Source organism: Nitrospira sp. MA-1, from assembly GCA_032139905.1.
Taxonomy (GTDB): Bacteria; Nitrospirota; Nitrospiria; order Nitrospirales; family UBA8639; genus Nitrospira_E.
Window position 1 is genome coordinate 115,343 of record JAQJDB010000004.1, and the last position, 57,671, is coordinate 173,013.

The 57,671-nt window shown below is 53.4% G+C and carries 40 protein-coding genes (1 of these 40 cut by a window edge); 26 read left to right on the forward strand and 14 right to left on the reverse strand.

The window, feature by feature from the left end:
• The 4 genes from PJI16_03610 to PJI16_03625 form a co-directional block, all read left to right on the forward strand.
• A protein-coding gene (locus PJI16_03610) for a DEAD/DEAH box helicase (GenBank protein ID MDT3776644.1) crosses the window boundary here: on the forward strand, positions 1 to 4,148 show its 3' portion. 298 nt of this gene lie to the left of the window's left edge; only the last 4,148 of its 4,446 coding nucleotides appear in the window; its start codon lies beyond the left edge, outside the window; its stop codon occupies positions 4,146 to 4,148.
• 101 nt (positions 4,149 to 4,249) lie between these two features.
• Positions 4,250 to 5,170 (forward strand): VanZ family protein, encoded by a 921-nt coding sequence (locus tag PJI16_03615; GenBank protein MDT3776645.1) that lies wholly within the window; start codon positions 4,250 to 4,252, stop codon positions 5,168 to 5,170.
• Positions 5,171 to 5,493: 323 nt separating this feature from the next.
• Entirely contained in the window at positions 5,494 to 5,970 is a 477-nt protein-coding gene (locus PJI16_03620) for a hypothetical protein (protein MDT3776646.1), read from the forward strand.
• A gap of 142 nt (positions 5,971 to 6,112) precedes the next feature.
• Positions 6,113 to 6,388 (forward strand): hypothetical protein, encoded by a 276-nt coding sequence (locus tag PJI16_03625; GenBank protein ID MDT3776647.1) that lies wholly within the window; start codon positions 6,113 to 6,115, stop codon positions 6,386 to 6,388.
• 603 nt (positions 6,389 to 6,991) lie between these two features.
• Here PJI16_03625 and PJI16_03630 read toward each other — a convergent pair.
• Positions 6,992 to 8,869 carry a hypothetical protein gene (locus tag PJI16_03630; GenBank protein MDT3776648.1) on the reverse strand — a complete coding sequence of 626 codons (1,878 nt, stop codon included), beginning with the start codon at positions 8,867 to 8,869 and terminating at the stop codon, positions 6,992 to 6,994.
• A gap of 230 nt (positions 8,870 to 9,099) precedes the next feature.
• Here PJI16_03630 and PJI16_03635 point away from each other — a divergent pair, with 230 nt between their 5' ends.
• A complete protein-coding gene (locus PJI16_03635) occupies positions 9,100 to 9,969 on the forward strand; it encodes a 50S ribosomal protein L11 methyltransferase (GenBank protein MDT3776649.1) in 870 nt (289 codons plus the stop codon).
• Here the strand turns inward: PJI16_03635 and PJI16_03640 are convergent.
• Both PJI16_03640 and PJI16_03645 read right to left on the reverse strand, forming a co-directional pair.
• Entirely contained in the window at positions 9,927 to 10,280 is a 354-nt protein-coding gene (locus tag PJI16_03640; protein ID MDT3776650.1) for a hypothetical protein, read from the reverse strand. The genes PJI16_03635 and PJI16_03640 overlap by 43 nt on opposite strands.
• A 140-nt stretch (positions 10,281 to 10,420) precedes the next feature.
• Positions 10,421 to 10,588, reverse strand: a complete 168-nt coding sequence (locus tag PJI16_03645) for a hypothetical protein (GenBank protein MDT3776651.1) — start codon at positions 10,586 to 10,588, stop codon at positions 10,421 to 10,423.
• Between the two features lie 249 nt (positions 10,589 to 10,837).
• Between PJI16_03645 and PJI16_03650 the strand changes: the two genes are divergently transcribed.
• The 13 genes from PJI16_03650 to PJI16_03710 all read left to right on the forward strand — a co-directional run bounded on the left by PJI16_03650 (position 10,838) and on the right by PJI16_03710 (position 26,863).
• On the forward strand, positions 10,838 to 12,091 hold the full coding sequence (locus PJI16_03650; protein MDT3776652.1) for a TIGR03862 family flavoprotein: 1,254 nt from the start codon (positions 10,838 to 10,840) through the stop codon (positions 12,089 to 12,091).
• 233 nt (positions 12,092 to 12,324) lie between these two features.
• Positions 12,325 to 12,975 carry a hypothetical protein gene (locus PJI16_03655; GenBank protein ID MDT3776653.1) on the forward strand — a complete coding sequence of 217 codons (651 nt, stop codon included), beginning with the start codon at positions 12,325 to 12,327 and terminating at the stop codon, positions 12,973 to 12,975.
• Between the two features lie 166 nt (positions 12,976 to 13,141).
• The gene (locus PJI16_03660) at positions 13,142 to 13,744 is read left to right on the forward strand and encodes a mismatch-specific DNA-glycosylase (GenBank protein MDT3776654.1); all 603 of its coding nucleotides are present in this window, start codon (positions 13,142 to 13,144) and stop codon (positions 13,742 to 13,744) included.
• A 194-nt stretch (positions 13,745 to 13,938) separates the two neighbouring features.
• The gene (locus PJI16_03665) at positions 13,939 to 14,952 is read left to right on the forward strand and encodes a S1C family serine protease (protein ID MDT3776655.1); all 1,014 of its coding nucleotides are present in this window, start codon (positions 13,939 to 13,941) and stop codon (positions 14,950 to 14,952) included.
• A gap of 133 nt (positions 14,953 to 15,085) precedes the next feature.
• The gene (locus tag PJI16_03670) at positions 15,086 to 15,547 is read left to right on the forward strand and encodes an STAS domain-containing protein (GenBank protein ID MDT3776656.1); all 462 of its coding nucleotides are present in this window, start codon (positions 15,086 to 15,088) and stop codon (positions 15,545 to 15,547) included.
• A gap of 560 nt (positions 15,548 to 16,107) precedes the next feature.
• Positions 16,108 to 17,916, forward strand: a complete 1,809-nt coding sequence (locus PJI16_03675) for an ABC-F family ATP-binding cassette domain-containing protein (protein MDT3776657.1) — start codon at positions 16,108 to 16,110, stop codon at positions 17,914 to 17,916.
• Positions 17,917 to 18,005: 89 nt separating this feature from the next.
• Positions 18,006 to 18,605, forward strand: coding sequence for a tetratricopeptide repeat protein (locus PJI16_03680; protein ID MDT3776658.1), 600 nt, complete (start codon positions 18,006 to 18,008; stop codon positions 18,603 to 18,605).
• A 372-nt stretch (positions 18,606 to 18,977) separates the two neighbouring features.
• Entirely contained in the window at positions 18,978 to 19,250 is a 273-nt protein-coding gene (locus PJI16_03685; protein MDT3776659.1) for a hypothetical protein, read from the forward strand.
• Positions 19,251 to 19,420: 170 nt separating this feature from the next.
• On the forward strand, positions 19,421 to 19,609 hold the full coding sequence (locus tag PJI16_03690) for a hypothetical protein (protein MDT3776660.1): 189 nt from the start codon (positions 19,421 to 19,423) through the stop codon (positions 19,607 to 19,609).
• Between the two features lie 765 nt (positions 19,610 to 20,374).
• Positions 20,375 to 20,938, forward strand: a complete 564-nt coding sequence (locus PJI16_03695) for a Slp family lipoprotein (protein ID MDT3776661.1) — start codon at positions 20,375 to 20,377, stop codon at positions 20,936 to 20,938.
• A gap of 314 nt (positions 20,939 to 21,252) precedes the next feature.
• Complete coding sequence (locus tag PJI16_03700) at positions 21,253 to 21,879, forward strand: pyridoxamine 5'-phosphate oxidase family protein (GenBank protein MDT3776662.1); 627 nt, start codon at positions 21,253 to 21,255, stop codon at positions 21,877 to 21,879.
• Between the two features lie 112 nt (positions 21,880 to 21,991).
• Complete coding sequence (locus tag PJI16_03705) at positions 21,992 to 22,765, forward strand: plastocyanin/azurin family copper-binding protein (GenBank protein ID MDT3776663.1); 774 nt, start codon at positions 21,992 to 21,994, stop codon at positions 22,763 to 22,765.
• A gap of 561 nt (positions 22,766 to 23,326) precedes the next feature.
• Positions 23,327 to 26,863, forward strand: a complete 3,537-nt coding sequence (locus PJI16_03710) for a DEAD/DEAH box helicase (protein ID MDT3776664.1) — start codon at positions 23,327 to 23,329, stop codon at positions 26,861 to 26,863.
• 19 nt (positions 26,864 to 26,882) lie between these two features.
• On the opposite strand, the gene PJI16_03715 is transcribed toward PJI16_03710, so the two are convergent.
• On the reverse strand, positions 26,883 to 27,011 hold the full coding sequence (locus PJI16_03715) for a hypothetical protein (protein ID MDT3776665.1): 129 nt from the start codon (positions 27,009 to 27,011) through the stop codon (positions 26,883 to 26,885).
• 444 nt (positions 27,012 to 27,455) lie between these two features.
• Here PJI16_03715 and PJI16_03720 point away from each other — a divergent pair, with 444 nt between their 5' ends.
• Both PJI16_03720 and PJI16_03725 read left to right on the forward strand, forming a co-directional pair.
• Positions 27,456 to 27,629 (forward strand): hypothetical protein, encoded by a 174-nt coding sequence (locus PJI16_03720; protein MDT3776666.1) that lies wholly within the window; start codon positions 27,456 to 27,458, stop codon positions 27,627 to 27,629.
• A gap of 745 nt (positions 27,630 to 28,374) precedes the next feature.
• Positions 28,375 to 29,436: a metallophosphoesterase gene (locus tag PJI16_03725; GenBank protein ID MDT3776667.1), complete on the forward strand. Its 1,062-nt coding sequence runs from the start codon at positions 28,375 to 28,377 to the stop codon at positions 29,434 to 29,436.
• A gap of 426 nt (positions 29,437 to 29,862) precedes the next feature.
• On the opposite strand, the gene PJI16_03730 is transcribed toward PJI16_03725, so the two are convergent.
• The 4 genes from PJI16_03730 to PJI16_03745 all read right to left on the reverse strand — a co-directional run bounded on the left by PJI16_03730 (position 29,863) and on the right by PJI16_03745 (position 34,304).
• Positions 29,863 to 30,033 (reverse strand): hypothetical protein, encoded by a 171-nt coding sequence (locus PJI16_03730; protein ID MDT3776668.1) that lies wholly within the window; start codon positions 30,031 to 30,033, stop codon positions 29,863 to 29,865.
• A gap of 298 nt (positions 30,034 to 30,331) precedes the next feature.
• Positions 30,332 to 30,499, reverse strand: a complete 168-nt coding sequence (locus tag PJI16_03735; GenBank protein MDT3776669.1) for a hypothetical protein — start codon at positions 30,497 to 30,499, stop codon at positions 30,332 to 30,334.
• A gap of 206 nt (positions 30,500 to 30,705) precedes the next feature.
• The gene (locus PJI16_03740; GenBank protein MDT3776670.1) at positions 30,706 to 31,164 is read right to left on the reverse strand and encodes a hypothetical protein; all 459 of its coding nucleotides are present in this window, start codon (positions 31,162 to 31,164) and stop codon (positions 30,706 to 30,708) included.
• Positions 31,165 to 31,865: 701 nt separating this feature from the next.
• Complete coding sequence (locus PJI16_03745) at positions 31,866 to 34,304, reverse strand: heavy metal translocating P-type ATPase (GenBank protein ID MDT3776671.1); 2,439 nt, start codon at positions 34,302 to 34,304, stop codon at positions 31,866 to 31,868.
• Positions 34,305 to 34,999: 695 nt separating this feature from the next.
• Here PJI16_03745 and PJI16_03750 point away from each other — a divergent pair.
• Positions 35,000 to 43,606 (forward strand): glucoamylase family protein, encoded by an 8,607-nt coding sequence (locus PJI16_03750; protein MDT3776672.1) that lies wholly within the window; start codon positions 35,000 to 35,002, stop codon positions 43,604 to 43,606.
• Between the two features lie 256 nt (positions 43,607 to 43,862).
• Here PJI16_03750 and PJI16_03755 read toward each other — a convergent pair whose 3' ends face one another.
• From PJI16_03755 to PJI16_03780, 6 genes are all read right to left on the reverse strand, one after another.
• Positions 43,863 to 44,207 carry a four-helix bundle copper-binding protein gene (locus tag PJI16_03755; GenBank protein ID MDT3776673.1) on the reverse strand — a complete coding sequence of 115 codons (345 nt, stop codon included), beginning with the start codon at positions 44,205 to 44,207 and terminating at the stop codon, positions 43,863 to 43,865.
• A 220-nt stretch (positions 44,208 to 44,427) separates the two neighbouring features.
• Positions 44,428 to 45,336 carry a copper resistance protein B gene (locus PJI16_03760; protein MDT3776674.1) on the reverse strand — a complete coding sequence of 303 codons (909 nt, stop codon included), beginning with the start codon at positions 45,334 to 45,336 and terminating at the stop codon, positions 44,428 to 44,430.
• Positions 45,333 to 47,174, reverse strand: a complete 1,842-nt coding sequence (locus tag PJI16_03765; protein MDT3776675.1) for a copper resistance system multicopper oxidase — start codon at positions 47,172 to 47,174, stop codon at positions 45,333 to 45,335. Before PJI16_03765 ends, PJI16_03760 begins: the two co-directional genes overlap by 4 nt.
• A gap of 81 nt (positions 47,175 to 47,255) precedes the next feature.
• On the reverse strand, positions 47,256 to 47,717 hold the full coding sequence (locus PJI16_03770) for a tetratricopeptide repeat protein (protein MDT3776676.1): 462 nt from the start codon (positions 47,715 to 47,717) through the stop codon (positions 47,256 to 47,258).
• Positions 47,718 to 47,722: 5 nt separating this feature from the next.
• Complete coding sequence (locus PJI16_03775; GenBank protein ID MDT3776677.1) at positions 47,723 to 48,094, reverse strand: hypothetical protein; 372 nt, start codon at positions 48,092 to 48,094, stop codon at positions 47,723 to 47,725.
• A 90-nt stretch (positions 48,095 to 48,184) separates the two neighbouring features.
• On the reverse strand, positions 48,185 to 48,541 hold the full coding sequence (locus tag PJI16_03780; protein MDT3776678.1) for a hypothetical protein: 357 nt from the start codon (positions 48,539 to 48,541) through the stop codon (positions 48,185 to 48,187).
• 373 nt (positions 48,542 to 48,914) lie between these two features.
• Between PJI16_03780 and PJI16_03785 the strand changes: the two genes are divergently transcribed.
• The 5 genes from PJI16_03785 (at position 48,915) to PJI16_03805 (ending at position 57,439) form a co-directional block, all read left to right on the forward strand.
• On the forward strand, positions 48,915 to 49,388 hold the full coding sequence (locus PJI16_03785) for a hypothetical protein (GenBank protein MDT3776679.1): 474 nt from the start codon (positions 48,915 to 48,917) through the stop codon (positions 49,386 to 49,388).
• Positions 49,389 to 49,559: 171 nt separating this feature from the next.
• A complete protein-coding gene (locus tag PJI16_03790) occupies positions 49,560 to 50,867 on the forward strand; it encodes a TolC family protein (GenBank protein MDT3776680.1) in 1,308 nt (435 codons plus the stop codon).
• Positions 50,868 to 50,883: 16 nt separating this feature from the next.
• Complete coding sequence (locus PJI16_03795) at positions 50,884 to 52,146, forward strand: efflux RND transporter periplasmic adaptor subunit (GenBank protein ID MDT3776681.1); 1,263 nt, start codon at positions 50,884 to 50,886, stop codon at positions 52,144 to 52,146.
• A gap of 45 nt (positions 52,147 to 52,191) precedes the next feature.
• Positions 52,192 to 55,329 (forward strand): CusA/CzcA family heavy metal efflux RND transporter, encoded by a 3,138-nt coding sequence (locus tag PJI16_03800; protein ID MDT3776682.1) that lies wholly within the window; start codon positions 52,192 to 52,194, stop codon positions 55,327 to 55,329.
• 475 nt (positions 55,330 to 55,804) lie between these two features.
• Complete coding sequence (locus tag PJI16_03805; protein MDT3776683.1) at positions 55,805 to 57,439, forward strand: hypothetical protein; 1,635 nt, start codon at positions 55,805 to 55,807, stop codon at positions 57,437 to 57,439.
• The last annotated feature ends 232 nt before the right edge of the window (positions 57,440 to 57,671 follow it).

The following is a 57,671-nucleotide window of genomic DNA, read 5'->3' on the forward strand; positions in this document are numbered from 1 at the left end:
TAGCTGAGATTAGCGAGCTGGCTCTGTCTGCCGGATTTTTGGGACCGAGAATTCGGGTGGAGGTCCGAACCGGGGATACGCCCGCTGCGCAAAGGCAGCAACAGCTCAAGCATCCGCCCCATATTTTGGTGACGACGCCGGAATCGTTGTTTCTTCTGGTGACGGCCAAACGGAGCCGGGAACTCCTGACCGGTGTGCATACGGTGATTGTTGATGAAATTCATGCTCTCGCACCGAATAAACGTGGCGCCCATCTGGCGCTGTCTCTTGAGCGGTTGGATGCCGTGACCTCCCGGCGGTTGGTACGCATCGGTCTGTCCGCCACACAGCGACCATTGGAAAGGGTCGCGCAATTTCTCTTGGGTGAATCGGCTCATCGCGCGAAGGCGCAACAACCTTCCCTCTTTGATTCAACGCATTGTCACATCGTGGATGTCGGCCATCGCCGGCAGTTGGATCTGCAGGTGGAAGTACCGAAAGATGAATTGGGCGCAATCGCCACGAATGCCATTTGGTCGGAGATTTATGATCGAATTGCCGACATCGCCGGGCCGCATCGTTCGACCCTGGTGTTTGTGAATACGCGCCGGATGGCCGAACGGGTAGCGCATCATCTGGAAGAACGCTTAGGCGAAAATCAGGTGGCGTCCCACCATGGCAGTTTGTCACGGAAACTCCGTTTGGATGCGGAAGAACGACTGAAGACGGGGCAGATTAAGGTGATGGTGGCGACCGCGTCATTGGAGTTGGGGATCGATATCGGGTGTATTGATGTGGTGTGCCAGATCGGATCACCTCGCGCGATTGCCACCTGTCTTCAGCGAGTGGGACGCGCAGGGCATCAGGTGGGAGCGGTTCCACAGGGACGACTGTTTTGTACGACCCGGGATGAATTAGTGGAATGCGCGGCGGTGGTCCGTGCGATTCGGCAGGGTCAATTGGAAACCATTGAGATTCCATCTGCCCCGCTGGATATTCTGATTCAACAGATCATTGCCGAGGTCGCGGCGCAGGAATGGGATGCGCGGGATCTGTTTGCCTTGTGCCGGTCAGCCTATCCGTACCGGGAGTTCACGTGGAAGAGCTTTGAGTCCTTGCTGCAATTGGTTGCCGAAGGATTTGTGCCGGGGCGCAGACGGTTGTATGCGTTGATCAGTTATGACCGTTCTGAAGGCCGGCTTCGGCCAAAACGTGGAAGCCGGTTGGCTGCGTTGACTTCCGGGGGAGCGATTCCTGAAACGGCGACCTATCAGGTTGTGGCGGAACCGGATGGAACCGTGGTGGGAACGGTGGACGAAGATTTTGCGATTGAGAGTCTGGCTGGAGATATTATGTTGCTGGGCACGACCTCCTGGCGCATTCGGGGAATTGAAACCGGAAAAGTCCGTGTGGAAGATGCGCATGGCGCCCCGCCCACCATTCCTTTTTGGCGGGGTGAAGCGCCTTCCCGATCGTTTGCCTTATCTCAGGCGGTGGCGGAGGTGCGAGAGCAGATCTTTCATTTGCTTGAACAGGGTTTTGTTCCCGGAGATGAAACCCCGCGGCATTGGTTATATGAAGAATGCGGAGTGGATGCGGCGGGTGCCGATCAATTGTTGGCCTATGTGGCCGGGGGCACACAGATTCTCGGAGGTGTGCCGACGCAGACCTGTGTGATTGCGGAACGGTTTTTTGATGAGGCCGGGGGGATGCAACTGGTGCTGCATGCGCCGTTTGGTGGCAGGCTCAACCGCGCATGGGGGCTGGCATTACGCAAACGATTTTGCGTGAATTTTGATTTTGAATTGCAGGCGGCCGCGACCGATGACGGGTTGGTGCTGTCGCTTGGTGAGCAGCATAGTTTTCCACTGGAGGCCATCTTTGGGTTTGTGCATCACAATACCGTGCGAGACGTGCTCATCCAAGCCACGTTGGCGACTCCGCTTTTTCTCACACGCTGGCGATGGAATGTGACCCGTGCGTTGGCGCTGTTACGGTTTCAACACGGTAAACGTGTGCCGGTGCATCTTCAACGCATGCGGGCGGAAGATTTATTGGCGGCGGCATTTCCGATGGCGGCGGCCTGTGGCGATAATCACGTTGGAGATATTCAGGTGCCGGATCACCAGTTGGTTCAGGAAACGCTGCACGACTGTTTGACGGAGGCCATGGACCTTGTGGGCCTGCGCCAGGTGCTTGAGCGGATCGAGAATCAGGAGATTCAGGTGCGGGTGGTGGAATCGCCGGTGCCCTCTCTCTTTGCGCATGAAATTTTGAATGCCAACCCCTATGCATTTCTGGATGATGCGCCGCTCGAAGAACGACGCGCGCGCGCCGTGAATCTTCGACGAACGTCACCCGCCAGCTTCGATGGAAACATTGGGACATTGGATGGTGCCGCGATTGAGGCGGTGATTGATGAAGCCTGGCCATTGGTTCGTGATGCTGATGAATTGTTCGATGTGCTTCAGGTTCTGGGATGGTTGCCATTGGTGTTGGGTGAGCCGTGGCAGGAGTACGGCGATTCATTACTGTCGCATGGCCGCCTACTGGTGCTGAGGGTGCCCATTGAGGGATCTTCGGAAAGGGAGCCGGTTGAGGGTTGGACCACCAGAGTACATCTGACGCGTCTTCAGGCCTTGTTCCCGAGGGCACACGTGATTGCCGGTCTGCAGGATTCACTGTCCCTGTCTGTGGACAAAGAATCGGTCACGGCAGATTCTGCCGCGCGGGATGTGGTGCAAGGCTGGATGCCGCATATCGGTCCGGTGACCGCTGGCGAATTGGCGGGAAAATTGAGCATTCCTACAGCACTGGTGCAGCAGGCTCTCTTGCAGTTGGAAGGAGAAGGCCAGATTCTTCGAGGCCATTTCCGTCCCTCTTCCCGCCTTGAGGCATCGACTTGTTCTTCGACAGGAGAAGAACAGAGGAATCCCCAACAGGCCTTCGAAGAGGAATGGTGTGACCGCAGTCTTCTGGCGCGCATTCATCGGCGAACGGTGACGGCTTTACGCCGGGAAATTGAACCGGTCGCCGCGTCGGATTTTATGCGCTTTCTCTTTCGCTGGCAGCATTGCGCACCCGGAACACAATTACACGGGGAAGCCGGGCTACGTGAAGTGATTCACCAGTTGGCAGGATTTGAAGCGCCGGCTTCGGCGTGGGAACATTCCCTCCTCAAAGCCCGCCTGGCTGATTACAAACCTGAATGGCTTGATAATTTGTGCCTGCGCGGGGAAGTAGTCTGGGGACGTCTGACCCCTCCGGAAAGTAAGGCCGCGCGCTTGTCTGTCGTAGCATCAGGACAGAGGACAGGAGACTTTGTACTGGACGCTGGAGTGTCGGTTGCGGCATTTCGGCCCCTGACTCCAACCAGGCTGGCTCCCATTAGTTTTTTGCGACGACAGGACGTGAGTTGGGTTTTGGCGGTGGCCAAACCTGAAGCATCTGCAGGACCGCTTGGCGTCCGCCTGAATTTGAGTGGGGTGGCACAAGCCGTCTTGGATTGTCTGGATCGTCGTGGCGCATGTTTTTTCACGGATCTGACCGGTCGAACGGGACATCTGGCCGCCGAAGTGGAACAGGCCTTATGGGAATTGGTGGCAGCAGGGTTGGTGACCGCTGACGGGTTTGATCCCCTGCGAGCCCTGCTTGATCCTCGGCGGCGGCGAGCCGAGGGCAGGGATCGCGCGCGCCGTCCGGGTCACAGCGTCGGGCGTTGGGATCTGTTCCAGGGTGATCATGTCGCCGATCATGAGGTCCAGTCGGTTTGTCTGCACCCGCATGAGCAGTGGGCCAGGCAATTGGCGCATCGTTATGGCGTGGTCTTTCGCGATCTGCTCAAACGGGAATCGTTGCCGGTGACCTGGCGTGAACTGCTGGTGCAGTATCGAAAACTAGAATGGCGGGGTGAGATGCGGGGTGGCCGGTTTGTGACCGGTTTTACGGGAGAACAGTTCGCACTGCCGGAGGCAGTGGAATCGTTACGGGCGGTTCGCCGTGATGTCCAAGTCGGAGCACAAGAGATTCGCCTGTCCGCCGCCGATCTGTTAAATCTGGTCGGCATCATCTTGCCGGGCGAACGGATCTCCGCTCACACATCCAAGCTGATTTTTTTCCGTAATGGTGTGACGGCTGTCGATACCGCCTCAGTCGTCAGTCTGGCTTGATCGAACCTGTTGTGACAAACCGAACAGGTCAGAAATCCCATCAGCAATCCTTCGCATCCCGTTTTATGGTACCGGGTCTGGCATTGGCCCTTTTGGGATGTATGACCCTGCTTTGGATTCCGCTTCCCTCTCCTAACATTCTCCGGAAAGTCTTCTACGATTTTTGTCATGTTCCATTATTTGGTGTTGTGGCCATGATCCTTTTGTATCTGGCACGGCAACGAGGTGAGCCACGAGGGTGGTCTGTAGGTAGCCAATATGGTTTGGCGTTCATTGGGGCTGTGATTCTGGGTGCATTGGCGGAAGGCATGCAATCGTTCAATTCGAGTCGTTTTGCCGAATGGTCGGACTTCCTTTTAGATGTGTTGGGAGCTGTGGGTGCCTTGGGGTTGTCTTTCACGTACGATCAAAGATTTACGGGACGTGTTGCAATATGGCGGGTGGCTCCTAGGAAACAACTGGTTCAGGCCGGGGTCGGATTACTTGTGGTGGTCGCCCTGAGTCCGGTGCTCGTCTGGTCCTATGTCTATTGGGACCGGGATGCCCGATTCCCTTCACTCGTTCAGTTTTCTGCCGCATGGGAAATGATGTTGATCAATGGGAGGGACGCTGCCGTTCAGATCGTTCCTCCGCCCTTAGGCTGGGGTAAACCACAGGTCGATACCGTGGGGCTCGTGCTGTTTTATCCGAAACCCTATCCAGGTATCCGCCTTAGGGAGCCCTATCCGGATTGGAAAGGATTTTCTCATTTCCATTTTGAGGTGTATTCCGAATTGCCGGAAGCCCAATCGCTGATCATCCGAATTGATGATGCACAACATAATAACGACTATACGGACCGGTTTAATCAGGCCATCACCATTTCGCCGGGCCTCAATCACATTCACATTCCGTTAGATGACATTCGTCTCGCCCCCGTTGGTCGGGAAATGGATCTCAGCTCGATTAAGAATGTTCAACTCTTTGCCATAAACCCACCGGAAGAATTTTCCCTGTATCTCGATAATTTCCGTCTGGAATAGAGTTGTCAGGGTTCGTGGAGTGGAAGCCGGGCGAGCGAACATACAGAGTATCCCAATAATTGGCAGATGCATCTGTGAAGTCGGCGCTGGCACCTAAGTCAACAATCCCATGTAGCGGTTGCGAATATGAGGTTGGGGTAGGGTCGATTTTTTCATTGAATCCCGGTAGACAGATGCGCACAGGTGAGTAGAATATATTTTGATGAAGCTGTTTCATTTTTCAATATGGCGCGTCATTCGACTGGGAAGGAATGGGTTGCAAAACTATTCATATCCGGTGGCTCTCCCCACCATGGAATCTCAACAAAAAGGCGATTATCCCAATGGTACCTGACATCCTGACGTTTTCCTCCGCATTTCGTTTTCGATGTTTTCTATGGGTTCTGGCGTGTGTGCAACTGGGTCTGGTTGGTTGCCACGTCACGTTAATTTCTTCTTATGATCCGGAAATGGATCGGACGGCAACATCGCTCCAAAAAAAGATGGACGCTTTTTTAACCCGACTCGAAACCCATGCCGGGGAATCACAGGCTCACTATTCGTGGGATCAGGTCTTTTATCAGGACTATCTGGTCCAGCTTCGCTCCCTGCGACTGCGCGCACAGAGCGATCCCACGAATGAGTTCACGGCCAAACAGTTGACGCTCATGATGGATAATTTTGAGCAACTCCGTTTGGCCCATGAAGGGGGGCCTCTTCCCATTCCCACGATACAGGCCACACGAGATTTATTTAATCAAGGCTGGCAGGCCATTATTGCGAAAGAAATCGCCAAGCGGCGGGGAGTGGATCCACAGTGATCATATTCAGCAACAGGAAGCACGGGTGAGTGGTTGTCACGCGTGAGTGGTGTGACTTGAATGTTGGGTCATGTATCAATGGTCTTCCTCAATGATGCGAAGCGATCTTGACCGGACTAGGGCCCTTCGCTAAGATCTGCGTATGCCTAGACCGCCATTTCCTACAGGTCCTCGACCCACGCCTCGGATGGGTGGGGCTCGTCATCCGGCTCCTCCAGGCCAAGCTAAACAATTCGAATCGCTCCGGGCGTCGTTGCTGTTTTGTCCAAAATGTCAGACTGCGACTCCGGCTCGTGAGCGTCTTCTTTTAGTGCTCCCTACCGGGAGTCTCTACGAATACCTCTGTGCCCATTGCGGGACGTCCACCGGTTCTAAAACCGACCAGGCCCAAAGCGAAGTTCGTCTCATCACTCCCTAAATTTCTCTAGCATCGTTTTTTGACGGAGGATTTTTTGTGCTATGGCTCCGTCCTTCCCGTCTTTCCATTTCGTCATTATCGCCTGTAGGTAGTGGGGAGTCATCTTCGTGAGGATATGCAACGAAAGAAAAAGGTATGCCATTTCAAGGAGGCAGAAGGATCTGGCTGGACCTCAAGGTGTTTCGACCTGGGCACAGGTTCTTCGCCGTGGGCTCAGAATGACAATGTGCAATCAGGTGGCCCCGCAAGTACCAAAAGGAGAGCCAAATTCGACAGAATTACGCCAAGATTGATTCCCAATAAGGAATGTCGGGAATGACCAGGTGGGCGAATTTTTGGGCAGCTGGCGGCAGGCATGACGGGGAGTTGGCGCCTTCTATTATTCTGCTTGTAAGGCTGTTGAATATTTCAGATATGTGGCCTTTGCATGAACCGATGCGTGACCGAGGTCCACAAAAGAAAAATAGTGGAGTGTTCAAAAAGGCTCGTCCAGTCCTGTCCTGAGGCTTCTCGAAGGAAAGGCCGCAACCGCTTGGACGAGCGGAGCGTACGGATGAGTACGTGAGCACGGCCAAGGGGTGAGAACGCGGCTGGCGGCCTTTTTCAACACTCCTTATGTGGATTCGAGGAGTGATCGGGTGGGACGGGAAGGCCTTCCTGGGCCATGATACGGAGCGCATTGGTGGTGGGGCAGGGGCCCGGTCGTAGTTGATAATCGAAATGCAACGTGCCTGCTTCGACGGTTTCCTGAAAGTGGGCATTCCGGATATGCCCGTTTCCATTCGCCAATCCTGTGAGTTCCAAATCGTGAGTTGAAATCATACCCAGTCCACGGCTTTGTTGAAGGGCCTGCACAAAGGCTTCGCTTCCGGCTAGCCGTTCACGATTATTGGTGCCCCGATAGATTTCATCAATGAGAAAGAGAACAGGATCAGGATTGGGGCTTTTCACGGCTTCCAGAATGACTTTCAAGCGTTTGACCTCCGCGTAAAAATACGACAACCCTTCGTCCAGGGCATCCGTGACTCGTATGCAACAATAAAGACGCAACCAGGTCCAGGAAAATATTCCGGCACATACCGGGGCTCCTGCCTGGGCCAGGCACAAGTTAATACCCACTGTTCGCAGAAACGTGCTTTTCCCTGACATGTTCGAACCGGTGATCAGAAGGAGATGGCCTTCCCCTCGTAACTCCAGATCATTGGTAATGCGATGAGCACGTGGAATAAGCGGATGGCCGAGGCCGCTTGTGGTGAGGCCTCGTGTGTCCGGAGTGACATTCGTTGCCTCAAGATGTGGCCAGAGATAATCCGGATTGAGATAGGCATACCGTGCAAGGGCGCTGGCGGCATCAAGTGTGCCAATGGTATCCAGCCAGTCAGGAAGCGATGCGCGAAGGCGCGTGATGAGGCGATTGAGTTTTCCGACAAACAACAGGTCCCAGGGCATTAGGGCATTAAGGCCTAAATGGATCAGCGGGTGGGCTTTGACGCTCAGCCCCTGGCAGATGCGGCTGAGGTGTTTGAGGCTCTGGGTTGGACGATGCTGTTTGGTCAAAATGGACTGGCAGACCTGTCGGATGGTCGGTTGACGGGAAAATGTTGATCGTTCAAGTGTGGAAAACACGCTGACAAGTTTTTCCAGCTCTTCATGGAGGGCGAGCACTCGGCCAAACAGCGGATGGATGGATCCCGAAAGGAGAAAATACGTCCCGATATAAAGGGTGAGGGGAAGCAACCAAAAATTTGGTGCTCCCGTGAGGAGCGTCCAGAGCCCTAAGGCAATGGTGAGACTCGTCAGGGCGCATGCGGCGATGATGATCAGAGATAGATGCCTGATGGCGATGGGCGCTTCAAGCAGGGAAATAATCCGGGTTCCATTCAACCGTACGGAGCTAATGAGCCTGGTGGCTAAGAGACAACGGTCCCTCAAACGGGAGAGCGGGGTGAGTTCTTTGACCAATGTCTGCCTGGTTGTCCATGATAGCCCGTTCGATTCGGGAAGATTGGATTGAAAGAGCCAGGTGGCGATGCGCTTTTGACCAATGGAGGAAAAGGTGGTGTCGATCAGGCCCAGCAGGGAATGTGGACCCGTGAGGTCGAGGTCTAAGGCGAACGGATGTCGCTCAGGGGCCTTGTGTTCGTCGGCCGATATATGAGGCCAATCAAGTTGCAAGCGAGCGAAGCTGTCTTGTTTGATTTCCAACCAGAGCCGTAATCGATGCAACCGGGATTTCAATCGCTGGTGAAACCAGGATATAGTGAGAAACCCGATGAGGAAGATAAGAAGTAGTCCATTCCCGGTATGAAACCAGGCCTGTTGATAGGCACCGATCGTGATCGCAGCGCCAGCAAGGAATATTCCCATTCTCCATCGGCTGAACTGTTGGCTGGCGGTGGCGCCTTTCGCCTGCATCCGCTCGGTGCGGTGAATGAGGCGAAGGATCGCTTGTTCTCGTCTATCGGTAGAGGTATGTTCCATAGGGCCTGCGGACATTAGCCGCTCTACATGATCCCGTCAATAGAAATTGGCGAAGATCTTGTTGAAGCATGCGGTCGGTCGGATTTTGATGACACAGAGTCCTCAACGCACTCCTTGCTCTCCACGCAGTTTGCGCTTATTTGAAGAGGGCCTCCTGTTTTCTTCCCCTGAGAAATGAGTGGCAGCAGTAGCGTACAATTGAAAAACGTTTAAATAATGGAAAAGCTTGTATGGATGCGACGGTCTTTGAAATGACGATTCCAGTTTCGGTGGATGCCACTGAGTTGGCGGGGATTCTGGATTGCCAGGAATTTCTGGGGGCATGGGAGGCGGAGGGTTCGGTCGTGCTCTATTGGAGTAAGAATGGAACAGCCATTCTTCAGCAGGTTCGGTCGGCGATCAGCGCATTGGGTGTTGTTCCCCCGGAAGGGTCACTGCAGTTTCAGCCCGTGAAAGCTCAGGATTGGAATGCCACCTGGGCGGCGTCCGTTCAGCCTATTCGTATCGGCCGTCGAATTGGGATCCGCCCGAGTTGGGCCACCATGGACATGCCCAAGGATGGAGTGGAATTGATCATTGATCCCAAGCAGGCGTTTGGAACCGGGCATCATGCTACCACCCAATTGATTCTCGAATGGTTGGAAGGGGTCACGTGGGTTCCAGGCATGCGGGTGCTGGATGTCGGGACCGGGAGTGGCATTCTCGCGATGGCGGCATTACGCCTGGGAGCGACCACGGCGCTGGGCATTGATGTGGATACCACGGCGCTGGACTGTGCCAGGGAATACGCAGCCGTGAATAATATTCAAGAAGAATTGACACTGTCCTCCTGCCAATTAGCCACGCTACCCGATCAATCATTTGATGTCATTCTGGCCAACCTGGATCGCAAAACTATACTTCAAGTAATGGGTCAATTTTCCAGGATGCGGGGTTTGCATACGCAATTGGTGTTGTCCGGGTTGCTGGAGGAAGATGAAGCTGAGATTGTCGGACAGTTGGAAGGGCAGGGATGGCTTCGACGCCATGTCAGGAGGTGGGATGGCTGGATAGCCATTCAGTTGGGAGTCGCTTCGCCCGACTCGTCTTCTTCGGGTTGAGACTCCAGGAATGCAATGAGGGCTTGGTAGGTGAGTTGCCGGACTTCCGCTTTCGATCCAGTGCCCTGATCCAGGTTTTTCCTCAACCAGACGGTTTCCGAAATGTGAGTGGTGGCTTGGTTGCACAGGGTCCACATCTGGTGAAGAAATTCGATGGGAAGCCCAACCTGGACGCCTTCTGATTCAATCCGGTCATCCAAAATAGCCAGGAGATCAGAGATGGCCTCGTCTGCCCGATAGGGGTGGGAAGCGAAGCCGAAGCTGGCGTGGGCGGCTTCCTCCTGTTTTGCCTGCTCGACTAAGTCATGCATGTACTCCTTGAGCAAACCAATGATTCGTCCGGAAAATCGCATGGGGGTCGTGAGGGGCTCTCTCTGGAACAATTCGTGAGATGAAATGAATTTTTTTTGACGTTGTAATTTCCCATTTGAGATGAGGAAGACCCCACCATCTAATCATCGAAGAGGGTGTCGACGTCCGGTTTTAGCACGCCGGGAGGGAGCCCGGATTTCCAGTCTCCGTATTTTCCGTCCGGACGATGGAAATATTGATTATGTTGGCGCTTGATGATCCAATCCTCACCGTCGGCCCACAATTGTCGAATTTCTTCCTGCTCCATTGAATTCAATTCTCCTGTCTTGTGAAGTCTACCAGGGGGAGATCTAATACGTGATGTATGGGCTTGAAGTATCTTAATGAAACCCTTCTCTTCGGGCAAATCACATTACTTGTGAAGGGAATTGGTGTGATAAATTCCCTTCGTGAGGAGCCTATGGATCAGGAAAGAATTCGAAATACATACTCAGAGACGATTGGCATATTTGTCTTGTGATCACGCTTTTTTACCTTCACTTCCTGTGGGTCTTCCATGCCGTTGAAGTCAGATAATATGAAGATTGCGGTGATCGGCGGGGGGCCTGCGGGCCTGATGGCTGCGGAGGCCGCGATTGCCATGGGCGCACGGGTAGATCTATATGACGCCATGGCCTCCGTCGGTCGAAAATTTTTGTTAGCAGGGAAGGGTGGGCTCAACTTGACGCATTCTGAGCCATTAGGGAATTTTATTTTGCGATATGGTCCTCGGCAGGAACAAATCCGATCGTTGCTTGCCGGATTTGGGTCGGATGCCTTGCGCGAGTGGGCTCGTGAATTGGGTGTGGAGACGTTTATTGGAACATCCGGCCGCGTGTTTCCTACTGACCTTAAGTCTGCACCTCTTTTGCGGTCTTGGTTACGCCGATTGCGCCAGCATGGAATGACGATTCACGTGCGGCATCGCTGGTGTGGCTGGGCGGGGAGCGAGACTCTCCGGTTTTCCACGCCGCAAGGAGATCGTCTTGTTTCTCCTGATGCTGTGGTGCTCGCGTTGGGTGGTGGCAGTTGGCCCAGATTCGGCTCCGATGGGGCATGGGTGCCGTTGCTTGCCGGGCGTGGTGTTCTCATTGAACCGCTGAAGCCGACGAATTGTGGTTTTGATGTCGAATGGAGTCCGCATCTTCGTGACCGTTATGCCGGGCATCCCGTGAAGCCGGTTGTCGTGGCGGGAACCACCCAGGAGGGCGTTGAGTTCAGGCAACAGGGGGAATTCGTTCTGACGGAGACCGGCATTGAAGGAGGTGTGATCTATGCAATTTCGGCATGGCTACGTGACGAGATTGTGAAAAGGGGCACGGTGCTTCTTCGATTGGATCTGGCGCCGGACCGGGATGTGTCGCGCCTTATTTCAGACTTATCACGGCCGCGAGGTTCACGCTCGATGGCGAGTCACCTGCAGCGCCGGGTTGGTATTTCCGGGGTGAAAGCCGGCCTTCTGAGGGAATATGTGTCCAAGAAAGACTTTGCCGACCCCATCCTACTTGGGACGGCCATCAAATCGCTGCCGTTACGTCTCGTTGCGCCGCGCCCGCTGGAGGAAGCGATCAGCACGGCGGGTGGAGTAGCGTTTGAAGCCTTGGACGGGCGACTGATGGTTCGCACCTTACCGGGTGTATTTTGTTCGGGAGAGATGCTGGATTGGGAAGCGCCAACCGGCGGCTATCTTTTGACTGCCTGTTTTGCTAGTGGTCATGCTGCGGGTGTCGGAGCTGTGAGGTGGTTTCAGTCAACCCGCCGTTTCACTTAGGCAAAGTTCTGACAACCGGCGACCCCCCGCATGAGCTCTGGTCATGGACCCCTTCCTCATTTTTCATCCCAACAGTGGCCGTTAATTCCCCAAGGAAAACCGGGTGAGAACATTTTACGTCCCCAGGCGTTGGCATGAGCATTTCACTTGGTATAAAATATTTACTTTGTGTCCTGTCCCCCCCTTTTGTTGGCTGGAATTCATCCGAGTAGTGCACAAAGGACTTGTACAATATGACCCTGACTCATCGCATGCTTTATATTTTGTTCGCCAGTGTGCTGCTTTCCTGGTTGATTATTCCTGGAGTCTGGGGTGAGGAATCCTCTCAGATTTTGACGCAACAGGCGATGGATGCATGTCATGAAGGGAGACGGGCAAAGGACGAAACGGCTCGGGTTGCTCACTTTGAACGCGGGAGAGAACTGGCTAAAAAGTCTGTGGAACTCGACGAGAATTCCGCCGACGCGCATTTTGCCCTGTTTTGTAATATTGGCGAGCGTATGCGGGCCAACGGAGAAGTCCTTTTCTCGGTGTTTGAATATGGACGGATGATGGAAGCTCTGGACAAGACCCTTTTACTCAATCCTAACCATATGGATGCCCTCTCTTCTAAAGGGACGATCCTCATCGAAGTCCCCGGGTTATTTGGAGGAGATTCCGAAAAGGGCGAAGCGATGCTGCGGGAGGTGATCCAGAAGGATCCTGAAGCCATTAATGCTCGCATGGTTGTCGCGCGATTGTGTGTTGAGCGGGGAGAGGATCAAGAGGCGTTTAATTTAGCGAAAAGGGCGTTGGAGCTTGCCAGGGCGGCAAACCGGGATGATCTTCTCCCTGATGCGGAAAAAACCTTTTCCGAGATTCAAACGAAACTGGCTTCCAAATAAATCGCGATTTGGTTTTTGCCAGGTGCCCGAATTGGAATGGAATTTTTCTTCTAGCTTTTTCCTGTTTTTCTCCACAATCCCTTCCTATTTTTCAAACGTTTCCTACCTTGTGGTGGCTGGGTTCTTAGGCAATACTGCAAAAGCCCGTGCTCTGTATAATTAATGTATGAAGACGCGCGTGGGTGGATCCAAGCACCGGGGACGTATGCCCACAAGTTATGAGCACTCAGGGTTACCCGATTATCTGGCCCCCGGGTTATCCATTCTCTTTGTTGGAATTAACCCTGGTCTGCGCTCGGCTGAGGTCGGTCATCATTATGCCGGACCTTCCAACCGGTTTTGGAAGCTGCTGTTTGACTCCGGGCTGATTCCCTTTCCCCTGACCTATCGGGATGATTGGCAATTGCCTGAATTCGGGTATGGGCTTACCAATATGATTGCCAGGCCGACCGCCGGTGTTCAGGATTTGGGAAAACAGGATTTTCTCCAAGGGCATCAGGCATTACTGACAAAAATCATGACATATCAACCTCGACTAGTGGCCTTGTTAGGAGTCAGCATGGCACGCATGCTTCTCTCGTCCAATGAGGCAACCAGTGTTAAGCAGCTGGCGCTTGGAAATCCAATTCAGGTGGGCCTGCAATCTATTCCCCTTTGTGGTGTGCCTGTCTGGGTGTTGCCAAATCCGAGTGGAAGGAATGCCCATTATTCCTATCAGCAAATGAAAGTTTTGTACTGTGGGCTGAAGGATTGGGGTCATCCATCCTGAAGCGAGCGAGTAGTCCACCCATTAGAGCCGCTCGCATCCGGCAGCCAATAATGCTTTGATCTTGTGGTTGAGGTATGTATAGACGAATCTTATGTGACCTGTGTTCTTCTGAATATCCGCGAGAGAGTGAGTTGGTTTGAATGAGGAGACTTGTTTCTCGCTTTGGGGGCCATTCTGAAACGCTGGGGGTATGGATGAGTGATGCGAGATCGATTTTCATTGGATTCGTTTTTTTTGTAGGCCTTGGCTTTTTGCCGGGGTTGGGAGAGGTTCGGGCAATGCCGATTTCCCATGCCATTGAGCAGGCCAAGTTGGCGACAGTCGGGATTCTCCCGGCTGATCAACCTGAGATTTCTGATAATGACTATGGACTGCCCGTCAGTATTCGGGGATCGGGAATCCATATTGGCGGAGGAGTGATTGTAACGGCGCGGCATGCGGTAGAGCGTACAGAGGGAGGAAAAGTCATTATCCCCGACACCATTCATGTAGTCACGGACGATCTGTTTGAGTTGCCGGCAACCCGGCAGGGAGCGAATGCTTACCTGGATGTGGCGGTGTATCAACTCCAGGGTCCTGAATCGGATTGGCCCCAAGCGCATGTCACGTTTGCCGACGAAGATGTGACGTATGGCGATCAGGTCTTTACCGTCGGATATCCACTGGGTTGGGGGCCGGCCATTAACTTTGGCACGACTGGCAATCCCAATACCTTTTTGCCGACGGTGAACAGTCGGTTAATGCAGGTGGATATGTCCGCTTGTAGTGGCAATTCGGGCGGCGGGTTATTGAATCAACATGGACAGCTGGTGGGTCTCATGCATGCCATCATTCAAACGGATACGCAACATGAAGATCGGCGCTGTGCGCGATTGGCTTTTGTTCTCCCGGGCCCGTTGGTTCAACGAGTGGTGACCGCCGTCTTGGATGGGAGGGTGCCGGGGTTTTCGGTGCTGGGGATTCAGCTCCAAACCATAAGAACGGGAAGTCGTTGGGCGTTGGTCGTGGCCAAGGTGACCGGTCCCTCACGTCATGCGGGATTTCAAAAAGGCGATGTGCTGGTGGCCATTAATGATGTGCCTATTACCACACCGGCACAATTGAAAAATTATCTGATTGAACGTACCGAACCCGGTCAGGTTGTCGAGATCAAGATTCAGCGTGGAGATGCTCAGAAGCTGCTCTCGGTTACCTTAGGTCGATCCTAAGAATGCCTTTGTTTTTCTTTTTTCAAGAGGCTTTCCGGCCTTGTGGATTTCCATGTTTCCCATGCCAGGCCTTCCCTTACTTGGGAGTATGGAAAAATAGGCTAAAGGAATCGAGCCACGCCGGTGAAAGGTCATGAATCAGGCCATAATCCTCAAGATTCCCTACAAATGGTCCGATAGACCCACCAAACGCACTGAAACATGGGGTAATCTCCTATGGATCGGGCCTTGGAGAAAGAAGGATCAATGCCGGGCTATGATTATTAAAGAACGAACAATGAATGGCTTGCCTGTGGTGAGTCTTTCAGGAAAGTTGGATATTTTTTCTAAAAATGCCTTCAAGGAGACCGCAGAGAAATATACAGATGCGAAGTCAAAAGGGCTTATCCTGGATTTTCAAGGGGTAACTTTTTTGGATAGTGTGGGGTTCGGCGCTTTGGTGGTCCTCGCCAGGACATTCCTGAAACTCAAGGGGAGGATAATTATCGTGAATCCTCAGGATCAGGTGAAGACCTTATTATGTGAAATGCATATGGAGAAGATGATTCCCATGTATGCAACGGATGACCAATTTTCTACGTTTTCTGAACTTTAGCTCCCCTGCCTCCTTCTTCCTTCACGATTATCACGTGTTTTTGTTGGTGATGAGTCTTCTGAGATTCTCTTACGTATCATCCACCCGTTTCTACTGGGTCCCTTCAATGGTGGGGGGATAATTCTCCATCCCGGGACAAAAATGCTCCACTGTATGTGTCTGTGTTTTCTTTTGAGTATGATGACGGGGTAGTCAACCTAGGGAGAATTGCAGTACAGTAGTGAAAAATTGGTGAAAGTGTATACGGTTTTCGTTACCGGAAAGCTTCCTACTCTCCAACCTGTTCAGGTTTGTCTCGCAAATCCATTTTTCACGACAATTTACCTCTGACCGGTGACTCTCCCTCTTCATTCCTTTCAATACGATGTGATTGTCGATGGCATGGGGTCTGCGGGGGCTTCGACCCGCAGGGGTGGCCTGTCTCTGAAGGCAAATAGGTTGAGCGGGGTCCGTCTCTGGTGAGTCCTGTCCGGCAGGAATGGATGAGTTCCACAGGTGGGAAAAGATCATTATTAATTTCAGGGTTTATGAAGGTCGGAATTTAAAGGAGTGTAATACGTATGTCAGCGCTGATTTATGGACAGAAGCTTACCAAAGCCTATGGGACCAAGCGTCTCTTTCAGGAACTGACGCTCGGCGTGTCAGAAAAAGACCGTATCGGGATTATCGGGCCGAATGGATCGGGGAAAAGCACCCTCCTTCGAATCTTTGCCGGACTTGAAAAGCCGGATGACGGAAGAGTCACTCGACGGCAGCATCTTCGCATTGCCTATATTCCCCAACAGGCGGATTTCGATTCCGATTCCACAGTCGCGGAGGAAATCGAACGGGCCGCGTTGGCCTCCGGCCTCCATGCGCATGATTGCGTGGCTCGGGTGCAGGAGACACTAGGGCGCATGGGGTTTGGTCAGGGAGATCAGATCGTGGGTCCTCTTTCAGGCGGATGGAAAAAACGTCTTGCCATTGCCTGTGGGTTTGTTCAGTCGCCGGATGTCATGCTGGTGGATGAGCCGACCAATCATCTCGATCTGGAAGGGATGCGATGGCTTGAGCAGGTGATGTCCCAGGCTCCATGGCCGTGGGTCATGGTGAGCCATGATCGATGGTTTCTCGGCCATGCAACCAATAAGGTGGCAGAAATTAATTCCCGGTATCCTGATGGCATCTTTCTGGTTTCGGGAGGCTATGAGGAGTTTTTGGTTAAGCGGGAAGAATTCCTGAACAGCCAAACTCAACAAGCTCAGGCCTTGGCCGGAAAAGTCCGCAGGGAGGAAGAGTGGCTTCGTCGAGGTCCCAAGGCTCGATCCACTAAAGCGAAGGCTCGCATCGATTCTGCGCATGCGTTGCAGGCGGAGTTGGCTGAAACCCAAGTGCGGTTGCGACAAGAAGAAACCTCCATTGATTTTGTCGGCTCAGGTCGGCGCACCAAACAATTGATGGTCGTCCATCAGCTTCGGAAGGCATTTGCCAAGCGGACGATTATTCAAAAATTGGACTGGGTGATCTCACCGGGAACCGCTACCGGGGTCTTAGGCCATAATGGCTCCGGGAAGTCCACCCTCTTGAAATTACTCGCCAAGGAATTGGAGCCTGATCAGGGAAGCGTGACTCATGCGGATAAATTGCAGGTGGTGTATTTTGATCAAAATCGTGATCAATTGGATCCGAAGATGACCTTGAGACGGACGTTGTCGGATTCCGGGCACACCGTCATGTACCGGGGGCAGACCGTGCATCTGGCTGGATGGGCTAAACGCTTTCAATTTCAGCCTGAGCAACTGGATCTCCCGATTGAGTTACTCTCAGGCGGTGAGCAGGCGAGGGCGGTCATTGCCCGATTAATGCTTCAGTCCGCAGATGTGTTGATTGTGGATGAACCGACGAACGATTTGGATATTCCGACGCGAGAAGTCCTGGAAGAGAGTTTAAAGGAATTTCCCGGGGCATTAATCCTGGTTACCCATGACCGGTATATGATGGAGGAAGTCTGCACGGAATTTGTCGGTTTAGACGGGCAGGGAGGGTACGGACAATTTGCGGATTACGGACAATGGGAATCATGGCTTCGACGTCAACGATCGGGCAAAGACCAGTCAAGCACTCAAACCAAGGGTACCCGTGTCGCGACGGAACGGCCAAAAGCCAAAAAACTCTCATTTCGTGATCAGCAAGAGTATGACACGATAGAAAAACGGGTTCTTGATGCCGAGGCTGTCCTCGAATTGTGCCGCACGGAAACAGAAAATCCCAAAATCGTTTCCAATCATCTCAAGCTCCAAGAAGCTTATGAAAATCTCAAGTCCGCTGAACAGGAGGTGGAACGCCTGTATACCCGGTGGGCGGAACTTGAAGCGAAGCAACAGGCATAGAGTACAATGAAGATATGAGCGTCTGTCAGGGTTGATGCATGCTGTTTACTGAGTCCACCGCACGGTGAGGGAAAGAAAGAAATGACACCATGAGACTTCTGGCCACTATCCAGAAAACGGGCGTGATTTTTTTACTCTTTTGGGTGGGAGCGGTATGGGCCGGTTTTGAGGAAGGGGAGGAGGCCTACCTGCAGGAGAATTTTTCCGCCGCTCTGTCTGAATGGCGACCATTAGCAGAAGAGGGACATGCCGAAGCGCAGAACATGTTGGGCTATATGTACCGGTATGGCCAGGGAGTCACCCAGGATTTTGAGCAGGCTCGACTGTGGTACCGTCGGGCTGCGGATCTCGGCAATGCCAGAGCTCAGAACAATCTTGGCGCGATGTACCGCCAGGGTTTGGGGATGCCGCAGGATTATCAAGAGGCCTTTCGATGGTTTCTACGGGCGGCCGAACAGGGAAACGGTGGTGCGCAAAATCATGTGGGTCTCATGTATTACAAGGGAGAAGGAGTCCCAAAGGACCTGGTGCAAGCCTATAAGTGGGCGTATCTGGCAGCCCAGCAGGGCCTGGATCCATCAATCCAAGCCTTGGACCTACTCTCACGGGAGATGACCACTGAACAGATCAATAAGGCAACTGATCTCGCACGGAAATGGAATCCCAAAGGTGAAGAGGTCGCTCTTTAGGTGAAGGTCTGACGTCCATGTGTTGAGAAGAGTTTTGTCATCCCTTCTACGTTGCCGTAACTGATTTTGGGAATTGAGAAGGAAGGACTCTTGAGGACGTGACGAGTTCGGTGAGATAGACCTTATGAGTCGGCTATGATTACTTCCTGTATTTGACTCCCTCCCAGCAGAGTGCTACCCTGATTCACGGTGCAAGCGATGGTGGTTACCCTGCCTTTTCCGCGCTTTCATTCCTAGGCGGATTGATTTTTACAATTGATTCTTGAGGGTGTGAAACCTTCATTAACCCCTTCGCTTCCTGCCCGGTTCGACAGGACGGTTCGTGTTCTTTGTCATGATTGGGATGGTTTTTTTGCCAGAAGGAGGCTTCTTATGAAGCTGACAATGAAGTGGGGCGGTAAGGTCAGGAATAGAAAAACCTTTAAACCGGAGCCCAAGATCCGTTGGGATCTCCTTGGCCTCGCTGATCCATCTAAAGAAAAAATCCCCATGCCGATCGATGAGGTTCGCCGGCAAGTTCTGATGATGTCGAGCCCTGGGTTTGATCAGGATAGCGCTACTCGCCTTGATGTGGTGCCTCAAAAAATTTCCCGTTCTTCCACTTCTGCAAAGCCGGTGACCAAGACGCGCAGGGAGTCCACGTAGGACGGCTATGCCGCGTAGGTGGACAAGAGACGGGTACATGGGAGCATGGCAGGTTCGGTGGCTCGACAAGTGGGTGTGATGGTCTCTCAAACAGGCATAGACTTAAAGAGACCTAACACTCAAGTGTGGAAGCCGGAGGCGTGATAACCCATATCAAAGGAGGAAGATAAATGGGAAGACCCACAAAAGTAACCCAGGCCAAACGAAATCGTGAAATGGTCAAAAGGATGAAGCAACAGGATAAGGAAGCCCGACGTGAACAACGCAAGTCTGAAAATGAAGAACCTCCTAGAGTACTCGATGGGGAAGATCCCGACTTAGTTGGGATACGGCCGGGCCCGCAACCACCTCAATACTAGTGAGACCTGTCCCTTCTCACTAATCGTTCGACACAAATACCGGTATTCTTCCGGGGATCTTTTCCCCAACTCAAGTTGTTCTGCCAAGGTTGGCTCTATTATCCGAAAAATCTGCCTCACTCTGCTTTTCTGACAGCCCGGTAGTACCCGTAGGGGGAGAAATGGCATGTCAGGTCGTGGATTACTGTAGTTCACCTTACTGTGGGTGACCATTCCCGAACAATCCTGTTGAAGAGGCGTGCGTCTACATGGAATCTAAAGAAAGGCCAGCCTACTTCCAGGTTGTTATTTTATAACTTGTTTGTCTGCATCGGTTGGCCGGTTCCTGTGAGAGGGTGGCACCCTTCCCATTGGGAGTTCATATAGAGAGTATCGGGCCACTTCATGCTCCAAGGCAGATCCCTGGAGGTCCGGTGATGCGGGTTAAGTTCTCCCAATTTTTGGTCGTCACAGTCTCTTGTTATGTGAGACGCATCGCTACTTCCGTTGGTTGTTCCGAGGCCATAATTAGCTTTACGATTTGTCTGAGTTGAGTCTTCCTGTTGAGCTTGGTCAAATAGGACCTGGGTGAAAATCCCGTTGCGCCTCTTTGCATCACCGCGCCAGCCAGGCGAAGTTAAGATGGGTCACGGAGAATTCTAAATGTTGGTATCATCCGTGAGGGCTTTAACTGATTTTAGGCCGTTTTTCAGGCCCGGTTGGAGTGATTATTTGCCGAGGGGATACCATCCGCCAATCATCCTTTGGATATAATAGAATAGGCTTATGAAACTGAAAACTCTCATTGAGTGTGTGTTTCTCGGTCTGGGGTGTGTAATGGGAGGATGCGCTGCCTCGCCCATGGAGATACCGGAAACGCTTCGGAATCAGATTGATCCTACTCTCACGTTTTTGCAAGTGATTCAACATCCCGGGTCTTATCAAGGAAAGATACTCCTGCTTGGAGGGGAAGTCCTTTCGGTCAAGCGCCTTAAGGAAGGGACCCGGCTTGAGGTGTTGCAATTACCCTTGGATGAGTACCGACGTCCCTTAATGACCCGCACCGACTCACAAGGCCGGTTCCTCGCCATGGAGAAAACTTTCCTTGATCCCGCCATGTTTCCGCCGCATACTCTGATCACCCTTGTGGGAGAAGTGACAGAGAGTGTTGCCGGCAAGCTTGATGAGATGGACTATCAGTTCCCCGCCGTAGTGATTAAAGACCTCTATGTGTGGAAAGACCCGTCTCTGACTCAAGCAAGCAATTCCGGACCCTGGTCCAGCATCTTTGGTGGTGGGAGCACCGGAGGCCGGGTCGGTGGGGGGATCGGAGTGGGCATTGGCTTTTAGTGTCAATTTGTTCTTCGGCCGTAGCATTTTCCCCTCATGACCACCTCCGGCTGTACGTTGGGGGATGAGCCTCGATACGGCGAGGCATGGACTGTATTCCTCACACCCCTCCGTCAACACCTTTAGCGGTTCCATCAAATAATTGCTCCTGATCCTCCTTCCTCCATTTTCTGAAAGGTGATGGGGATGTGGTTCTTTCCTTCAGCAAACCTGTGCGTCTAAGATAACGGGTGCCCTCCCACTAGAGAATTTCATTAATTTTCGAAGGCAAGGCCTGACAGGTTTGGCTTTGAACAATAAACTGAAGGTGTAAGATGCAAAAAGAGCCGGAAGAATCGACAGCGTGCGTGAGTTCAGAAGGAGAGCGTCGAGCCCAAAATATGATGGGGACAGGCCGGCGGGCCACGGCTTTTTATCGGAACCAGATGGAAAGCGAATTAAACGACAATATGCAGTCGTTTATTGCCAGACAGGAGATGGTTTTTCTTTCGACCGCCAATGCCAAGGGCGAATGTGATTGTTCGTTTAGGGCGGGGACCGTCGGATTCGTTCGAGTGCTCAATCCCAGGATGTTGGCCTATCCCGAGTATCGCGGAAACGGGGTCATGGCGAGTGTCGGCAATATACTTGAGAACCCACAAATCGGCCTGATGTTCATCGATTTTTTGCAAACCACGGTCGGTCTGCATGTCAATGGAAAGGCAAAAGTCCTCACCAACGATGATATTATGCGTCTTCCCAACGTCACGGCGGCGATTCTCGAGGACGTGACCGTGGCCGGAGGACGTCATCCCGAATGCTGGACGTTGGTCGAGGTGGAGGAAGCCTTTATCCACTGCTCCAAGCATATCCCACTGCTCAAAAAATTAGACAAACCTCTTCATTGGGGTACCGACGATGAATCCCTCAAAGGCAGCGGGTTTTTCAAAGAGATCCGCTGAGAACCCATATTGAATATTGGACCAAGATCACGTGACGATATGCACAAAGACGGTTGTAGGAGAAGGATGTGTTGTACTCACCACATCAACCATGTCTGATTGAAGGGATCTTATGAAATCACCCGTACGGGAGTGGATCATTGGATGCGTGATCATATTGTTCTGTCCACTTCCGGTGTTGGCCACGGTTGGCTGGGAAACGGGGGACATCGTTCTGGATTTCGGGCTGAATCTGGAATCCGGGGAACGTACGGTCTTGGTAGATAAAGTTGAAGTCGGAGAACCCTTTTTTGTTGAATTGACCTGGAAACTGAATGCGAAAAATTGCCTTTTGCATATACAAAGATCTACGGATGGTGAAGGTGTACCCACCACCATATTGGTGGTGGATGATGGTCTATTTAATGGAGTTGTTTCCCATGCGGTCTTTCCTAAAGTAGACGAAGTGGTGGTCACGGCTCGGGAAGGGCAGAGGTGTGAAATTCAGCCGTCTCAAGATGAATTTCTCGTGATTGCCAGGGCTCCACGTGCTCCCCTGGCTTCCGAAAAAGAGTGGGCTAATGTCCCGATTGGAGGGGTGGTGGTCCTGTTCCGGGCTACAACATTTTATTTACCTCATGACGTCACGATTATGCCGGGCCAAAAGGTCTTGTGGATTTATGCCGATGGCGCCCAAGAACCCCACAGTGTCACAAGTGGTGGCTGTCGGGTGAACGATTGCTCTGGTGGTGGAAAACAGTTCGATAGTAGATTGAATCTCAATAAACCCGGACAGCGGTTCGAGCATGTGTTTAAGCATCCCGGTACATTTCCCTACCATTGCGAGCTTCATTTAGGATCTATGCAGGGCACCGTGATCGTCAAATCAGCTTTTCCCATCCATTAACTAACCCTCCTTCCTCTATGCCTGCACGAGTGAAAGCCTGAGGATAATCGGGGTTGATGGAAAAATGTTTTTTCTGCAGGCTGATAATCCCACAGATGAATCTTCCCATGGATGCATAAGAATACCAGAGGCATCCGCGTTGAATACTCACCATTTTGTACCGCGGTATGGCTTGGCTTAAAATTTTTGAGGCTTCTGGCCAAAAGGTGTTCTCCCCTTCAGAACAAAGGATTGATCTTCTTTTCACGAAACGTTTTTTGCGGGATTGAGACGGTCCAGCGTTTTTTCATCTACCCGGTCCGGATGGGCATACATCAGAGGATAAGTGGTGTATAATTAGCGTTTTGGCCGATACGCATCTGGGGTGGGAAAACCCGTTCAATTCGTGACATCAACCGGGGGTGTTTGGTCGACCGGTGCCTGTGTTTTATAGAACATCCATATGTCTTATCTGCGCTGCTGCCGAGTGATGCGTTGTCCATCACGACCGGGAATGTCCTGGTGTCTGAAGCCGATCCTGTGTATTGATTGGCCAGGGTCCCATAGAACGGGGGGGGGACGATGTCCGTAGAACCCTTTGGTGTCCTGGAACACCTGAAAGTTCTTTCTCCTAATCATGTATACTTTCTGGCTTCCAAGGCTTTTGTCCTTCGCGGGTATGAGTATTACGCCCAAGGAAGGCTCGAGTCGTATAGCTGGGACCGGACCCAGACTATCTTGTCGGCTACGGTGCGAGGGGCGACCCAGTATCTGGTTCGGTTCGGTGTGCACAACGGGCAGCTGACCTTTTCCTGCACCTGTCCGGTGTGGACGCCGGAGTCGCATTGCAAACATGTCATTTGTGCCCTATTGACCACAGTCAATCTCCTGCTTCCCGATACCTTCCGTATGCCTTCATCCAATTCCACCCAACGAGCGCTGCTCCTGCGACAACTCATGGAACGCGTCGGGAGCCCTTTGGCCTCAAAACCACCCACTCCGGCCGCTCCTCCACGCTTCGAGATTACTCTTCGAAACCGTCATGGAGTGTCTTCCATTAGCATTACCAACCATGGGAACATTTGCCAATCCTTTGCGGGAATGCCCACCGAGCTAGCCGTGCTGCTTCGTGCCACCCAGGATCCTGCATGGTCGGTCCAGGAAGGGCTGCGTGACTTCCTTAAACATCACGGACAGAACCATGCCTTGTTCTTTGAGCATGCGGATGGGAAATATCCTGTGGAATGGGCGCCGGATTCGTTATATACCACGAAAACCGAGTTGGACATTCTCGGTTCGCATGTCTCGATTGCCGCCTGTTGTTTGCGTTTCGGAGAGGTGCAACGGGACACCCACGCCTGTATGGGCTTTGCAGCTGATTTGGGCGCGAAAAAACTTGGACCACTCGAACATGAAGGTGGGTGGGCCGTGTACGATTTGTTGTATGAAAACAGTCAACGGGAACGGGTTATTGAGCCTGAGGATGTTCTCAGTCGTCCGTTGGCCCTGCCCTCGACACCCCACAATCGCGATGGCTGGCTTTCATCGGAACGCCCCACAGGAACGGACAGACCAACTTTTTCCATTCCGGTAGACCAGTTTATGGCCTTACAATTCGACATTCCCCTCCAAGAACAAGATCGAATTTTGCGGTCGGTATTGCTCAAGTGTGCCGGTCAAGAAGTCTCACTCATTGATCATCGCCACTCCGGAGAGACGCCAATTTATCAGTATCGTCTCACATTCATTCCAGAGACCATTCCGATGGATGCCTCGGTGTTGGATTTGAGAACAGGGATTCTACGCGCGGAATGTTGGCTTGGGGAAAGCAAGGGGAGGCCCAGTATCCCTATTTTCAGGATGTTTCCATTTTTTGAGAATGCCAAAACGGTCTCGAGCGGGTTGAGGGCGAAGAAACGCCGTGCACTCCTGTATGACACATTTTTTCAATTGATCGGGCAGCAAAAGCCATCGGATGTCAGGAAACTTATCAAGACCTGCATTGCGCAGGATGAATTTCGTCCATTTAAACTGAAGGCGGAGGCCGAACAGATCCTTCAGCGATTTTCCTCGCCGGCCTTAGAGCCCAGTGTTCGTTTGGTGGTTCACGACGGGCACTGGTGCGTTGTGATGAACGATTGGGCGAAAGAAGCCTTGCTGTATGCCATTCCTTATATGCTGTGGGGGCCATCGCTTTTTGACGGAATGGTGGAACATGATGAAATGAGCCTTCCGCTGACAAACCTCTATCCCTTGTTTCCAGACCTTCATGCCAGATTGCAGGAAGTCGGAATCGAACTGTTTTATCAAGACCAGCCCATTTCCACGTCGCAGTGGAATTGCTCGATCGATGCGCGACGCGCTTCGAGCATTGATTGGTTTGAACTACGACCGGAATTGCTCTGTGACGGGGTGCGGATCGAAGCCAAGGATATCAACAAAATTCTTGAGCGTGGTGGCATGATGGAGTCGGATGGGATGATCCGGATTGTGGACCAGAACACTCAGGCCATTTTGCGGGCGTTTGCCTTTCTCTCCAATAAACCCAGCTTGGAACACAAGGAACAAAAGTCCGTCGTTCGTGTGCCAAAATTGCAAATTCTGGATTGGGTGGCGTTGAGAAAGCAGGGAGTGACGGTCATCCTGCCTCCAGCGGACGAGGCGTTGATCAACCGGTTACTGCACTTTGAGCAGATTGAGCCCATTCCCCTTCCTCAGGCCTTGGGGGCCACGGTTCGACCATATCAACAAGAAGGGTATCGTTGGCTCGGGTTTCTCTATCAACATCGCCTGGGTGCCTGCCTGGCGGATGACATGGGATTGGGAAAGACCCTGCAAGCGATTTGTTTATTCGCGGGAATCAAAGAAGGCATTATCCAACCCCCGGAACCGATTCAAGGGCCACATCTCGTGGTACTTCCTCCCAGCCTCTTATTTAATTGGGAACATGAAATTTCCAGGTTTTATCCCTCACTGACTATACAGTCGTATACCGGGAAGGAACGCACGTCCTCATTTGCCGGAGCGGATGTCGTCCTCACGACCTACGGCCTGATCCGGCGGGACATTGCGATCCTCGAAAAAATCCCATTCAATGTCATTCTGTTCGATGAAGCCCAGGCGGTTAAAAATATTGTGGCCAGGACCACCGGTGCCGCGAGACGGCTCAAGGGGTATTTTAAATGCGTGATGACCGGAACCCCCTTGGAAAATCATGTGGGGGAATATTACGCCCTGATGGATTTGTGTGTGCCGGGCCTACTGGGAGACTATGAAGAGGTCAGGGGAAAAATGAAAACGCCATCACCGGCCCTGTTAGAAACCATTATGCAGCGGAGCAGACCTTTTGTGTTGCGACGAACCAAAAGTCAAATCCTCAAAGAACTGCCGCCAAAAATTGAGACAGATCTGTATCTGGAATTAACCGATCGTCAAAAGACCTTATATCAACAGACGGTCACCAAAATTCGTTCAACCATTGCTGCCGCCTATCAAAGTCAAACGCCCGCGCAGGCCCGTATTATTGCGCTGACGGCGATTCTCAAACTTCGGCAAATCTGCCTGTCGCCACAATTGCTGAGTTCCGCCCATACCGATCTTTCCCCGAAGCTGGAATGTCTCCTTGATCGACTCAAGGAACTCCTTGATGAGGGACACAGTGCGCTCGTCTTCTCCCAATTTACGTCGTTTCTGGATATCGTCGAACAGGCCTTCGATGCGCATGGCATTCCTCATGTCCGATTGGATGGTTCCACACCGACGCCCACAAGAAAAAAACTGGTTCAGGAATTCCAGGAGGGGGCGAACCCTTCGATCTTTTTATTGAGTCTCAAAGCCGGAGGACAGGGACTGAATCTCACCAAAGCGTCCTATGTGTTTCATCTCGACCCCTGGTGGAATCCGGCCGTGGAAAATCAAGCATCTGACCGGGCGCATCGCATTGGGCAAACACAGAACGTCTCTATCATGCGGTTACTCATGCGTCATACCATCGAAGAGAAAATGATGGAATTGAAGCAGAAAAAGTTGGATCTCTATCACGCCGTCCTGGAAGGAGCCACTCCTCATGGCGGCGGAGTGTCTCTCTCACAAAAAGATTTTGACTTTCTTTTGGAATGAACCATCGTTGAGCAAGAGGCTACGCGTTATTGTCCTTGATTGTCACCACGCTGCTGGTCGCCTTGTCCGTCATGGTTGGTACTGCAGTCGTCTGCCGTATTTTCATCTTCATGCCCTCTCGATCCAGATGACCAAGGGTAGGTGTCATCTGGGGCATCTTATTGGCGCTAATCGCGCATAACATAGAAATTTTGATTTTTGCGGTGGGGTACTGGGGTTATATATTCCCCAAAATCTGGGACGTTCGATGTGCACGTTAACTCCCGGATTTGAAGTTCGTGCCTATTACTCTTTTGTCACCTATACGACCGTAGGATTTGGCGGTTGTTTTCCAACCGGTCCTCTTCGCTTTCCCACAGGAATAGAATCACAGACCAAGTTGGTACGGCTTACCTAGACGTCGTCCTGCCTCTACCTCCAAAATGGAAACCCTGCACCCGAAAAATTCCAAGTCGGGGTGAGAGAGTCGACGTTCCGTCATGTAAGCGCAATCTCTGGGCGACGCCTACTGAGCAGACATTCCGGCATCAGTCGCGAACTGCGACGGAACCTCTGGTGTGGACAGCATGATTATCCGCAAGGGGTCCAGCTGATGGCTGAAAGTCTACTCCACCAGGCAGCGAGGCGGGACCGACTCAAATCACACGCGGTCCGAGAGTATGTGCACAAGAAATTACATCGTGGCGTTGCCCCGGAATTGATTGCGGACCGGCCCCAATACCAAAACCAGCTGCCCACCATGTGTTACGAGGCCATCCATCAATAAATTTATGTTGTCGCGCCTCAATTGATTCGTTTGTTGCCCCGCCACCTTCCCAAGCGGAAACCAAAGTGGCGGTATCGGAAGGTCGGTGGGCGAATCAAGCACGAACCACCTTGGCGTCCGTCCTCAGAAGGCAACTGCGGGACAAGTGGCATTGGAGGGCACGATTGTTTATCAATACCCGGATTTGAGCTTATTCTCTCCTATATGAAAACATCTTCATGACAAATTCATCGCACCTTCATATTCACCGAGTATGATTAATGAGGAAATGCTATCGGCTCAAATAGCTGGTGTGAGCCATGCATGCCTTTCCGGCGTTTTGAATTGGGATGATGACGGTTGCCGCGACTGCATTAAAAAATTGCGCTTGGAGGAAATAATCTTTACGGAGCAGTTATTGGAAATTTTTTTTCACGTGCAATCTTCCACCATCCTCACAGAGCGAAATCGCTCAAACTAAGCGTACCCCAACAGGCAAATTCCTGTGGAGAGGCTGTGACAAAAGAAAAACGCGAAAAATTTCAAAACCTTAGAGATAATGAGAGCCTTTCAATGACATCAGGAAGTCACGGAATACACTTTGCAGAACAACATTATCAAGTGAGTGGGCCGTTTGTGTCCCTACATCAAATTCATTTTCAGGAAGCCTAATGAATGGAACAAGAAAGAAACTCTGGAAGAACTGAATTCCCTCTTTTCAAAAGCGGTGGTGTTCTAAGGAGTGGTATTGAAAGCATGCATGGCGATGACAAAGATTAGTCCCTGGCTACTTGGTATGATGGTCACGGTGGTGCTGTTTTCCATGGATTATCCGGCACATGCCCAACGAACAATCCCATCTTCTTCCGTATTCGAGATTCCGGAAACCATTTTTGCTGCGGGTGATATTGCAAAATGTAACGGCGACCACTCTAAGTGGGAGGAGTTTCTGCAGATGGTGGGTCTTTTGACCGAAAGCGAGGGAGAAGAGAAAGAAGAGAAGGAGCCCACTTTCCACAAGCTTCTCGAACTCGTAGGTTGGATTGAGGAAACCGACTATCATGCGAAAGCAGAAAAAACCGCCAACATGCTTTATGGCCGAAAAGGCAGCATTCTCGCATTGGGTGATCTTGGGTACCCCATAGGGTCCTCCCGGTCCTTCACTGAATGTTATAACCGGTCATGGGGGAGGCTCAAGGACAGAACCTATCCGGTACCAGGAAACCATGAATACAAAACCAAGAACGCCATGGCCTATTTCGCTTACTGGGGCCGCCGGGCCGGGGAGGCGGGGAAAGGGTATTACAGTTTTGATTTGGGTGAATGGCACATCATCGCCTTAAATAGCAAATTGGAAAAGAGCCAATATCGCGACACGATCTCAGTCCAACATGCGTGGCTACAACAAGATTTAGCGGGCACCGACGCCAAATGTATTCTCGCCTATTGGCATCACCCCGTGTTCAGCTCCGGCAAACATGGGGGATCTCAAAGGATGAAAAATATCTTGCAGACCCTTTATGCAAGTGGAGTCAGCGTGGTTCTCATGGGCCACGACCATGATTACGAACGGTTTGCCCGCCAGAATGCCGAAGAGGACCTTGATCCCGCACGCGGCTTTCGCGCGTTTGTCGTGGGCACGGGTGGCGCTCCCCTGTATTCCCTTGAAACACGACAAAAAAATAGTGAATTCTTCCAAGCAGACACGTTTGGCGTTCTGAAACTCGAACTCTACTCCGATCGGTACAACTGGGAATTCTTGCCTGTTGGAGGAAGCCCACCTCTGGACACCGGGACCGGGTCCTGTGTCTTACCTAAGAAGAAATAAATGGTTGGATTGAACCAGGCAAATAGAGGTGGTTCCGTTTCTTTGAACACCATTGATAAGTGGATCGTATGCTCTTGGGGTAGGCCGTTCTGGGGTGCGGTGGTGATTGAAATTACACGTGATCAGGCGTCCGGCTAGCCAGGCTCGAATGAGGCTGGCGGCTGTTATAAACCTGGAAGGAGCGAGCAACGCCCGCCCGTGCTTCGGCAGCCGAGTCATAGCCTGTAAGTTACACTTTTTCAAATTTGACGGATCGCCACAGACCCTCCAAAAAGTCGTTCTCCCGCCACGCGTTAAGCTGCTAATAAACTCTGCCGCAACTGATGCCTGAGCCCTTCGGCTGTTTGGTGGTGGATACAGGGTGGAGACGGTTCAATATCGTTCTGCGCTCAGCAGGCCGCTTGGGTGCGCGCAGTTTCTGGAAAATCATTTTTCAATGTCAACTCGCCCATCTAGGCGAGAAGGACCTTCACATCCACGAGCCGCTCTGGCGTGGAGTCCCGATGCACACACATCCGGGGCTCGGTCTAGACGCAAGGTTTTCCATTGCAAAATTTGATTCGAGTGAACATCAAACCGTTGAGCATGCTCAGCCATGATGTGTTTACCTTTGACGGCGGCGCGGGCTACTTTTTATGTAAACGCTGGGTGAGTGCTTAGCCCATGAAATCATAGTCCTGCACCTTCAACGTGTTCAGTGAGCTTTCCCATCTCCGGCACATGTTCTTTACGGAAGGCATGCATTATCTTTTCTTCTGTGCATGATCCCGTACCGCTTTGACTGCGGAAAATCTAATTCTTTGAAAACAGCTGGCCTTTTACCAAGAGGGACAAGTGAGACCGAGATGCTTCGACAACGTCTCGCGAGTAATACTGGTGCTGCTCTTGTATGGGTTCACATGGAAAGAGGCCCTGGTGAATAATTCGTCAAAGACTTTAACCGGGTGCTGTCGTGCAGGATTTCTACTGCTCTGGCGTTGGAAGTCGCGGCCGGGGTGGTCACCGCCACCAAATAAATCCGCTTCAGATCAAGCGACAGGTTTTCTCGATCCCACTCGTACACCGTCACTCCACCGAGGCGCCGGTCCTCTGCAACAGGGAGAACAGGGAGTCCTCCCGAACTACCGAATCACACTCAAACCAACCAGGGCGTTGGCAGAGAACATTGATTGTTCTACGATTGGCTACACATCTGGGGAGGGTTTTTGTGGAAGAACAACTTATGGCCGCACCGAATTTCCGTGGAGTTAGAGGAAAGGCACTGTGTCCCTAACTGCAAGCTGGAACGTCCTGATCCTTGGCCTGGTCCATCGATCTGCTGTTGACTTCAGAGATGGAGATGGACACGCCACTCTGCTCCTCAACTGCCTGCTGCAAAAGTGGGATCATTTCGCTCAGGAGAGTGTTATACGTATCGGCAAAGCGTTCTTCCGTCACTTGCTCCATCGTCAATCGGGAGGCAATCTGTCGCCAATTACCATCCACTGCTTCTTTCATCAGTTGCGATGATGGAGACGATTTTCCATTTGCCAGATCGGACCGGCTGGCCACGATGAAGTACAGCGCTTCAACTGGCCGGCGATCTTTCGTACAGGCCGCCGTCTTGAATACTCTGGTGTCCTGTTGATTGAAGATGTCAATTTCGCCAGGCTGGGCCAGTAGTTGACCCGCTGTGAGGACGCCCCCCATCCCAATAACCGCCACAAAAGAGAGAAGGTATCTGCTCATGGTTCTCATGAAAGTTTAAGCTCCGACTGAGGACATAAGAGCATTGTACCAGAATGTTCAAGCCAGATCAGCGGCATCAGGTTATGCCGCAGCAACCTATATCCTCGCCTTGGTTTGCTTGCACGCGGCCCTTACGCCCAAGGCTGTGTTCTCAACCGCAACAACCCCACTCAAACGGCCGCCGTTGATAACAAGAAAACGGGACCCGTTCTTGAAGGGCCACCCAACATGGCGGGGGCACCCTCACGCAAAGGGATTTTGGTTTTCTCTTAGGATAAGCGACGGGGAGGGGACATACAGAACCGTCAGCCAACTGAGATATCCCACCGGAACGACATGGCATGCCATTGAGGATATAGAACGAGTCGGGTAAGGGTGGATACCATACCAGTCGTCATCCCCACAGGTTGATAGCGGGATCCATCAGAATAGAAACCAGATGGATTTCCGATAAACAATGTCGGAAATGACAGAAAAGGGAGAGATGCCGGATTAGCACTGTCCGGCGAGACCCATTCATCAATCATCCCCGCGGGAGTCAGCGGGGATCTATCTCCCCTCCTTTTCTTTGGTTCAAATAACCGTCGGCTTGCCTGCCAAGCCTATTCGCCGAAGTCGCTTCGGCTCCGAAGGCCGGGAATTCAGGCGCCAGCACGGTTTCCTTTTCGGCCGGACTCAGGGCATACGTTTTCAATATTCTGTTAGAGTTTGACTGATCGTAATCGCAGGGCATTAGTAATGACTGAGACTGAGCTAAAGGTCATCGCGGCTGCGGCAATCATCGGACTCAAGAGGATGCCGAATGCCGGATAGAGGATGCCGGCGGCAATCGGGACTCCGATGGCATTATAGAAAAAGGCAAAGAACAGATTTTGCCGGATGTTGCGCATGGTCGCCTGGCTGAGCCGACGGGCACGGGCAATGCCTCGAAGATCACCTTTGACCAGGGTGACTCCGGCGCTTTCCATAGCTACATCCGTGCCGGTCCCCATGGCAATGCCGACATGGGCCTGGGCGAGGGCGGGTGCATCATTGATGCCGTCTCCAGCCATGGCCACGATTTTTCCTTGTGCTTGAAGTTGCTGAATGATTCGGCTTTTCTCCTCGGGCAACACTTCCGCTTTTACCTCATCGATGTCGAGCTTCTGTGCGACCGCCTGTGCTGTTTGCTGATGGTCGCCGGACACCATGACCACTTGAATTCCTTCCTCATGCAACAGGCGAATGGCTTCCGAGGTTGATGGTTTAATCGGGTCGGCGACTCCGATGAGACCGGCAATCTGATTAGCGATGCCCACAAACATGACGGTTTGGCCGTCACGGCGCAGGTCCTCGGCTTTCTCCGCTAACGGTCCGAAGTCCTCGGGTTTCAGGTGGTACTCTTCCTCCAGGAATTTCCGTGTTCCGAGTGCCATGCTGTGTCCCTGAACGGTTCCGACCACGCCTTTGCCGGTTTTCGACTGAAAATCCTGAGTCTTCCATAACTCCAGCCCTTTGTCTTTCGCTCCGTTCACAATGGCGGAGGCCAGGGGATGTTCGCTGTTGCGTTCCAGGCTGGCGACCAATTGCAGGAGGTTATCCTCCTGCCTATCGGTAAGAGAAATGACTGACATCAATTTGGGTTTGCCTTCCGTGAGGGTTCCGGTTTTATCGACGACCAGGGTATCCACTTTTTCCAATTGTTCCAGGGCTTCCGCATGTTTCATCAAGACGCCGGCCGTGGCTCCTCGTCCCGTTCCCACCATAATGGACATGGGGGTGGCGAGACCCAACGCGCAGGGACAGGCAATAATGAGGACCGCAACTGCGTTGACGAGTGCGTGAGCCATGCGAGGCTCCGGACCGAAAAAAGCCCAGATAAAGAAAGTGAGTAACGAAACCCCGACGACAATCGGGACAAAATAGCCGGCTACCAGGTCGGCCATCCGTTGAATGGGCGCCCGGCTGCGTTGGGCTTCGCTGACCATACGAACAATCTGCGCCAGAACGGTATCCCGGCCGACTCGTTCCACTTGCATCACCAACGTTCCCGTTCCATTGACGGTTCCTCCGGTGACCTGAGCTTCTGCCTGCTTTTCCACCGGGATCGATTCTCCGGTAATCATCGATTCATCTATAGCACTTTGACCCTCAAGGATGACTCCGTCGATCGGAATTTTTTCTCCTGGGCGGATACGAAGCTTGTCTCCTGGATGTACCGATTCCACGAGGACGTCTTCCTCATCGCCATTTTCGCGAATACGCCTGGCAGTTTTTGGTGCCAAGCCTAGCAAGGCTTTGATGGCGCTGCCCGTCTGGCTGCGAGCCCGTAATTCCAGGACCTGGCCCAGTAGCACGAGGACGGTGATCACGGCAGCGGCCTCAAAATACACGGCGACCTCACCGCCTTCTCCCCTGAAGGAGGCGGGGAATAATTGAGGAGCAATGGTGGCCACGGCGCTATAGACATAAGCCGTACCGGTTCCCAACGCAATGAGCGTAAACATATTCAGACTGCGGTTGACGAGCGAAGCCCACCCGCGCTGGAAAAACGGCCAGCCGCACCATAAAACCACTGGCGTTGCCAATATCCATTGCACCCATGCATTGACCGACGGCGAGAGAATCTGCTGAACGGGTTTGCCGAGAATCATCTCGGACATGGCCAGGAAAAACACCGGGAAGGCCAACACAAGTCCAATCCAGAATCGGCGCATCATGTCCTGGAGTTCGGGATTCTCTTCTTCTTCAAGTGTGATTTCGCGAGGTTCAAGCGCCATCCCGCATTTCGGACAGGAGCCGGGCTGATCCTGTACCACTTCAGGATGCATGGGACAGACATATTCCGTTTTAGTCGCCGGTGCGATTGCGATATCCGGCTCCAGTGCCATGCCGCATTTAGGACAAGCCGCCGGTTTGGGAGATTCGACACCAGGACACATCGGGCAAATATATTTGGCGCCGGGCTTGGCCGGCACGGCATCCATCGACTGTGTATGTTTCCCAGTCAGATAGCCTTCCGGATCATGGCTGAATTTGTCCTGGCAACGGGGATTGCAAAAGTAATACATGGTGCCCGCATGCTCGAATTTTCCCGCAGCGGTAAGCGGATCCACCATCATGCCGCAGACCGGGTCCTTCACCTGCTCTACCTTGGCCATGCTTAATTCCCGTCGCCGGGGCTTATTTTCGGGGATATGAGGTTTTTGTTCCATTGTGATGGTCCTTATCATCAACAGGCGAAAGTAAGAAGGTCATCTGGCCCGAAGTGGAAATTCTCAGTGGCATCACCTATGGCCTTCGATTCGGTCGGCGTTCACAAATGAACTCGTTGATTCAGTATAGTGAAATACCTTTGCCATGGGGAAGCCAACCCGAAGTTTGCGTTACGGAAATAGGCCACAGTTTTCCCGTCTGCTTTAGTGCCATCGCGTTCCCTATATCCCCGCATGGATATAGTGTTAACATGGCTTAAGCTGACAGGAGCGTGAGTCTAAAGCTTTAGCCATCCACAGTTGAACGGCTTGAGACTTGTGCGGGGCCCAATCAACTTCGAGCAAGCTCTAACCCTTTGGCCTTGAGTTCCGGCAAAAAGCTGTGCTCCCGCACTGTCCGGTTGACCCTGTTAATTTCAATCCCAGCCAAGACAATGTAAAAATGGCCATCGACAGGTCACTGGTTGACGTGCTGAATGCACGTCGCATGACATTTTGGCAAACACAGGGCATAAGGCTATTACTGCGCGGACGCCCCAAGTTCGTGCGAGGAGAATGTCATCGTCATTACAGATCTCGGAAAAAAAATCGGATTTTTATTACCCGCACAAAATGCGTTGCGTGACGCCGGGGACACGGAGCTGCTGCGCTCGGAGCTGTTCAGCATCGAGCAATTGAAACGTCATGCGGTCACGCTAACCGGTCAACATACAATCGATCCGCACTCTGGACCGGACAAGTTATTACCTCGGCTGGCGGACAATGAGCGCGTGCTGGTGGCGGCGTATGACCTTGTGACAGCCGCCGTGACGCCCGGTCAACGGATCGTCGCGGCAGAGGCATGGTTGCTTGATAATTTTTATCTTATCGAGCAGCAAATCGTTCTGGCACGTCGCCATTTGCCGCGAGGGTACAGCCGGCAGTTGCCGCGACTGGCTGACGGTCCGTCAGCCGGTTTTCCCAGAATCTATGACCTGGCTTTGGAATTGATCTCTCATATGGACGGTCGTGTCGACAGCGACAATGCGACCCATATCGTTGCCGCCTACCAGACTGTTGAACCGTTACAGCTCGGAGAACTGTGGGCATTCCCGATTATGCTGCAGTTGGCACTTTTGGAAAACCTTCGCCGCGTGGGGTTGCGTATTGCCCGTCGGCGTGAGGAGCGCGACGCGGCGATCAGTTGGGCAGACCGCATGCACGCGACGGCCGAAAAGGAACCGAAACAGCTTGTTCAGTTGCTCGCCGAGTTCGCGAATGCTGATGTCCCCTTGACCGCACCGTTTGTGGAGGAATTTTACGCGAGACTCCAGGCTCAGGGGCCGGCTATGGCGTTCATTCAAACCTGGGTCGAACACAAACTACTCGAACAGGGGGTGACGGCGACGCAGTTGTCGGAGGCGGCCGGCCGAACGGCCGCGACCAATCAGATCTCCATCTCCAACAGTATCAGTAGTCTGCGTTTCATCGGAACAATGGACTGGAAGAATTACGTCGAGTCGCTCAGTGTTGTTGAAGAGACATTGTGTGAAGACCCGATGGGAATGTATACCAGCCAGGATTTCGCCACCCGCGACCGGTATCGGCATGTCATCGAAGATGTGGCGAGAGGCAGTTCGTGCAGTGAATGGGCTGTCGCACGCCAAGCGATTGTGCTTGCGCAGACTGCAGCTGCGCAGATGGGTTCCAACAACCGTGCCTCCCATGTCGGATACTACCTGATCGATCACGGACGCGACATACTGGAGCGTGGGGTGAACTGCCGTGTGTCGTGGAATTTGCGGATCAGCCGGGCGAGTCGGCCCTTCCGCCTGATCCTGTACCTCGGACCCATCCTGTTGCTCACGGCTCTGGCAACCTCGGTCGTGCTGTTCTCTTTCGAGGGATTCGGGTTGGATGATTGGCGGTTCTGGTTTTTGGGAATAACCGGGATGATGGGTGTCTCAGGGCTGGCCGTCTCGCTGGTGAATCTGGTGGTCACGCTGGCCTTAGCGCCTCGGGCGTTACCACGATTGGATTTCTCAAAGGGTATTCCATCCGTTCACCGCACGATGGTCGTGGTTCCCACCCTGCTGAGCCGGTCACAGGAGATTGATGATCTTCTCGAAGCCCTGGAGATCCGATATCTGGGGAATCGCGATCCCCATCTGTTCTTTGCCTTGCTGACGGATTTTCGTGACGCGCCTGAGCGTATGTTGCCGGATGATGAGGCATTGCTCGCCCGGGCTTCCGCAGGTGTCCAGGCGCTCAATGAGACCTACCGGGAGGACCGGCCGTGCATCTTTTATTTGTTTCACCGACCTCGAATGTGGAATCCCTACGAACGGGTGTGGATGGGGTATGAGCGCAAACGCGGCAAGCTGGAGCAGTTCAATGCCGTGCTGCGGGGAGAGGCACAAACGGCATTTTCCGATATTGTCGGTGATCCCTCCCTCCTCAGTTCCATCAAGTACGTCATTACGTTGGATACCGATACGCAACTCCCCCGTGACACGGGACGCACCTTGATCGGCAACATGGCCCATCCTCTCAATCGGCCGGTATACGATCCGGACAAGGGACGTATCGTCGAAGGCTACGCGATTCTTCAACCACGCACGTCAATCAGCCTGACCAGTGCCGGTCGGTCACGGTTTACGAAACTGTTCGCAGGTGAATCAGGCGTCGATCCCTATACGCGCGAGGTCTCGGATGTGTATCAGGATATTTTCGGGGAGGGGTCGTTCATCGGCAAAGGCATTTACGATGTGGATGCGTTTCGTCAGGCTGTCGATGGACGCTTTCCGGAGAACCTCATTCTCAGTCATGACTTATTGGAAAGCGGGTATGCACGTTCAGCACTGGTCACTGATGTCGATATCATCGAAGAGCATCCGGCTAGTTACGCCATAGAGGCGAGCCGAAGACATCGGTGGATACGCGGGGACTGGCAGCTTGCCGGCTGGTTGTTCCCACATGTGCCCGGACCGCCATGGCCCAAAGGATCGAAGGCGCAGCGGCAACCGAACCCACTGACAGCCCTGTCGGTGTGGAAATTATTTGACAACCTTCGACGCAGCCTCGTGTCCCCGTCACTGCTGGCTTTGCTGGTCGGTGGTTGGCTGATTGGTCCGGGATCGGGATGGGTCTGGACCCTGTTGGTCGGGGGTGTGGTGTTTTTGCCCATCCTGCTCGGAGCCATGATCGATTTCATCCGGAAACCTGAAGAGCGGGATTGGCTGGTGCACCTCATCCTCAAAAGCAAATCCACAGGCCATCCGTTCATGCTGGCGTTACTCACAGTGGTCTTATTGCCCTACGAGACGCTGATTAACCTGAATGCGATTCTGCGCTCGGGTGTGCGGATGCTGTTCACGAAACGCGGATTGTTACTCTGGCATATGCGATCCTATGTCAGTCGCAATGCGCGCCGGACCCTGCTTGATTTTTGTATGGAGATGTGGATCGGACCTGCTCTGGCGGTGGTACTGATTTTTGCCTTAGGGGTCAGCCGGCCGGAGGAGTGGGTGTTCTATGCGCCCGTGTTGTTGCTGTGGCTGGGGTCGCCGGTCGTCGGCTGGTGGATCAGTCTTCCCCATGTGGTCCCCGTACCGGACTTGACCGTTGAGCAACGAACGTTCCTTCGGGCCTCGGCCCGACGAACGTGGCGTTTCTTCGCGAAGTTCGTCAGTCCGCAGGATAACTGGCTGCCACCGGATAATTTCCAGGAATATCCGGCCCCGGCCATTGCCTCCCGCACCTCGCCAACCAACATCGGCATGTCGTTACTGGCAAACTTGTCTGCGTACGATTTCGGGTATCTGTCCGCCGGAGAATTTTTGCGCCTTACGGAATACACTTTGGCGACGATGGAAAAGCTGGAACGTTACCGCGGCCATTTCTATAACTGGTACGACACACGAACCCTGAAACCGCTTCGTCCGCTCTATGTCTCGTCGGTGGACAGCGGAAATCTGGCTGGCAGTTTGCTCACCTTGCAAGCGGGATTGGCCGAGTTGAAAGATCAGCCGGTGCTGTCCTCGTGCCCGTTTCGTGGCCTGCAGGATACCTTGCAGGTCTTTGCCGAACACGTGCCCTCGATACCGGCCCCCGAACTTTCGAAGAAGATCAAGGTTCTTCAGGACACTCTTCATACATTCACATTGAACGGGGAACCACAGACATTGGCAGGCGCGGAACGACAGCTGGAAGAGATTCACCGCATCGCCGGGGAACTGGTAGCCTGGCTTCCGGCAGATAGCGATATCGATGGCGAACTCTATCAATGGGCACAGGCATTCGATCAGCAATCCTGCGCACTGCGAGATGACCTGAGATGGTTGGTCCCCGAGTCGGGGCACTTCACCTCCATCCCGACACTGGTGGAACTGGCCAGAAAGCGGGTCGTGGGTACCCAAGGGCTGTCATCAGCCGGAGTGGGCGCATCCCCGCATACAGCGGCAGTGGAGCGGATAAAAATCATCGATGATTTGGTGAATCGTTGTCGCGAATTGGCGGGAATGGACTTTGAATTTCTCTATGAGACGTCCTGCGGCTTGCTGACCATCGGATACGATGTGGGGGAACGGCGCCGTGATCCGTCCTGTTATGATTTGCTCGCATCAGAAGCACGTTTGGCAAGTTTTCTCCTTGTCGCACAGGGACAGGTTCCGCAAAAGCATTGGTTCTCACTCGGTCGCCAGCTGACCAGTTATGGCGGCGCCGTGAGTTTAATTTCGTGGAGCGGCTCGATGTTTGAGTATCTCATGCCGCAACTGATCATGCCGAGTTACCAGAACACCTTGTTGGAGGAGACCTGCAAGGCCGTGGTGTCCCGCCAGATCGAATACGGTCGACAACGCGCGGTGCCATGGGGCATATCCGAGTCCTGCTATAACGCCACTGATATGCACCATGTTTATCAATATCGGGCGTTTGGGGTCCCCGGGCTGGGCTTTAAGCGGGGGCTGGGAGACGACCTGGTCATCGCGCCTTACGCCAGCGCGCTGGCGCTCACGGTGATGCCGCGAGAGGCCTGTCGCAACTTACAGACCATGGCGAGCAATGGATTCTGTGGCGTCTACGGATTCTACGAGGCGGTGGATTACACGCCTTCCCGCGTGCCTCGAGGGAAGAATCACGCGATCGTGCGCACGTTCATGGCGCATCATCAAGGCATGAGCCTGTTGGCGTTTGCGCATGTCCTGCTCAATCAGCCGATGCAGCGCCGTTTCATGTCTGCCCCTCACATACGGGCGACCGAATTGTTGCTGCAGGAGCGCGTGCCGAAGAAGGGCGCGACGTTGCATCCCCATGCGGCTGAGGTGAGCGCCGCCGCGCGCCCTGCCGCTGCGGAAGGCGGGGCAATCATGCGCGTGTTTACCGACCCGAACACGCCGATCCCTGAAGTGCATCTGTTATCCAATGGCAGGTACCACCTCATGTCGACTCATGCCGGTGGCGGATACAGTCGCTGGCGTGATCTGGCCGTGACCCGTTGGCGCGAGGACGTGACGTCCGATTGTTGGGGCACATTCATCTACTTGCGTGACCGCGACTCGGGACGGTACTGGTCCACGGCGCATCAACCGACATTGCGCACGGCCGATCACTATGAAGCCATTTTTGTGCAGGGGCGCGCCGAATATCGGCGGCGCGACCTGGGGATTGAAGCCCATACTGAGATCAGTGTGTCACCTGAAGACGATGTGGAAATCCGACGCGTCACGCTCACCAACCTGTCGATTCGTACCCGTCATATCGAGGTGACGAGTTACGCGGAGGTCGTCTTGGCGCCATTGAATGCCGACTTAGCCCACCGATCATTCAGCAACCTGTTCGTGCAAACCGAAATCCTGCCGGACCGCCAGGCGATCCTCTGCCGGCGACGTGCCCGGACTCCGGGGGAGGCGACACCGTGGATGTTTCACCTGTTGGCTGCGCCCGGGGCTGTAGCCGACGAGCCCTCCTACGAGACGGACCGCTCAAAATTCATCGGGCGGGGTCGAACGGCGGCCAACCCTGTGGCACTGGAGAGCGATGATCCTTCGTCGACCTTGTCGAATACGGATGGTTCGGTGCTCGATCCTATCGTGGCCATCCGCCGCACCATCGCCTTGTCGTCCGATGAGTCCTCGACCGTGCAGATCATCTCCGGGGTCGCGGACACCCGGGAGGCTGCATTGGTGCTGCTTGAGAAATATTGCGACCGGCATTTCGTTGAGCGTGCTTTTGAAATGGCCTGGTTCCAAAGTCAGGAGGTGCTGCGTCATCTCAACGCCACCGAAGCGGAGGCTCAGGTCTATGGTCGCCTGGCCACCTCAATCATTTTCGCCAATGGCTTGCGCCGTGCTGCGCCAAGCGTCATTGCCCGCAACCAGCTTGGTCAGTCCGGGCTTTGGCGTTTTGTCGTCTCGGGTGATCTGCCGATCGTTCTGCTCCGTATTGGCGACCGGAACCGTATCGACCTGGTCAAACAAGTGCTGCAAGCCCATGCCTATTGGCGGATGAAGGGGTTGATTGCGGACTTGGTCATCGTCAACGAGGATTTCTCCGGCTATCGGGCGGTGCTGCAAGACCAGATCATGGGGCTGATCAATGCGGGTCACGAACCGCAAATTCTTGACAGACCGGGTGGGGTCTTTGTGCGGCGTGCCGAAGAATTGTCCGAAGAGGATCGGGTCTTGTTCCAGACAGTCGCCCGCGTGGTGTTGACCGATACCGCCGAGACATTACTCGAGCAGGTGGAGCGCCTCGTCCCGGTTGTGCGTCTGCCGGACCATTTGGTGCCATTGCGGCGACCGGCAGTCATACCGGCCCAACCATTGGCGGCTCGTGACCGAATTTTCTGTAACGGTCTGGGTGGGTTCACACCCGATGGGCGCGAATATGTCGTCACTCTTGAACCTGGGCAACATACACCGGCGCCCTGGGCGAATGTCATCGCCAGCCCACACATTGGCACGGTGGTCAGTGAGAGCGGGAGCGCGTATACCTGGGTGGAAAACGCGCACGAGTTCAGACTGACCTCATGGCACAATGACCCGTTGAGCGACAGTAGCGGCGAGGCGCTCTACATTCGAGACGAGGAAACGGGTGCATTCTGGTCGCCCACGCCATTGCCCGCTTCCGGTCGGTCCGGCTATGTGTGCCGTCACGGATTCGGGTACAGCGTGTTCGAGCATCACGAAGCCGGTATTGCCTCGGAACTGTTCACCTATGTCGCCATGGACGCACCGGTCAAGTTTGTGGTGATCAAGTTGCGCAACCATTCGAAGAGGCCCCGCCGATTGTCGCTGACGGGATATTGGGAGCTGGTGCTCGGAGAGTGGCGCCATAGCAATATGATGCACATTGTGACCGAAACAGATCCGCACAGCGGTGCCCTGTTTGCCCGCAATGCCTATGGCCGGGAATGTGCCAATCGAATGGTCTTTGTTCAGGTCAGCGAGCGGGAGCGCACGGTGACGGGAAACCGTACCGAGTTCATTGGCCGCAATGGGTCCCTGGCCAGTCCGGCCGCGATGCGCCTCAAGCGTTTATCGGGCAAAACCGGTGCGGGTCTTGATCCCTGCGCGGGCATACAGACCTCGATCGAACTGGCCGAGGGGCAGGAGAGTGAGGTCGTGTTCATCTTCGGCGCGGCCCGCAACACCGATGAGGCGCAGTATTTCATCGAACGATTCGGCGGACCGGCTGGTGCCCGTTGGGCCTTGGAAGCGGTGTGGGACCACTGGAACCGGACGTTGGGAGCGGTGCATGTGGAGACGCCGGATCGAGCGTTGGACGTATTGGCCAACGGTTGGTTGGTCTACCAGACGTTGTCCTGCAGGCTTTGGGGACGTAGCGGGTATTATCAATCCGGTGGCGCCTACGGGTTCCGTGATCAATTGCAAGACACCATGGCGCTCATTCATGCCACGCCCTGGCTGGCCCGTGAGCAGTTGCTTCGATGCGCCGAGCATCAGTTCCGCAAGGGTGACGTCCAACATTGGTGGCATCCGCCCAATGGACAAGGCGTGCGCACCCATTTCTCCGATGACTATTTGTGGCTTCCCTATGCCGCCTGCCGGTATGTCCTGGCCACCGGCGATACGGGAGTCCTCGACGAGTCAGTTCATTTCCTTGAGGGCCGTGAGTTGAATCCGGAAGAGGAGGCTTACTACGACCAGCCGCAACGTTCGACTGAAGCGGCCAGTCTCTATGACCATTGCGTGCGGTCAATCAAACATGGATTACGGTTTGGCGAACATCAATTACCCCTAATGGGCTGTGGCGATTGGAACGATGGAATGAATCTCGTCGGTCGTGATGGCAAGGGTGAGAGTGTATGGCTGGCGTGGTTCCTGTACGAAAACCTACAGCTGTTTGCAGGCCTGGCTCGTCGTCGAGGAGACGAGGCGTTTGCCCACATGTGCACCGGGCAGGCTTCGCGGCTGCGCGACAACATTGAGGCCAATGCCTGGGATGGCGAATGGTACCGGCGGGCCTATTTCGATGATGGCACACCCTTGGGTTCGTCCCAGAATGCCGAATGCCAAATTGATTCGATCAGCCAGAGTTGGGCGGTCATTTCGGGCGGCGGTGATCCCAATCGAGCCCGTCAGGCCATGGCGGCGGTGGACACGCGCCTGGTGCGACGCGAAGATCAACTCATTCAGCTACTTGCACCACCATTTGACACCTCAGACCTTGAGCCCGGTTATATCAAAGGTTACGTGCCCGGCGTTCGTGAAAATGGTGGCCAATACACCCATGCCGCCATTTGGACGACGACGGCGTTTGCCCTGTTGGGGAACAGGGAGCGGGCGTGGGAATTGATTAACATGCTCAATCCCATCAATCATGGGAGTCAACCGGATGATATGGAACGCTATAAGGTTGAGCCCTACGTCATGTGCGCGGACATTTATGGTGCGCTGCCACACACCAGCCGGGGGGGGTGGACATGGTACACCGGAGCGGCAGGCTGGATGTATCGTCTAACCGTGGAAACCCTCCTGGGCTTGCAACTGGAGATCGACTATCTGGTTATCGCCCCCTGTATCCCGGCCCATTGGGAAGGGTACAAAATACACTATCGCTTTCGCGAGACCGTCTATCACATCACCCTCAGGCGCCTTGGTGAAAAACCGGAACACGTGAGCCGTCTATCGATGGACGGTGTGGAAATCGATGGCGTGGGCATGGATGCGGCAGGGCGACCGCAAGGCAGGATCCACCTGGTGGACGACCGCCGGGATCACTACATTGAGGTGGATTTGAGCTAATGGAGTCTTTCTGCCTTTCTCCTCTTTGTTGAAGGCTTCACTCGCTCACATAGAGAAGAAAATGTCTGTTGCCCCAGGCTTATGGGGCAATCTATTTCATAGCTTGTCGGCGGACCGACTGGCGACACCATAGGATCCATCCGGCCTTCAGACCAGGCTCCTGTCCGTGTGGGCTAAGATTGAATGGAAGAAAGGGGAAATCGACCTCATTGGGCAAGCCTCCGGGAAGCCTTGCCCGATGAGTGTTCAACTAAGGCTATCGCCCGGCGCCCACAGGTTGTTTTTTGGTTGCTGCACCCATTTTGCGGCATTCTTCCGCGCAACGGCGACAGGCTTCTGCACATCGTCGGCAATGCTCGTTTTGATGTTTCTCACATTCCTCCGCACAGGCGTCACAAATTGTGGCGCAAATGTCGCAGAGTTCCGCACTGAATTGAGAATCTCGACTCATAAATGCCGTACAAGTCCAACAGATATCTGCGCAGTCTATGCAACGCCTGGCACAGTCCGGCATCTCACCCAAGCATTGATCTGAACATGATTCGCACTCCTCTGCACATTGCACACAGGCTTCCAAACAAGATTGGTGTTGATGAGCCATGAATCAATCCTCCTTTCCTGAGGCTGCCCGTCACATCCTCATTGAAAAAATAGAATAAAACCGATTCCTGTCCACCCACGATAACCGGGTGACTTCCCGAAGAAAACTGTCGATAACCCTGGAGTAGTGTGATAGCGAGGCTGTAAATGTTGTGTGCTTTTGGAAAGAGAAGCTCCAGCTCCACAAAAATTCGCAGGCGGATATCGTGGTTTAACTAATCTTAAAACCAGAGCCTTACGCCCACCACGAATCGTACCTGACTTGGATTTCCTCCTTCTTTCCGGACAAGCGAGGCGGTATCTCCAAAACTTTTGTCCAGGGAGATTCCCACGTAGGGGGCAAATTCCCGTCTGATTTCATAACGCAGCCGAAATCCCAATTCAAGGTTATTCAGTCCTGAACCCGTTGTGAACTTTCTCACACGTTGAATCGCGGCATTCGTCTCAAAGCGAGGCTGGAGGATCAGCCGTTGCGTGAGGGAGAGATCTTTGGTCGCGGTCATTCGTGCGGACAGGTCCCCATGTTGACTAATGAAGAGGGCGGGCTGAATTTCATAATTATACGGCACGAGACCTTGGAATCCGATCACCGCCAGTCCCCGCGTAACATTCCGCCCACGATAAGATTGGGTTTCGACGCGCCCCCCTATCTGAAAATCGTAATACTGTTGAATGAAGCGTCCGAAGAGGAGTTGTGAATCAATGTCATAGTCGGCCTTAAATGCCGTGTCCCGCTGGCCCTCGCTTTTGAACCAGATTCGATTGTAGTCACCGCCGTACCACCCCTCGATGTCCCACCGGTAGTCGTCATTACTTTCATTCCCACTAAAATTTGGACGGTATTCAAGGACGTCGGCGAGGAAAAACCCGTGACGCTGCTCATCCATGACAGGACTGGGCCAGTCCGCTGTTTTGGATACAGGTGATTCCGTCTCGGACATTTCTCCCAATACCCCGGATCGGGTGTCAGTCTGGCCTTCCGGCTGTCTCGTTTGGGGATGGTGTGGGTGTTGATGAGTGGACGTTGATTCGTCGGGGATGGATTGGGCAAAGATGACGGATGAATGGGAATTCCAAATGAGGAAATTGATGACCGTGAGTGAGAGGATGCATCGAACAGATGTCCTCATGAACGCACCGAAGGTTCTTCGTCGGAAACCTCGACGACGCGGAACATGCCTGCTTCCATGTGGAAGAGTAGATGGCAATGAAAGGCCCAACGTCCGGGAGCGTCCGCCGTGATGGCGACCGAGATCCGCTCGGCCGGTTTCACGATGACAGTGTGTTTGCGGGGTAGGAAGGCTCCAGTTCCGTTCTCAAGGTGCATCCACATCCCGTGCAAATGCAGGGGATGCTCCATCATCGTATCGTTGACGAAGGTGAAGCGGAGGCGTTCGCCGTCACGAAAGAAAATGGGCTCTTTGGCTTCTGAATATTTTTTGCCGTCGAATGACCACATGTAACGTTCCATGTGGCCCGTGAGGTGGAGCTCAATTTCGCGCCCAGGCTCCCGCTGGTCGGGATAGGGTGCAAGGCTTTTCAAGTCGGTGTAGACCAGCACCCTGATGCCGGTATTCTCCAGCCCAATGCCAGGCTCATCGAGCTGTTGACGCGAATATTCGGCGACGGATTGATTGCCGGTACCATGATGACCGGGCGCATGTTGGACAGGTGTGCTGCCGGGAATCATCGAATGGCGAGATTCATCCGGTGGAAGGTCTGACATGTCGTGCTTGTCATGAGTGTTTGGCTTCTGGTGTTTTCCTGGCATGTCCATTCCCTGGTGGTTCGACGGTGTCCCGCCGTGCTGATCATGTTTGTTCATATCGGCCATGTCCATGCTGTCCATGTGCATGCCCATGGCAGCCATGGTCCGGAGGGGCCGCGGACGACGGTCGGGGAGGGGTGCGACCATTCCTGCGCGCGTAGCCAATGTGCCGCGTGCATAGCCGCTTCGATCAAGCGTTTCGGCAAAAATGGTATAGGCCCGATCCTTGGCTGGTTGGACGATCACATCGTAGGTTTCGGCTGGTCCGATACGAAACTCGTCCACCACCACGGGCTGCACGTTTTGCCCGTCCGCCTGAACGACGGTCATGGCAAGTCCGGGCAGGCGCACGTCATAGAAGGTCATGGCCGTTGCGGCGATAAAGCGAAGGCGCACCCGTTCGCCTGGACGAAAGAGTCCCGTCCAATTTTGCTCAGGTGCCAAGCCGTTCATCAAATAGCTATAGGCGTACCCTGTGACGTCGGCGAAGTCCGTGGGGTCCATTCGCATCCCGTCCCACATCAGATAGTTCTGCAATGCCGGCCACAATCCCATTCGTGACACATCGGAAAAGAACTCGGGGGCGGTGCGCTTCTGGAAATTATAGTAGTCACTTTGCTTTTTGAGATTGCCAAAAACCGATTCCGGCGACTCGAAGGTCCAATCCGAGAGCACCACCACATAATCCCGATCGTAGTGAAACGGCTCCGGCTCAAGCGGATCGATGATGAGCGGTCCGTAAACACCCGATTGTTCCTGGAAGCCGGAATGACTGTGGTACCAATAGGTTCCGCTTTGCCGGATGGGATAGCGGTAGCTGAAGGTTGAGGCGGGCTTGATGCCGGCAAAGCTGACGCCGGGCACGCCATCCATGTCCGGCGGAAGAAGCAATCCATGCCAGTGAATGGACGTATCTTCCCTCAACCGGTTCGTGACATTGAGTGTCACATGTTCACCTTCCTTCAAACGAATTAAAGGGCCGGGTAACGTGCCGTTAATGGTCTTGGCCATTCCGGTCAACTCTCCGATTTGAAATGGAGATTCGGCAATGCGTAGATCAATGGTGGTTCCGCGTAGTTCTGAAGGAGATCCTGGTACTGCCATGGTTGTGTCGGCCAGAACATAGGAAGGAAGGAGGCGAGCCATAGCCGTCATCATTCCCAGCGCACCGACCCCTTGCAGTAACGAACGCCGCGTCATCCAAGTGTCCTTATCCTTGTTGATGCTCATGGGTAAACTTTCATGATAGTCGGGCCATATGAAACACCGCTTGGTTTGGAATCAATCCTGATCTTCATAGTAATCATTTGGTGCCGATATTGGTGGACTCGATTCAACCGTGCCATATTTTCTGAACGGTGGAGCGTTCCGAATGACGGGATGACCGGGAGCCAAATCGGCCGCTTTGAGGAAATGGGGACGCGCGGCTGAGACAGGACCTTTCTTGTAGAGGGCCATGCCCAGGTTGTAATGGGCTTCCGCCAATTTTGGTTGGGCCTGAACGGCTTCTTCGTATTTTATAATCGCAGAGGTCCACCGGTGTTCGGCAAAGAGACGATTGCCATCCAGGAGCAGTTGGGCGACCAGTGGAGTCGCATTCTCGGGTGGCGGGAGAGGTTCGTTTTGCGGCGGTTGAGGTGCGGTGGCACAGCCACCTACTCTCAACATGATGAGAAAAATTCCGACCCAAAAGTGAATTTCAAAGACGTTTCGTTTTTTTATGACTTTCAGATTGTAAGTCATTGGGCTTACATTTTTTCCTTAACCTTGATCAATTTTGGCAAATACCGGGCTTTCTGTTCTTGCACGGATGTTTTTCCGGAGTTCCCAGCCTTCTGAAACGCGATTCTTCCCTTCCGCATAATCTCAGGGCCGCGATAGGCAAATCCAATAATGGGATCGAGCTGGCTTTGCACTTGAGGAATTTGGGCCTTCGCGACTTCCCACCGCTGTCGAGTCACTCGAATCTCCGGATTTTGCTGCTTCGTTTCCCCAGTAAGGGTTTGAAGGTTGAGATGGGACTCGGCAGCCGAGAGTGGCGGTCTAAGAAGAACGATGCACCGCAATAGGCTGGTAGTCACACCCGGCATGAATACACGTCGGCTCTGGAACAGTTGCATAAATCTTCCTCACGGAATGAAAGACGTTCAATGGGTGAGCCTGGATGGTGGCTCCCGGGCTCTTACAAGAAATGCGTTTGTGAGGAAAACTCAATTCAAAAGAGCAGAAAAACGCAGGAAGAGAAGGGGATAGGAGGAGAAATGTGTGGCGCGTGCAAACATGAAATTCTGAGAAGAGCCATGGGTGAAGAGATCAAGAATGTGGATATGTGTGGCTGGCAAGGCGACAACGGTTAATACCTTCAATTGCTCGGTGGCGCTGCTGAGTTGATCAGGACATACCCTGTGGTGATCCGAAGGTGTAAGGGGAGAAGCCGGCTGCGAGGAGTGACTGGCCGTTCCAGAAGAGGACATCGGACAGTACGCGCCCGCTACTCCGCATAGGAGAAAGGAAACGATCAGCGCGATAGGAACAAGAAGGTAAGCTGTCTTAGTATGGAGTGCCATCAATGGACGATTTGTTCTTTTCGCGTTATCCAAAATTCTCTGGATGAACTATTTAAATTACTCCTTTGGCATACGTTACAATAAATACACTGCTACAGCAAACATAATGCCATAGGTAGTCCGTGATGGTTTTCAAAACTTTTGTCCATTGGAATTGTTCAAAGATCACAGCAATGTCCAGCACATTCTACCCAGGGATTAGGGATCATCAAGGTTCATAACGATTCACGACTTCGTCAGATCAGGTGGAACGCCAGGAGGACGGACAAAGTGCGAATTGGAGCTGAGGAAACTTGTTTTCCTCCACCACATTTGTGTTAGGTTTAAGAAATCATCACGAAGAACCGATCCGCAGAGAAGGAGCAGGGTTTCGGTGAATAAGATGGCCCACACATGGCTGAAAGTATGGTTGATCCTCTGGGTTATTTGTCTGCCCCTAATTCACATCCATCCCGAAACCGATCACGCCCATGGAATGCCTGGACATGTTCATGGGGGAACCTTCCACACCGATTTAACCGGTTCTCCCATTTGTGCATTCGAAGATCATCGGCATCATCATGATTCTCACTCCGCAGGGAAGCTGTTTGGAACTCCCGATTCCTCAACACATCCTCTTCATGGTATTGAACATGACACCTACAGCTTTTCTGTTCTCAATTCATCCATAGATCCCATTCTCGAAGGACATGCGTCATCCACCATCAGTGCTGTCGTAGTTTCCAGGAAGCTGGAGACGCCGGGTACATTTTTTGTTGCGAGAACTGATTTCTTTGTACCCGAAATACGATTGTTAGTTTGGGCCTACATCCTTTCGCCTCGTGCTCCTCCCTTCCTCTCCATCTAAATTTTCTTGGAATCTCTGACTCCTTAATACCATCCACGCTTCGAATGCGTGCAGTGGGGAAGATAATAATTTTCCTCGTGTCATTCCTGGTCCGATTTCCTGAGAAAAGAGGTCTCAGCTCTCCAGGGCAAAAGGACATATACCCGTCCCGTGTGTGGAGTCGGAGACTTGGTGAAATCTGTTAACGAGCAATTATTGAATCTCCTGTCATGGTGGAGTGGCATGATGAAACAAAAATATTTTGTCGCCATATTGTTTTCTTTCCTGTTCTGTCACGTGCAGTCCTATCCTGCTAAGGCCTCCGAGTCCTTGACCGTTGAGCAGGCCGTCCAGACCGCTCTGGAGACGAATCCGGATCTTTTGGCGGCCCGCCAAGAAGTAGAAATTGCTCGAGGGCGGAAGGTCAATGCGTTTCTTTTCAATCGGTTCAATCCAACTATCAATGGCCAAGTCTGGAATCGGAATAATCCGGGATCGGGAAATGTCACGGACTCACGGGTCATGCTGTCACAAGAGGTGGAAGTGGCCGGCCAACGCGGAATCCGAAGAGAGGAGGCTGTTCGAAATGTCTCCCGGGTCGAAGCCCAAATTGAAAATCGTGAGCGACTTATTGCCGGGCAGGTGAAACGTGCCTTCTTTCAGGCACTCACCCTGGCCAAAGTTTTAAAACTGCGGAAGAAAATCGAAATGCTGAACCAGCGTATTCGCGATGCCTCTCAGGCGCGATTTCAGGCCGGCGTTATCCCGATCATGGAGTACAATTTAGCGGAAATCCGCTATGGCCAGGCCCGAAAAGAGACCTTCTCAGCGAAAGCTTCATTTCAAAATAGCTTGGTGGACCTCCGCCGGTTATTGGGGTGGGAGCCTGACAGAGAAATTGAGCTGAGCGGTCAACTCAGGAATTCACCCAAGGAGGTTTTTTTGTCAGACCTGCTTCACCTGGGAAAGGCACAGCGGCCTGACCTCTTAGAGGCTAAAAGGGAGGTCTTACGGGGCGAAGCCGCTCTGGACCTCACCCGTCGGCTCATCGTACCGAATCCAACATTTCAAGGAAACTACTGGACGGAAACCGAAGGGCCTGAGGGAGTCAGTAACCTGGTGGGCGGAGGCATCAGCATTCCTTTCCCCGTATTTGATCGAAAGCAAGGTGAATTGGTGACGCAGGGCGGAGAGCTCAATCGAGGCCGGCATCAGGTTGTGTCCGTCATGCGGAATATCGAACAGGAAGTGAAAACAGCTTTTCAAGCCTACGAAGCCGCTCGCCAATCTGTGGAGGTGTTCGAAGCGGAAGTGCTTGAACGAATCGATGAAAATTTCCGATTTATCGAGGATGCCTATCGGGAGGGCAAGATCGGGTTATTGCAACTCATTGTGGTTCAAGATGATCTCATCGTTGCTCAACTATCCTATGTGGATTCTCTTGGCCAGTATCGCGAGGCTGAAGTGAATTTGGCCCAGGCAGTGGGGGAACAGTCTTGAAAGAAGAGGAAGACGTATGAACAATTCAATACGGGACTCTGTGCTTATTCTATTCCTGCTGATAGGCGTTGCCTGCCAGGACAGGCCAACCCCACCCGCTCCTGAGGAGACATCAACCGATCAGGAACAGCGTCTTCAATCTGATACATATGACGAACAGAATCGCCAGGGTGAGTCCGACCAACATGAGAGAGAAAAGCATTCCGAGGAGATCATCCTTGCCCCGGAAGCCTTGGAAGGCCAAGCCTTCCAGACGGTCGTCGTGGAGCGGGGTGTCGTGAGAGAAGGGATCCAGGCCACCGCCAATATCCAACCGAATGCGTACACCCTGACTCATGTGAGTCCACGAATCGAAGGGAAAGCGATTAAGGTGATCGCTGAACTCGGGGATCTCGTGAAGCTGGGCGAGACCCTCGCGATACTCGATAGCATTGAACTGGGTTCGAAAAAATCAGCCTTTCGACAGGCCCGAACCGTTCTTCAGGTCAACAAAGCCAATTATGCTCGTGAAAAACGGCTCTTCGCGCAACAGATCTCTTCGGAGAAAGACTATCTTGATGCAAGGGGGGCCTATCAACAGAGCGTGGCCGCGTATCAAGCGGCCTTTGAAGCGCTCGAACTGGTCGGACTCTCTCACAAGGACATTGAAGCGATCATTGAAAATAAAGGTGGCCATCATCCATTGTCGTCATTTTCCCTAACGGCAGCTCAAAAAGGCACCATCATTGAGCGGCACGTGACGCCAGGCGAATTGATCACCCCGAGAGATAAGCCCTTTACCATTGCCGATCTGAGTACGGTGTGGATTCTTCTCGATATCTTTGAGAAGGATTTGGCCGGTGTCCGCGTAGGAGCCAATGTCCGGATTTCGGTTGATGCCTACCCGGGAGAGGTCTTTCGTGGCACCGTGGTCTACTTGAGTAATCTTCTGGATCCAGGAACCCGGACTGTCGAAGCACGAGTGGAGATTCCCAATCCGAAAGGACGTTTGCGTCCTGGGATGTTTGCGAGGTCTTCGATTGCCCATTCAGGCTCCCAAGGGAAAGAGGTTCTTCGGGTTTCTCAGGAGGCCGTTCAACACATCGAAGAACAACCTGTGGCGTTCGTGGAGAAAAAGCTTGGAACCTATGCAAAACGCGGGGTTACCCTTGGCGCCAATGATGATCCCTATGTAGAAATTGTCAGCGGGTTGCAAGAGGGCGAGCGTGTCGTTACCAAAGGATCGTTTTATCTGAAATCCATCCTACTGGGAGAAGCACTCGGAGGGCATGGCCATTAAGAGGAGCGTAGCCAGGGTCTCTTGCTGACCAAAGGATAGGGTGTCATGCTGAATCGAATTTTCGAATTTGCCTTACAGAATCGATTTCTCATTCTGGTCTTTACCGGACTGATCATCGCGTCAGGACTGTACTCGATGACCATCCTTCCCATTGATGCCGTTCCGGATGTGACCCCGAATCAAGTCCAGATCCTGACCAATGCGCCGGGCTTAGGTCCGGTGGAAGTGGAGCAATTCATTACCTTTCCCGTTGAAACGGCAATGTCAGGGCTGCCGGGGATTGAACTGATTCGATCCGTCTCGCGTTTCGGTCTGTCAGCCATCACCATTTATTTCGATGAGGACATGGATCTCTATTTCTGCCGCCGCCTGGTGATGGAACGATTGCCGCAAGCGCGGGAGGCCATTCCGCAAGGATTGGGGACGCCGGAAATGGGGCCCATTTCCAGTGGCTTGGGGGAAATCTACCAGTTCGAGGTGAGGGGAGAGGGATTCTCGCTCATGGAATTGCGGACAATTCTGGATTGGGACATCGCCTTTAAGCTTCGTTCCGTTCCCGGTGTGGTTGAGGTCAATGCATTTGGCGGGGAATTACAGACCTATGAGTTTCAGCTGGATGCCACGAAATTAGTGGCCTACGATCTTGCCATCGGGCAAATCTTTGAGGCGCTTGAGCAAAACAATGGGAATGCCGGAGGGGCTTATATTGTCCATGCTCAAGAGCAGTATTTGATTCGTGGAGAGGGACTCATTCAATCCCTCCAGGATATTGAAAATATCGTGGTGGCCACGAGGAACGACGGTACTCCGATTTATCTTCGCAATCTTGGCCAGGCTCAATTCGCACCCATGGTCCGCCAGGGAGCCGTGACGCGGGATGGAAAAGGCGAGGTGGTCACCGGCATCGTCCTCCTGTTGATAGGGGAGAATGGACGGGTGGTGGTGAACCGGGTGAAAGAGAAACTGGAAGACATTAAAAAATCATTGCCCGAGGGCGTCATCATTGACGCGTATTACGACCGCATTGATTTGGTGAACAAGACCATTCACACCGTGGGCACGAATCTGATCGAAGGGGCTCTCCTCGTCATTGCCGTCCTCTTATTGCTGCTGGGGAATATCCGTGGGGGCCTCATTGTGGCCGTCGCCATTCCGCTCTCCATGTTGGTCGCATTCACGGGCATGGTGTCTGCCAGAATCTCAGGAAACCTGATGAGTCTGGGTGCCATTGACTTCGGCCTCATTGTGGACGGCTCGGTCGTCATGATCGAAAACATCGTGCGCCATATCGCCGAACGTCGGAAAACAACTCAGCAATCAGGCCGTATGACGGGTGAGGAAATCCACGAGGTGATCCGGGAGTCGGGGCGGGAAGTGTTACGTCCCATCTTCTTTGCGGTGGGAATCATTATTATCGTGTATCTTCCCATTCTGACACTCGAAGGTATCGAAGGGAAAATGTTCACGCCTATGGCGGTGACCGTCATCTTCGCCTTGGTGGCGTCCCTGGTTCTCGCCTTCACTCTGACTCCGGTTCTGGCCAGCCTCTTTCTTCGGAAAGGAGTGAAAAAAGAAGAAACCTGGTTGATCCGACATACCAAGCGAATCTATCGCCCTCTGTTAACCCGTACGATGCATCATCCTGCCATCACGGGTGGAGTGGCCGCTGCATTGTTTGCAGGAAGTCTGGGAGTGGCCTCGTTTATGGGCGCGGAATTTATCCCCAAGCTAGATGAGGGCTCCATTGCCCTACAAGCCTGGCGCTTACCGAGTGTTTCGCTTGAAGAGTCTGTGGCCAATACCACCCGTATCGAACAGGTGCTGAAGGCCTTTCCGGAAGTGACCACGGTGATTTCCCGGACAGGCCGTCCGGAAATCGCCACGGATCCCATGGGCGTGGAGATTAGTGATATCTATGTGTTGTTAACACCCGATCATGAATGGACAACGGCCGGAACCAAAGACGGGCTCATCCAAGCCTACGACGCGGCCTTGAAAAAAGCCGTGCCGGGAACCACGTTCAGTTATTCGCAACCCATCGAGCTTCGGGTTCAGGAACTCATCGCGGGCGTACGTTCGGAAATCGCCATTTCCATTTTTGGTGAAGACATGGATCAGCTCAAGACTATTGGGGACCAGGTTGTGAAAGTGGTCTCGAAGGTGGCGGGTGCCGCTGATGCGAAAGCCGAGCAGGTCTCGGGTCTTCCCTATCTTCGTGTGATTATTGATCGGGAAGCAATTGCGCGCTATGGAATCAACACCTCACAGGTTCTCGATACGGTCAGAGCCATAGGGGGTCGCACGGTCGGTCAGGTGGTCAAAGGCAATCGCCGGTTTTTCATTCAAGTCCGTTTTAGCCCGGAAGACCGGAAAAACTTCGATCGAATTCGAAATATTCGAGTGGCCGACCCACGGGGCCGTTTGATTCCTATCACCCAACTCGCCGACATTCGAGTTGAGACGGGGCTGGCGCAAATTAGTCGGGAGAATATTCACCGGCGGTTGTCGGTGGAGACCAATGTGCGAGGTCGCGATTTGGCCGGCTTTGTGGCTGACGCCCAACAGGCCGTAGAGACGCAAGTGAAGTTGCCTGAAGGATATTGGATCGAATGGGGTGGGCAATTCGAGCAACTTCAACGGGCTTCAATGCGGTTGGCCATTGTCGTGCCGCTGGCGTTGTTTTTGATTTTTGTGTTGCTCTACACCATGTTCAATTCAGTCAGGCCGGCTGTGCTGATCTACTTAAATATTCCTTTGGCGGCGACAGGAGGCATCCTGGCATTGTCCTTCCGTGGGATGCCGTTTTCCATTTCCGCTGGAATAGGTTTTATCGCTCTGTTCGGTGTGGCTGTCTTGAACGGGGTGGTCTTAATGTCTTATGTGCTGGATCTACGGAAGAAAGGCCTTTCGGCTGAAGAAGCGGCCTACCAAGGAGCTGTGATCCGTGTACGCCCGGTTCTCATGACGGCCCTGGTCGCGAGTCTGGGATTTCTTCCGATGGCTCTTTCCACATCGGCAGGAGCCGAAGTGCAACAGCCATTGGCCACCGTGGTGATCGGAGGGCTCATGACGTCAACGGCGTTAACCCTGTTCGTACTGCCGACCTTGTATGTGTGGGAAGAACGATTGAGGGAACGATGGCTTTCCACCAGGTCTACAAACTCCATGGATAGTGTTCGTTAATTTCTCATTGTCTTAGGCCTCGCTTTGATACCGGCTGCGGGAATTTTGCCGGGGTGGTGGTCACTGAGTTCGTCAAGGTCTCCGATCAGGCTGGGCATTTGATATGAAATGCTGCGGAGGAGGTTCAAGTTTGACTGATCATTGCCCATGTGAGTAGAACTTAAATGAATGAATAACCGGCAAGCAGGTTAATCCATTATCTGTAATTCCTTTCGCCGCCAAATTAAATACATGAGGGGGAAGACCAACAGTGTGAGCACCGTCGCCGTGACCATTCCGTCAATCATCGGCGCCGGTGCCTTGGGCGACAGGGGGTCGTGCGGTCGTCATGAAAAAATGTCGCTGATGATGGATGTCGCTACCCGCATGACCCTTTCACGCTGTCCTTTCCCGAAAATAGGCATGTGACCGGCAATGGTCTCTCCAGATAGAATGCGCTCGCACTCATGCGACACGTCATTATCTCATAGATTTCATGATCCCATTTTTGATTAAAATTCAACGCTGGTTCGACCCCACCGTGCTCCAGCTCGGACGCGAGTTGCGAGTTTCCTATTTGCCACCGCTCATGGTCTACGTGGCGGCGGGCATTTCCGGGCTCACCGGGATCGTCGGGACATTCTTCGTTAAAGACTACCTGGGCCTATCGGCGGAATTTCTGGCGGCACTGGGATTCTGGGCTGGTATTCCCTGGGCATTAAAGATGCCGCTCGGCCATCTTGTCGACCTCATCTGGCGGTACAAGGCGGGACTCGTGTACGTCGGCGCCACGCTGATCGCAGGCAGTCTCCTCATCATGATCGGGTTGATCGGGCACACCGATGCCATGCGCATGATCATGTCGGCGGAGGCCTGGTTTGTACTAAGCGCGTTGCTCGCGCCGGTGGGCTATGTGGTTCAGGATGTGGTGGCGGATGCGATGACGGTAGAGGCCGTTCCTCGTATTGACGAGGACGGACAACCGGTAGAAGCGGAACGACGCCGGCTCATGCATACCACCATGCAAACCCTTGGCCGGGTGGCGATCATCGGCGGAAGCGTCGCGGTCGCGCTGCTCAATGTGGCCTTGTTCAGCGGCGTGGAAGCGATGTCCGGTGACGCGAAAGCTGAAGTGTATGTCCAGATCTACAAGCTTGCGCTGCTGATTCCCGTCGTATCCGTGCTTGGGGTCCTGCTCGGCGGGTATCTGAAACGACGCGACAGGAAGCGGCTCGAAAGCCAGGGCTATGGTGCGAGCGAAGCGAGATACCTGGTCGAGGGGCATACCGCACCAACGCGACCAAACTGGTGGATACTCGGGGGCAGCCTTATCTTCGGGATATTCACCCTCTCCACGGGGCTCAGCGGCGTACCCTACAATCAGGAGATCATTTTCGTCGGTTCACTCACCATCATTTTATTTTTGATGTCGCGGTTGGTGGGCGCGCTGGACACCGAGGCCAGCCGCACACTGGTGGGTACCGCGATCATCATCTTCGTGTACCGCGCCATCCCTACGCCCGGTGCAGGCTCGACCTGGTGGATGATCGACGAACTGGGTTTCGACCAACAATTCCTCTCGGTGCTGTCCCTGATCGCGAGCACCATCACCCTATTCGGCATGTTCATTTTCAGGCGTTTTATGGCGGAGAGATCCTTCGCCTATATCGTAGTGGTTCTCACCGTCGTGAGCACCTGCCTGAGCCTGCCGATTATCGGCATGTTCTATGGTCTTCACGAGTGGACCGCAGCCCACACCGGCGGTCTGGTGGACGCGCGATTTATTGCCCTGGTCGATACCGCCCTCGAGTCGCCCCTCGGTCAGATCGCCATGATCCCGATGCTCGCCTGGATTGCAAACTCCGCTCCCGAAAATTTGAAGGCCACCTTCTTCGCGGTCATGGCGTCGTTCACCAATCTTGCCCTTTCGGCGAGTCAACTGGGAACAAAGTACTTGAATCAGATCTTCATCGTCACGCGCGACGTGGAGGATCCCGCGACCGGCAATTTGTCCGTGCCGGCGGATTACAGTGAGCTTGGGACGCTGCTCATTGTTGTGACGGCAGTGGGGCTTGTCCTTCCATTACTGGCCATCGTGCTGGTACGACTTTCGCGACTGCGCAGTGCCTGACGAATGCACCTGTTGCGGGGAATAGGAATGGTACCAACCCTTGTTGACTGGACTGGAACGGACCAAGGAACTCGTTGAGGAACCACTCTCCAGACTTTGCTGTCCGACATGCGGGAGTTCATCCTGCGAGTAGGGCTGACCGGCCCATTGTTCCAGGATCGGACCAGCCTGTCGCTCCATTGTGGTGTGTGAGTGGGAGAACCGGGCAAAGGGGGCATGCCGACTCAAGAAT

Coding starts and splice junctions, on each gene's coding strand:
- PJI16_03615 (MDT3776645.1), top strand. CDS start 4,250: ATGACCCTGCTTTGGATTCCGCTTCCCTCTCCTAACATTCTCCGGAAA.
- PJI16_03620 (MDT3776646.1), top strand. CDS start 5,494: ATGGTACCTGACATCCTGACGTTTTCCTCCGCATTTCGTTTTCGATGT.
- PJI16_03625 (MDT3776647.1), top strand. CDS start 6,113: ATGCCTAGACCGCCATTTCCTACAGGTCCTCGACCCACGCCTCGGATG.
- PJI16_03630 (MDT3776648.1), bottom strand. CDS start 8,869: ATGGAACATACCTCTACCGATAGACGAGAACAAGCGATCCTTCGCCTC.
- PJI16_03635 (MDT3776649.1), top strand. CDS start 9,100: ATGGATGCGACGGTCTTTGAAATGACGATTCCAGTTTCGGTGGATGCC.
- PJI16_03640 (MDT3776650.1), bottom strand. CDS start 10,280: ATGCATGACTTAGTCGAGCAGGCAAAACAGGAGGAAGCCGCCCACGCC.
- PJI16_03645 (MDT3776651.1), bottom strand. CDS start 10,588: ATGGAGCAGGAAGAAATTCGACAATTGTGGGCCGACGGTGAGGATTGG.
- PJI16_03650 (MDT3776652.1), top strand. CDS start 10,838: ATGCCGTTGAAGTCAGATAATATGAAGATTGCGGTGATCGGCGGGGGG.
- PJI16_03655 (MDT3776653.1), top strand. CDS start 12,325: ATGACCCTGACTCATCGCATGCTTTATATTTTGTTCGCCAGTGTGCTG.
- PJI16_03660 (MDT3776654.1), top strand. CDS start 13,142: ATGAAGACGCGCGTGGGTGGATCCAAGCACCGGGGACGTATGCCCACA.
- PJI16_03665 (MDT3776655.1), top strand. CDS start 13,939: ATGAGTGATGCGAGATCGATTTTCATTGGATTCGTTTTTTTTGTAGGC.
- PJI16_03670 (MDT3776656.1), top strand. CDS start 15,086: ATGAATCAGGCCATAATCCTCAAGATTCCCTACAAATGGTCCGATAGA.
- PJI16_03675 (MDT3776657.1), top strand. CDS start 16,108: ATGTCAGCGCTGATTTATGGACAGAAGCTTACCAAAGCCTATGGGACC.
- PJI16_03680 (MDT3776658.1), top strand. CDS start 18,006: ATGAGACTTCTGGCCACTATCCAGAAAACGGGCGTGATTTTTTTACTC.
- PJI16_03685 (MDT3776659.1), top strand. CDS start 18,978: ATGAAGCTGACAATGAAGTGGGGCGGTAAGGTCAGGAATAGAAAAACC.
- PJI16_03690 (MDT3776660.1), top strand. CDS start 19,421: ATGGGAAGACCCACAAAAGTAACCCAGGCCAAACGAAATCGTGAAATG.
- PJI16_03695 (MDT3776661.1), top strand. CDS start 20,375: ATGAAACTGAAAACTCTCATTGAGTGTGTGTTTCTCGGTCTGGGGTGT.
- PJI16_03700 (MDT3776662.1), top strand. CDS start 21,253: ATGCAAAAAGAGCCGGAAGAATCGACAGCGTGCGTGAGTTCAGAAGGA.
- PJI16_03705 (MDT3776663.1), top strand. CDS start 21,992: ATGAAATCACCCGTACGGGAGTGGATCATTGGATGCGTGATCATATTG.
- PJI16_03710 (MDT3776664.1), top strand. CDS start 23,327: ATGTCCGTAGAACCCTTTGGTGTCCTGGAACACCTGAAAGTTCTTTCT.
- PJI16_03715 (MDT3776665.1), bottom strand. CDS start 27,011: ATGACACCTACCCTTGGTCATCTGGATCGAGAGGGCATGAAGATGAAA.
- PJI16_03720 (MDT3776666.1), top strand. CDS start 27,456: ATGGCTGAAAGTCTACTCCACCAGGCAGCGAGGCGGGACCGACTCAAA.
- PJI16_03725 (MDT3776667.1), top strand. CDS start 28,375: ATGACAAAGATTAGTCCCTGGCTACTTGGTATGATGGTCACGGTGGTG.
- PJI16_03730 (MDT3776668.1), bottom strand. CDS start 30,033: ATGGCTGAGCATGCTCAACGGTTTGATGTTCACTCGAATCAAATTTTG.
- PJI16_03740 (MDT3776670.1), bottom strand. CDS start 31,164: ATGAGCAGATACCTTCTCTCTTTTGTGGCGGTTATTGGGATGGGGGGC.
- PJI16_03745 (MDT3776671.1), bottom strand. CDS start 34,304: ATGGCCAAGGTAGAGCAGGTGAAGGACCCGGTCTGCGGCATGATGGTG.
- PJI16_03755 (MDT3776673.1), bottom strand. CDS start 44,207: ATGGCTCATCAACACCAATCTTGTTTGGAAGCCTGTGTGCAATGTGCA.
- PJI16_03760 (MDT3776674.1), bottom strand. CDS start 45,336: ATGAGGACATCTGTTCGATGCATCCTCTCACTCACGGTCATCAATTTC.
- PJI16_03765 (MDT3776675.1), bottom strand. CDS start 47,174: ATGACGCGGCGTTCGTTACTGCAAGGGGTCGGTGCGCTGGGAATGATG.
- PJI16_03770 (MDT3776676.1), bottom strand. CDS start 47,717: ATGACTTACAATCTGAAAGTCATAAAAAAACGAAACGTCTTTGAAATT.
- PJI16_03775 (MDT3776677.1), bottom strand. CDS start 48,094: ATGCAACTGTTCCAGAGCCGACGTGTATTCATGCCGGGTGTGACTACC.
- PJI16_03780 (MDT3776678.1), bottom strand. CDS start 48,541: ATGGCACTCCATACTAAGACAGCTTACCTTCTTGTTCCTATCGCGCTG.
- PJI16_03795 (MDT3776681.1), top strand. CDS start 50,884: ATGAACAATTCAATACGGGACTCTGTGCTTATTCTATTCCTGCTGATA.
- PJI16_03800 (MDT3776682.1), top strand. CDS start 52,192: ATGCTGAATCGAATTTTCGAATTTGCCTTACAGAATCGATTTCTCATT.
- PJI16_03805 (MDT3776683.1), top strand. CDS start 55,805: ATGATCCCATTTTTGATTAAAATTCAACGCTGGTTCGACCCCACCGTG.